Here is a 57,671-nt window from a genome sequence, read left to right on the forward strand (position 1 = left end):
GCTTTTTCAGCAAGTGGAGCCATTTTTACGAACCACTGTGTTGATAAATAAGGCTCAACAACTGCACCGCTACGCTCACTATGACCTACTGAATGCATATGTGGCTCGATTTCTACTAATACGCCAGCTTCTTGTAAGTCTTTTACTAATTCTTTACGGCATTCGAAACGATCCATACCGTTATACTTACCAGCTTTTTCGTTCATCGATCCATCTTCGTTCATTACTAAAATGCGTGGTAAGTCATGACGGTTACCTACTTCAAAGTCATTCGGGTCATGAGCTGGTGTAATTTTTACAACGCCCGTTCCGAAATCTTTTTCTACGTACTCATCAGCAATAATCGGAATCTCACGGCCTACGATTGGAAGTGTAACTGTTTTTCCGATTAAATGTTTGTAACGATCGTCTTCTGGATGAACTGCTACTGCTGTATCACCAAGCATCGTTTCTGGACGAGTTGTCGCAAGACGAATGTGACCAGAACCATCTGTTAACGGATAGTTCATATGGTAGAATGCACCTTGAACTTCTTTATGAATTACTTCAATATCAGAAAGAGCTGTACGTGTTGCTGGATCCCAGTTGATGATATATTCACCACGGTAAATTAAGCCTTTTTCGTATAATTGAACGAATACTTTATTAACCGCATCTGATAAACCTTTGTCTAATGTGAAACGTTCACGAGAATAGTCTAGTCCTAAACCAACTTTCCCCCATTGTTGACGAATGTGAGAAGCGTACTCTTCTTTCCACTCCCAAGCTTTTTCAAGGAATTTTTCACGGCCAAGATCGTAACGTGAAATACCTTCTTCACGAAGTTTTCCTTCTACTTTCGCTTGTGTTGCGATACCAGCATGGTCCATTCCTGGAAGCCATAGTACATCGTATCCTTGCATACGCTTCGTACGAGTTAAAATATCTTGAAGAGTTGTATCCCAAGCATGACCTAAGTGTAACTTACCAGTTACGTTCGGAGGTGGAATTACAATTGTATACGGTTGTTTCTTCTCGTCTCCTGTTGCTTCAAAATATTTGCCTTCAAGCCACCATTGATAAAGGCCTTCTTCAACGGACATATGATCATATTTAGTTGGTAAATTCTTTTCCGTGTTTGACATTATTTTCCCTCCTTAAAATAAAAAATGTCCCTCATCCAAAAAGGACGAGGGACATCGCGGTACCACCTTTATTTACAAACAAATTCATAATTTGCTTATACTCTTAATTTGATAACGGACAAATCCGTCTTTTCCTAATAAGAACTATTCCGTTCAGAAAAGATGCTCCAGGGCTACCTTCTAACATAACTATCTAGAGAATCTCCCAGCTAATGATTCTCCTCTCTGAAGACGTTTCATGTTATACTCTTCCCCTTCAAGGCATTTATATGATTGTTAATTATTATATACAATAGTGTAAAAAACGAAACCTTATTCGTCAAGTTAAATTTAAAACTATGACTTTTCGGGTGAATACAAAAAAAGATAAGTAGCATTCTCTACTTATCTTCTTTATCCCGTTATTTGCGGGCAGTAAGACCCCCACCTCAAAATTTGGCTGAAGTAAAAAAGTTAGGCGGGAACCCTGCTGCCCATAAACGCCCGATTAGTGAAGGCTAATCATAAGCGGGGAATGCCTTTACTTTATCCGTTCCCTTGCTGGGCAGCTTGTAATTGTGACAGGAAATATTCTATATTGCTAACGAGCCAATGCGATTGTTGCAAACTCTTTACTCCGCGCAGTTCATTTTCCTCGTTACGATTATCTCTTCTTTTCTTATAAGACTGGATTTGCCGAATAAATTGCGATGGATACGTCATATACGCAAACATAAGTAGTTGCTCTTCTTTCGTAAAAGGGAAATTTTTTTGATACATTTGAAACCATTCAAACCGATCACTTCTTGCGATTGGATATGTGTTTAAAGACCGTGAATAAAAACCTACTATATCTTGCACAGGCGTTGCAAACTTCGATTTTTCTAAACTAATAAAATAGCCATTCCGTTCATAGTCAAATAAAAAATGATTCAGTGACACATTACCATGCACAAAAGTAATACGCGTTTTCTCCTTTTCTTTCATCGCATCGTTCCACTCATTTAATTGCTTCGTTGCAAATTCACGCGCTCTCATTACATGATGATAGTACGTACAATATTGCAATTCAAACGGGGACATATACCATTTTGATTCAGATTCCACGAGAAACTCTTCTAACATCTCACCATCATTTTCCCAACGATCGGATATACTTGTATAATGTTTTTCTAAATCTTCTTCCGTATACGTTTCTTCCTTCACAGTTTTTTGATGCAACGTTCCAAGTGTCTGAAACATTTTATGGTATTGATCATTGTCCTCACCGTTTCCTTCTGCACGTTCTAACCAAGGCATTAAATAATAATTATACGTCCCGTCACTTAAAATATAACTTCCATCCGTCGCATGATATATAGGTACATAATTTGAAAAACCTTTCTCCTTCAAATATTGAATATGATGCAGAAAGTTATTCCGCTCTAACTTTCTGCCTTCTATTTTCTTGAGTGCATATGGACCTTGATTCGTATAAATTTTCATTACATTTCCGTGCTCTTCCATATGTTGCGTATCCAATCTATATTGCCTCACGATAGGTTCATAGTGATTTCGCAACTCAATATCCATACGAATAACCCTTTCTATTCAAAACATAGCCTCTAAGAAAGGAAGTGAGTGAAAACACTCACTTCCTTATTTCGCCTTTACCCTTGAAACGGGAATATAAATAATTTGCCCCGTATTTAAAAATATATCTTCTGTTTGATTGACACGGTATAAATTTTGTACAGACGTTTCATAACGGTCTGCAATAGATTCAATTGTATCCCCTTCTTGCACGAAATACATTCTTAACTTTGTAAATTCTTCTTCCGGTTCTTTCGTAAATAGTTTTGTTAAATAAAGCGCATTTTCATCTCGCTGTGAGTACTCTTCTTCTTGTTCTTCCTGCTTTTTCGCTTTTTCTTTCTTGAAATCTTTTCGTCCGAACAGTTCAAATTGCGGCGTTGTTTCTTGCTCCTCTTCACGCTCCACAAATTCATGTTCCTCTATCTTCTCTTCTTCTAATTCCTGCTCTTTTCTTTCCTCTAATTGGAACGGTTCAAATGCGTAATCTTCCCACTCATCTGATTCCTTATATGCTGGTTCTTCTACATGCGGCGCCGGTCTATTTTCATCCTCTTGCGCTGAATCTTCTTCTAACTCGGCATACACCGTTTCTTCCTCTTCAGCTTCATCCTCGTTTCTCTCTTCATCACACAAACCGCTAATAGATATATCCGCTAATAATTGTAAGCAACCATTTTCCTTTAATTCATAATCAAATTCCTCAATTGATACATATAGCTCTTCAATTACTTTCACTCGATTTCTCGGAATTGATATTTCAAGCGGAAAGGAATGAACAAGTTCATTAACCCCATCTTCCCTTGTTTCTACATAATCAATTGACTTTGCTGGCGATAGTTCTCTTAATGAATACGCCGAATCATCTTTTCGTGCAACATACTCTCCCGTTAAATCTAATTGCCCTCTCACGATTACTTCATGATCAAGCTCTTCTATCTCAACGTCTGGATCTAACGAAATTGACAAAAGTTCATCGACTTCCTGTCCCTTTTGGAACCAAACAGATTCTTTTAATGAAAATCGTAACGAATGATCTGTAGCCACTTCTTTTCCCCCTCCCAAACTATATGTCATTACAGATTTATGTGTGGGAAGCTTACTTTATGAATAAAAAAAATCGCCCCCCTTATGGAGAGCGATTTTTCTCTAATACATTATTTTAATTTTGACATTGCAATTTCAGCTGCTGCAATCGTCGCTTCAATATCTGCATCACTATGTGCTGTCGATAAGAATAAACCTTCGAATTGAGATGGTGGTAAGAATACACCTTGTTCTACCATTTCACGATAGTAAGCCGCAAAGAATTCTAAGTTTGAAGATTTTGCTGCATCGTAATTAATAACGGGTTCATCTGTAAAGAAAATACCAATCATAGAGCCTGCACGGTTAATATGATGCGGAATGCCATGTTTTTCAGCTGCTTTACGTAATCCAGCTTCTAACATTTCAGCTTTACGCTCAAATTCTACATATGATTCTGGCGTTAACTGTACTAACGTTTCATAACCTGCCGCCATTGCAAGTGGATTACCTGATAAAGTACCAGCTTGGTAAATCGGTCCGCTTGGCGCAACTTGGCGCATAATTTCCGCTTTACCACCGTATGCTCCTACCGGTAAACCACCACCGATTACTTTACCTAGGCATGTTAAATCAGGCGTTACGCCATAATAACCTTGGCCACAATTATAAGCTACTCGGAACCCTGTCATTACTTCATCAAAAATAAGCAATGCACCGTTTTGTTCTGTTACTTCACGAAGACCTTCTAAAAATCCAGGCTGCGGAGGAACAACCCCCATATTTCCTGCTACTGGTTCTACAATTACACAAGCAATATCATCACCGAATTGTTCAAACGCGTATTTTACGCTTTCTAAATCGTTATAAGCTACTGTAATCGTATTTTTCGCTACACCTTCTGGTACACCAGGACTATCTGGTAAACCTAAAGTCGCCACACCAGAACCAGCTTTAATTAATAACGAATCACCATGACCGTGGTAACAACCAATAAATTTCAAGATTTTATTACGACCTGTATAACCACGAGCTAAACGTAGTGCACTCATTGTTGCTTCCGTTCCAGAGTTAACCATACGCACAATCTCAATTGATGGCACGCGCTCAATAACAAGTTTTGCTAATTTATTTTCAATTTCTGTTGGTGCACCGAAGCTTGTACCTCTTTCAGCAACAGATTTTAACGCTTCTACAACACGATCATTTGCATGACCATGAATTAAAGGACCCCATGATAATACGTAGTCGATGTATTCATTCCCATCGATATCATATACCTTAGAGCCTTTTCCACGCTCCATAAACAACGGATTCATCCCAACAGACTTAAAGGCACGAACCGGGCTATTTACGCCACCAGGCATTAAGTCTTGCGCCTCTTCAAACGCTGCAATTGACTTATCAAACTTTTTCATTATTTAGCGCCTCCTTCTTGTAACCATCTTGCTGCATCTTTTGCATGATACGTAATAATTAAATCTGCCCCTGCACGTTTCATACTAATTAATTTTTCAAGAACAACTTCTTTTTCATTAATCCAACCATTTTGCGCTGCCGCTTTAATCATCGAATATTCACCACTTACATTATAAGCGACAACTGGTAAATTAAAGTTATTTTTCACATCACGAACGATATCTAAGTAAGAAAGAGCTGGTTTTACGATTAAGAAATCTGCACCTTCCATTACATCTGATTCTGCTTCACGGAATGCTTCCATACGGTTTGCCGGATCCATTTGATATGTTTTACGGTCACCAAATTGCGGTGCACCGTGCGCAGCATCACGGAATGGTCCATAAAATGCTGATGAATATTTCACAGCGTACGACATAACTGGCACGTGTCCAAAACCATTTTCGTCTAATGCATGACGAATTGCTGTTACGAAGCCGTCCATCATGTTTGATGGCGCAATAATATCCGCTCCTGCTTTCGCTTGACTTACAGCTGTTTTCGCAAGAACTGCAAGAGACTCGTCATTTAAAATAATCCCATCTTCAATTACACCGCAATGACCATGGCTTGTAAATTGACATAAACATGTATCTGCAACTACTACTAGCTCAGGGAAATCACCTTTAATTTGCTGAATAGCACGTTGTACAATTCCATGATCACAATATGCTGATGATCCAACTTCATCCTTTTCAGCAGGTAAACCAAATACAATAACAGAACGAATACCTAAATCAACAACTTCTTGCATTTCAGCTTGCAATAAATCTAAAGACATTTGATATACGCCCGGCATAGAAGGAACTTCATTACGAACATTTTCACCTTCTAATACAAAAATAGGGTAAATAAAATCTTCGGTATGTAAAAACGTTTCACGCACAAGTGCACGCATGCCCCCGCTTTGTCTTAAACGACGATGACGATTAAATTGTAAAGAGTTCATAGATTTCTATCCCCATTCTTTCATTTTATAGATTCACAAACATATTGTAGTAATGCTTCTACAGTGTACTCTTTCGGCACAATAACAGACGGAAAATAAAGACTTGCCTCTTTTTCCGTAATAGGTCCTATACAAGCAATTGTACATTTTTTTGTCCATTCTCTCCAGTTTGTACCCTCAAGTAAACGAACAAAACTAGTAACAGTTGAAGGGCTCGTAAATGTAATAATGTCTACTTTCCCTAATTTCAATGCTGCTATAAGTTCTTGCTTTTTTTCTATATTCACTTTCGTACCGTATACGATTAGCTCATCTAGAGAAACACCAATTTCCCGAAGTGCAACCGGAATTACCTCTCTTGCTAAATTCCCTTTCGGAAATAAAATACGTTCGTTTCCACTTAATTCTTTTAGAAACTCTTCTGCAAATGCTTCTGCAACAAATGAAGTCGGAACAAAATGAACTTGATAGCCCCTTTTTTCTAACTCTAATTTTGTTTTCACACCTACCGCAGCGATTTTAATGGTTAGCGGTAGTTTCTTTTTTAAACTATCTAGAAAGAAAGCTACACCATTTCTGCTCGTAAAAATAACCCAGTCGTATGAATGTAGCTGCTCTTCAATATGTTGAATTTGCGTATGAGACATACCTTCCATACGCAAAAGCGGAATTTCCAATGGAATTCCGCTCATTTCTTTCACCGCTACACTCATTTGTTTCGCTTGATGCTGGGCACGTGTAACCAATACCGTTTTGCCAGCGAGAGCGTTCATATTTATTGTTGCCCCTTATTTGCAGCAAGAATGAGTTCTTTTGCGCCTTGGTTAATTAAACGGTCCGCAGCCTCTAATCCTACTTTCTCTGGATCAGTTCCTACTACTGTCTCTTTCAATAAAACCGAACCGTCCATAGACCCGACAAGAGCTGTTAATTCGATTGCATCATTTTCTGTAAGAGTTGCATATCCAGCGATCGGAACTTGGCATCCACCTTCAAGTTTATGAAGAAATACGCGTTCTGCTGCCACTGTTTTTTCTGTTATTCCATCATTCATATGAGCTAACAACTGCAGTAAATCCTTATCATCCTCACGACACTCAATCGCTAATGCACCTTGTCCTACAGCAGGTACACATAACGTCTCATCTAAATGTTCTGTAATAACTTCATTATCCCAGCCCATTCTTTGTAATCCTGCTGTCGCTAAAATAATTGCATCGTAATCTTCTTCTTTTAATTTACGTAAACGTGTATCGATATTTCCGCGAATCCACTTCACTTGTAAGTCTGGTCTCGCAGCGAGTAGCTGTGCACTACGTCTTAAACTACTCGTACCTAAAATAGCGCCTTCTGCTAACTCTTTAAACGACGCTCCGCTTTTTGAGATAAAAGCATCACGAGGGTCAACACGCTTTGGTGTACAGCCAATCATTAATCCTTCTGGAAGTACGGCCGGCATATCTTTCATACTATGTACAGCCATATCAATTTCTTTCGTAAGTAGCGCATGTTCAATCTCTTTCACAAACAAGCCTTTTCCGCCTACTTTTGAAAGAGTAACATCTAAAATAACATCACCTTTTGTGACAATTTCTTTCACTTCAAATTCATATGGTAGACCTAAGGCTTTTAACTGATCAATAAACCAGTTTGTTTGCGTTAATGCTAGTTTACTCTTTCGTGATCCTACAATAATTTTGCGCATAATTCTCTCTCCTCATTATAAATACCAAAAGTGGAAATTGGACAAACTGCTTAATAGAAAAATGTTTACTAGCATTACGAGAAACGATCCGATATTCCACTGTACAATTTTCTTACCTTGCAACACATCTGCCGCTCGTAAATATAAACCTGTGCAATACACAAATAGAACGACAAAAGATCCGATTACTTTCGTATCATACCAATGGAAATTATCCAATTTTGTATATCCCCATATACATCCTAATAAAATTGCTAGTAAGAAAAATGGAACAGAAAATAAATTTAATCCGTAAGACATAGATTCTAGCTTCGGTAAATTCCCTAACCTTCTTAATCTCGCATTCCATTTTTTCTTTTTTAATAGGCGATATTGCAATAAATACATAATAGAAAAAATGAACGATACAGTAAACGTTGCGTAAGAAATAATTGCCATACCGACATGCACGTATACAAGTTCTGAAACTAATTGTTCCGCAAGTACTGGCGACATCTTTCCGAGCGGTGTAAAAATAGAAAAAGCGCTTACGCCAAATGCTACAACATTTGTAAAAAAGACTAAAAAGTCAATTCTCATAAATCGATTAATAACTAACGACATCGTAATCAATAACCAAACATAAAAATAAATCCCTGATAATAAAGTTAAAATAGGATTCGTTTCTGAATCTGTAGCTCTAAGCAACATAAAAATAGACTGCAGGACCCATACAATCGCAAGTAACCAAAAAGCAAATCGGTTCGCCTTTCGGTTACTTTGGAAATAATCTATAAAATATAAACTAATGCTACAAGCATATAAAATAATTGCAATATGATAAATAATACTGTTATTTAAAAAACTCATCCGATCATCCTTCCAAATTATAAAGATGGAACGGATGGTGTCCACACTCTTTTATGTTCTACTTCTTCCGCACGACTCTCTACTTCTTCCGTTTCTAAATCAAAAATCTTTGCAAATAACGCTAATTTTTCGCTCGCTCCCTCTTCAGCAGCTATTTCTTTCGCTACTAAAATTGGGTCTTTTAATAATTGATTAATAATACTTTTCGTATGCTTACTAATAACTTTTTTCTCACGATCACTAAGGTTTGGTATTTTTCGCTCTAGGCTTACCATCGTTTCACTTTGGATTGCAAGTGCCTTATCACGAAGAGCTGATATTAATGGAACAACACCAAGTGTACTTAACCACGTTTTAAATAGAACAATTTCCTCTTCAATCATAAATTGAATTTTCTCTGCCTCTTTCAAACGCTCAGCACGGTTTGCCTCCACTACTCCTTGTAAATCATCAATATCATACAAGAAAGAACCTTCTAGCTCATCAATCGCTGGATCAATATCACGCGGCACTGCAATGTCAACCATAAATAATGGACGACCAGAGCGCATTTTCTCCACCTTTGTCATCATCTCTTTCGTAATGACATACTCAGATGCACCAGTTGAACTAATTAAAATATCTGCTTCTAATAATGCACATTGTAATTCGCTTAACGATTTTGCATGTCCCATATATTTCTCAGCCATTACTTCTGCTTTCGAAAGCGTCCTATTCATAACTGTTACTTTACGAGCACCACTTCCATATAAGTTTTGTAGTGCAAGTTCGCCCATTTTACCAGCACCAAGAATAAGCACATGACAATCTGTTAACTCGCCAAATATTTTCTTTCCAAGCTCAACAGCAGCATAACTAACAGACATTGCACTTTCCCCGATTGTTGTTTCTGAGTGGGCACGTTTTGCTAATGTAATGACTTGCTTAAACAATTCATTAAAAATTGTGCCTGTTGCTTTAACTTGTTGCGCTTCTAAAAAGCTATCTTTTATTTGACCTAAAATCTGCGTTTCTCCGACTACCATTGAATCTAAACCGCACGTTACGCGGAATAAATGATCTATTGCGCCATCTTGTTCAAAAATAGTTAAATATGGCGCGACTTCTTCTATTTCAAGCTGAAACCAATCAGCTAAAAACTTCTTAATATAATACCGTCCCGTGTGTAATTGATCGACAACAGCATAAATCTCAGTGCGATTACAAGTTGACACAATGACATTCTCTAACACGCTCTTTTGATTTTGTAATGTAGTCATTGCTCGCTCTAGTTCTGCTGCCTGAAATGTGAGTTTCTCACGAAATTCTACAGGGGCTGTTCGATAATTTACACTAACAACAAGAATATGCACGCAGCATGTCCCCCTTCACCCGTTTTATCACTTTATCTACTATCATAATACAACTTTCCTCTTATGAATCTGACAATCGTGTGAACAACCGATTATTTTTTAATTATTCTCCGTATGTAATAAAGGAGATTCAGTAACACTAATAAAAAAAATTCTACTTTATAATGATTATAAATTAATAACTCTATTTGTACGTTACCAAAAAAAGCCCTCATAATCAAGTGATGGAAACTATTCCATATAAATTATAACATCATCTTCCCTATCTTCTTTCATCATGAAGGAAAATATGTATGATTGTTCCAAAATGTAACAAAGACTTTCTCAATACAATGTATTTGACATTGCATTTCTTTTTCGTTATATTAGTTTTACAAAATTAAATTGTGCACAACTTAATTAGAAGGGAGTTATTTATGACAGAAGACTCTTTGCATCTAGATAACCAACTTTGTTTTTCTATTTACGCCTGCTCTAGAGAGGTTACTCGTTTTTATCGACCTTATTTAGAAGAAATGGGTATTACGTATCCCCAGTACATTACTTTACTCGTACTATGGGAGCAAGATGGACTAACAGTAAAAGAAATTGGAGAACGTCTATTTTTAGATTCTGGTACGTTAACACCTATGTTAAAACGTATGGAATCATTAAAACTTGTAAAACGTGTTCGTTCCAAAGAAGACGAGCGAAAAGTTTGTATTGAATTAACAGAACAGGGCAAAGATTTAAAGGAAAAGGCTTGTTCATTACCGACAACGATGGCTACAAACTTAGGAATTGCAGAGCAAGAATATCGCTCTTTATTAATTCAACTAAATAAACTGATTGACACAATGAAAACAATTAATGATGGAAAAGGGGAATAAATATGGATAAATTATATACTGCTTCAGTAACAGCAACAGGTGGAAGAAATGGGAAAGTAGTTTCAGATGATGGCATATTAAATCTTGATGTAAAAATGCCGAAAGCACTAGGTGGTGCAGGCGGAGAAGCAACAAATCCAGAACAACTATTTGCAGCTGGTTATGCAGCTTGTTTCGATAGTGCATTACAACTTGTCATTCGTACAAAACGTGTGAAAGTAGAAAGTACAGAAGTAACTGCTCACGTTTCTATCGGAAAAGATACAGATGGTGGTTTCGGCCTATCTGCTGTACTTGATGTACATGTGGCTGGCGTTTCACATAGCGAAGCACAAGAACTTGTAGAAGCGGCTCACGGTGTATGTCCTTACTCGAAAGCAACAAGAGGAAATATTGAAGTTACATTAAACGTACGCTAAAAAATTTAGCAAAACAAAAACGCGCGACATTCGTCACGCGTTTTTTGTTTTTGTAAATTTATGAATTGCTTTCCACGCTTCTTCTTTTCCAAGTCCTGTTTCAGAAGAGAATAGAACAATTTCATCGCCAATTTCAACAGCAAGCGTTTCTTTTACAACTTTTAAATGCTTTTGCCATTTCCCTTTCGGAATTTTATCGGCTTTCGTCGCAATAATAATTGTTGGGATTTCATAATGCTTTAAGAAATCATACATCATCACGTCATCACTTGTTGGTTGGTGACGTAAATCAACTACTAATACAGCTGCGTCTAATTGTTCACGCGTTGTAAAGTACGTTTCAATCATTTTCCCCCATGCAGCGCGCTCCGATTTAGATACTTTCGCATATCCATAACCTGGAACGTCAACAAAGTGCATCATCTCATTGATTAAGAAAAAGTTCAGCGTTTGCGTTTTTCCTGGTTTAGAAGAAATACGTACTAACTTTTTACGATTTAAAATTTTATTAATAAAGGAAGACTTCCCCACATTTGAACGACCTGCTAATGCAATTTCTGGTAAATCACTGTCTGGATATTGTTCTGGTTTAACAGCACTAATTACAATATCTGCTTTTGTTACTTTCATTGTTTCACTCCTACTAATGCGTGCTCCAATACTTCATCTAAATGAGATGCAAGCACAAACGTAAGGTTTTCTTTTACGCTCTCTGGAATATCATCTAAATCTTTCTCGTTTTCTGCTGGCAAAATAATTTTTGTTAAGCCTGCGCGGTGAGCACTTAATGTTTTTTCTTTTAAACCACCAATTGGTAATACACGACCACGAAGTGTAATTTCACCTGTCATACCGACTTCTTTACTTACAGGAATACCTGTTAGCGCAGAAATAAGTGCCGTTGCCATCGTAATACCTGCTGACGGTCCGTCTTTTGGAACTGCTCCTTCTGGAACGTGAATATGAATATCATTTTTCTCATGGAAATTCGGATCGATCTGAAGCTCTTCTGCACGAGAGCGTATATAACTAAACGCAGCTTGTGCTGATTCTTTCATAACATCCCCAAGTTTCCCTGTTAAAATTAGTTTCCCTTTTCCTGGCGCTACAGAAACTTCAATGGCAAGTGTATCGCCGCCTGCTGCTGTGTAAGCTAGACCTGTTGCCATACCAACTTGGTCTGTTTTTTCAGCTTGCCCATAACGGAATATGTGTTTACCAAGTAAATCAACAATCTTTTTCTCTGTCACAACGATACGTTTACGTTCTGCTGTAACGATAATCTTCGCTACTTTACGGCAAACTTTTGCAATTTGGCGCTCTAGCGTACGAACACCAGCCTCACGTGTATAATAACGAATAATCTCAAGCAGCGCTTCATCACGCACTTGTAAATTACCTTTTCGTAAGCCATGTTCTTTTAATTGTTTCGGCAATAAATGCTCACGAGCAATGTGTACTTTTTCAAGTTCTGTATAGCCAGCAATCGAAATGATTTCCATACGGTCAAGTAATGGACCTGGAATACTTGAAAGTGTATTAGCAGTTGCTACAAACATAACTTTTGATAGATCATATGGTTCTTCAATGTAATGATCACTGAAGTTATGGTTTTGTTCTGGATCTAATACTTCAAGTAATGCCGCTGATGGATCTCCACGGAAATCGTTAGACATTTTATCAATCTCATCTAATAAGAAGACTGGATTAACTGTTTTCGCCTTTTTCATACCTTGAATAATGCGTCCTGGCATTGCTCCAACATATGTACGGCGGTGACCACGAATTTCAGATTCATCACGCACACCACCAAGAGATACACGGACGAAGTTACGATTCAATGATGTTGCAATTGAACGCGCTAACGAAGTTTTGCCGACCCCAGGAGGGCCTACTAAACAAAGGATAGGTCCTTTTAATGAATTCGTTAACTTCTGTACAGCTAAATATTCAAGTACACGCTCTTTCACTTTTTCAAGACCGTAATGATCGTTATTTAAAATCTCTTCCGAATGAGCAAGATCAATTATATCTTCTGTTGCCTCTGTCCACGGAAGCGCTAATAACCAATCAATATAATTGCGAATAACACCACTCTCCGCAGAACTTGCTGGTAACTTTTCATAACGATCTAATTCTTTCAGCGCAGCCTTCATTGTTTCTTCCGGCATTCCTGACTGTTCAATTTTCTCACGAAGTTCTTCTACTTCTCCGCCCTTGCCTTCTTTGTCGCCAAGTTCAGTTTGAATCGCCTTCATTTGCTCACGTAAGAAATATTCTTTTTGCGTGCGCTCCATGGAACGTTTCACTTTTTGCCCAATTTTCTTTTCTAGGCTAAGTAACTCTTGTTCATCTTGAATAATTGAAATAAGTGTTTGTAATCGTTCTTTTACAGATACAATCTCTAGAATCTCTTGTTTCTGCTTCGTTTTAATCGGCAAGTGAGAAGCAATTAGATCAGCTAATCTCCCTGGTTCTTCCACATCAGCTACCGTTGCAAATGTTTCATTTGAAACTTTTTTCGAAACTTTAATATATTGTTCGAAATGCTCCAGTAACGTACGCATAAGAGCTTTCTCTTCTAAATCATCTTCTACTTCTTCAGTTACCGTTTTAATCGACACTTGTACTACATTTTCTTCTTCGATAAACTCTATTACTTCTGCTCTATGTAAACCTTCCACAAGGACACGAAGCGTACCGTTCGGCAATTTTAACATTTGCTTCACTTTCGCCACCGTACCTACACTATATATGTCATCTTCTTTCGGATCATCGATATTCATTTCTTTTTGCATTGCTAAAAAGATGATATTTTCATCCATTGCCGCCTGCTCTAGTGCTTGTATCGATTTATCACGTCCTACATCAAGATGCAAAACCATCGTTGGATATACGAGAACGCCTCTTAATGGTAGGAGGGGCACGATTCTTTCGTTCGTATTCATACTAGACATAGCACCTCCATAATAAATTAAACTCCTGTTCAACTATTTTATATTACAATACACCTAGATGCAATTGCTGAGATTCCGCGCAATTGTAAATAGCTTGTTTTTCTACCTCACGAAAAGAAAAAAGACTCCGATTAAGCATACAAACTTAAACGAAGTCTGGCAAATTTTATTATTGTTTATTTTCACATAGATTGTGCATCTGTTTCGTCTACGTGAGTATGTACATCTAGCTCTCTATGCATATTTTCTTGCATAAACGTTAACTCAAATACTTCTTTTAACTTACGGACAGGAATAATTTCAATTCCCTTGATCGTATACAAAAATGGTTGCATATTTTCAGCAGGAATAATGACTTTCTTAGCTCCCGCTTTTTTCGCAGCTTTTATTTTTGCGTACACGCCACCAATAGGTTTTACTTCTCCGTGTATACTTATTTCCCCTGTCATCGCTACTTCATTATTTACATACGTGCGGTGCACCGCAGAATATACACCTGTTGCCATAGCGATTCCTGCAGAAGGTCCATCAATCGGGATACCACCTGGAAAATTAATATGTATATCATATCCTTCTGGCAACACATCTAAAGAACGAAGTACTGTTAATACATTATCAACAGAGCCTTTCGCCATACTTTTACGACGAATCGATTTCGTTTGACTACCAATACTTTCTTCTTCCACAATTCCGGTAACATTTACCGATCCTTTATCTTTCGCCTTGATTGCTGTTACTTCAATTTCTAATAACGCACCTGTATTTGGTCCGTATACAGCAAGACCATTTACAAGACCAATCCTTGGAATCGGATAAATGCGCTTTTCATATTTCGGTGTAAGCTGACTTGAGTGAACAACCCACTCTATATCTTCATCCTTAATGAAAGAACGTTCTTCATTTATCGCCATACCAGCAGAGATTTGCACGAGATTAATCGCTTCTCGTCCATTCCTTGCATACATCCCGATCATTTCAATACCATTTTCACCTATTTGCATTTCCACTTTTTCCGCGGCATTTTTCGCTACTTTTTGAATTTCTTCCGTATCTAATTCACGGAAAAATACTTCTAAGCAACGTGACCGAATAGCAGGAGGAATTTCCTCTGGCGAACGTGTCGTTGCTCCAACTAAGCGAAAATCTGCCGGTAAGCCTTTTTGGAAAATATCATGTATATATGTTGGGATCATCGTATTTTCTTCACAATAGTACGCACTTTCTAAAAATACTTTTCGATCTTCTAACACCTTTAACATTTTGTTCATTTGAATCGGATGGAGCTCGCCAATCTCATCAATAAACAAAATACCACCATGTGCATCTGTTACAGCACCTTTTTTCGGTTGCGGAATACCTGCTTGCCCCATCGCCCCAGCACCTTGATAAATCGGATCATGCACCGAACCTATTAAAGGGTCTGCGATACCACGTTCATCAAACCGAGCTGTTGTCGCATCAAGTTCAATAAATGTTGCATTCGTACGAAATGGAGATTTAGGATTTCGTTTCGCTTCTTCTAATACAAGACGTGCTGCCGCTGTTTTCCCAACACCTGGCGGGCCATATATGATTACATGTTGCGGATTCGGACCACAAAGAGCCGCTTTTAACGACTTAATTCCGTCCTCTTGCCCTACAATATCTAAAAAGGTTGTAGGACGCACCTTTTCTGCTAGCGGCTCTGTTAAAGAAATCTCACGCATTTTACGAAGCTGTTCTAATTCTTTTTTCGATTCTCGATCAATTGAAACTTTTTGTGTTCGTTGATTTCGAAGTAAATGCCAGAAATACAATCCGACAATTACACCAAAAACAAGTTGAACAACTAAAAATATATTTGTCCAGCTCATTATTTATTTCCTCCCGCAATATTTTATCTCTTAGTATTTCCGCGGAGGAACGTAGCTAAACATAAAGAAAAACAGCAATTATAAAAATTGCTGTTTCCCTTTCGCATTATGCAGATGTTTTTGTATCAAGTACAGTACCGTCTTGTAACACCAATTTTGGCGGCTCATTATCAGCTACTGTTTCTTTTGTAAGAATACACTTCTCGATATCTTTACGAGATGGAAGTTCGAACATTACATCAAGCATTAAGCCTTCAATAATAGAACGAAGTCCACGAGCACCCGTTTTACGTTCAATTGCTTTTTTCGCAATTTCGATTAGTGCACCTTCTTCAAACTCTAACTCAACATCGTCAAGCTCCAATAATTTTTGGAATTGCTTAACAAGTGCATTTTTCGGTTTCGTTAAAATATCAACAAGAGCATCTTCATCAAGTGGCTCTAGGTTCGCAATAACTGGAAGACGACCGATAAACTCTGGAATTAAACCAAATCTTAAAAGATCCTCTGGTAATACGTGAGATAAAACATGCTTCTCATTCACATCAGCATTTTTCTTCTCAGAACCAAATCCAATTACTTTTTCACCAAGGCGACGTTTAATAATCGGCTCAATGCCATCAAACGCTCCACCACAAATGAATAAGATGTTCGTTGTATCAATTTGAATAAACTCTTGGTGCGGATGCTTACGACCACCTTGAGGTGGAACACTTGCTACAGTACCCTCTAAAATTTTCAGAAGTGCCTGCTGCACACCTTCACCAGATACATCACGTGTAATTGATGGATTTTCGGACTTACGTGCCACTTTATCAATCTCATCAATATAAATGATTCCTTTTTCCGCTTTCTCTACATCATAATCAGCTGCTTGAATTAATTTTAGTAAGATATTTTCTACATCTTCCCCAACATATCCAGCTTCTGTTAAAGATGTTGCGTCCGCGATTGCAAATGGAACATTTAAAATACGCGCTAAAGTTTGTGCCAGTAATGTTTTACCACTACCTGTTGGCCCGATAAGTGCGATATTACTCTTCGCTAATTCTACATCATCAATTTTGCTGTTAGAATTAATGCGTTTGTAATGGTTATATACCGCTACCGCTAGTGCTTTTTTCGCGCTATCTTGCCCGATGACATACTCATCTAAGATTTCACGAATTTCTACCGGTTTCGGTACATCTTTGAATTCTACTTCTTCGTCCTTCGCAAGCTCCTCTTGTACAATTTCAGTACAAAGTTCGATACACTCGTCACAAATGTAAACACCTGGACCTGCCACTAACTTTCGAACTTGCGTTTGTGTTTTACCACAGAAAGAACATTTTAATTGCCCTTTTTCATCATTAAATTTAAACATATTTTCACACCCCTTACAAAGTGCTAACCTCTTGCCTTCGTATGTACACGATAAATGTATCGTATGTAAATACATATTATGTCACTACGTGGCGAGAAATACAAATAATATGACTAGTTATGTACAAATAAAAAATTTTTAAAACTTTTGAAATATGTATATTCGACTTGTAAAGGAACTTTTCCTTCTCCATCGAAAAGTTTTATAAATATATTTCTATATTTATAAAACAAGGCACGATTTTAATCGTGCCTTGTTATTTTATTATGCAGCGTTTTCTACTAAGAAGTCTACAGCTTTACGAACTTTAAGATCTTCGGCTAAAGCGTCTACGCTTCCAAGAGCTTGCTTGATAGCGTCTACTGGCATACCGTACATTTCAGCCATTTTTTCAACTTCTGCAGTTACTTCTTCTTCAGTAACTTCGATGTTTTCAGCTTCAATGATAGCTTCAAGAACAAGATTGATTCTTACACGTTTTTGTGCATCTTCTTTCATTTGCTCTTTTAATTTGTCAGCATCAGTACCTGTGAATTGGTAGTAAAGCTCAAGGTTCATACCTTGTTGGCTTAAACGTTGCTCGAATTCACGAACCATACGATCTAACTCAGTGTTGATCATAGCTTCTGGAATTTCGATTTCAGCGTTAGCAGCAGCTAATTCTACTACTTCGTCACGTACTTTGTGCTCAGCTTCGTGCTTTTTGCCTTCTTCTAAGTTTGTGCGAAGTTTTGCTTTTAATTCATCAAGAGTTGCAACCGCTTCGTCTGCTTCTTTAGCGAACTCGTCGTTTAACTCAGGAAGTTCTTTTGTTTTGATTTCGTGAATTGTTACTTTGAATGTTGCTGGTTTGCCAGCTAATTCAGCAGCATGGTACTCTTCTGGGAATGATACTTCAACGTCTTTAGACTCACCAGATTTAAGACCGATTACTTGCTCTTCGAAACCTGGGATGAATGTACCAGAACCGATTGCTAGAGAGTAGTTTTCGCCTTTTCCGCCTTCAAATGCTTCGCCATCAACGAAACCTTCGAAGTCGATTACAGCTGTATCACCGTTTTCAACAGTTCCTTCTTCTTTAACAACTAGTTCAGCTTGACGTTCTTGTAAAGATTTTAATTCGTTCTCTACATCTTCGTCAGTTACAGTTGTTTCAACTTTTTCTACTGCTAAACCTTTGTACTCACCTAATTTAACTTCAGGTTTCACTGTAACTTTTGCAGTGAAGATAAGGTTAGCATTTTTTTCGAACTTCTCGATGTCGATTTCAGGATGATCAACTGGGAAGATACCAGCTTCTTCAATCGCTTCACCGTATGCTTTTGGTAAAATGATATCTAAAGCATCTTGGTATAAAGATTCAATACCAAAGCGTTGTTCGAATAATGGACGAGGCATTTTTCCTTTACGGAAACCTGGTACGTTAATTGTTTTTACTACTTTTTTGAACGCAGCGTCGATAGAGTTGTTTACTTCTTTAGCATCAACTTCGATTGTTAAAACGCCAACGTTACCTTCTAATTTTTCCCATTTTGTAGACATTTATTCTTTCCCTCCAACTATAATAATGTATGCACATACCTCTATAGATTAAGATCTTCATTATCTCTTTTTTGAAATAACAAATACACAAATAATCCTCTAGCAAAAGCTTTCAGATATAATGTTCCAATCTACTAATTGCCCAGAAGACAACTACGGTATATTTTGTTCGAGAATAATATGAAACATATTAAGTAAGAGAATTACACTTCTCTTCTCTTACAAACAGGCAGTTTTCTGCCTTTTGCAACCCTTACATTATAACATAGAATATGCTCGTTTCAAGAACTGAACGATTCTTTTTCATAATTATACGGGCAAATATCCTTCTCTTTCAACACGTAATAACCATTGATAGGCAATATGAAACTCTTCCAATTCGATATTGTATGCTGCCATAAGCTCTTCTTCATCAATAGCCAATCCGAAACGCTTTCTTCCAATTCTCTCTAAAACAGCTGACCAAATCTCTTCTTTATCCATTAATAGAGCAAATGGGAAAACGCTAATTTGCAATTCTTTCCAATATGTAACCATTGCTTCAAATATATCGGGATAATTTTGCTCTAATCGACTTGATAATTTATGTATAATGTTATTGGATTGCTCCTCATTATGACCTGTAAATGCTGGAATTACCTTAATCGTATTCCCAAACTTTTCTACCTCTATTTCCTCTTCTACCTGACTTTCTATCATTTTATACAAAATAGAAGTTTTCAAATAGGGGTGTTGCTCTTCTTCTATTAAAAATTTCTTTAAAACAGGTAATGCAAGATCTAAGTCTTTTAACGAAAGTCGCTGAATCGCTCTTAGCTTCTGTCCAAAGTTTTCTCCAAAAATTTCATTAGTAAACTCATCCAACTCAAAATTTGAATCCACTAGCGATGCGTCTCCCTCATTGAGCATACCTTCTGCAAATAAAGCAAGTTGCGCTAATTTTTCCTTTTGATCAGGCATTATATCTTTCGTTTGTAAAACCTTTTCAACAGTTTCAATAACACCTTCATAATCATTTGTTTGAACTAAAATAGTCACGTACGTTTCAAGAATATCACCAAATAAGACAACTCCTGTTTTAAGCAACTGTTCACATTTGTCTTTCGCTTCTTCCATACGTTTTAATTCGAGTAAACAAATAACTGAAGCTAATTCCGTTTGTTCCGTTTCCGCATTATACTGACGTAATATTTCAAAGCAGCGCAATGCATCTTCGAACTTCCGCTCTTTCAGCGCTAAAAAACCTTCATCAATATAGCGCTCTGATAGTTGTGGAAACAATACGACCGTATTTTCTTTTTTATCCATACGTCCGCCTCTTTTTCTTGATTTTAATTATGTTCAAAGTAAATATATCAAATGCGTAATGAGAACACAACATCCCAAAACTATTTGTTTGAAATATAAAAATATTTAATTTTTACATTCCAATACGAATAAATCTCTACTAAAAATTAAAATTGTACAAATAAAAATCCCCAGCAACAAGCGCAGAGGATTCATCATTAATGGAAAGCTTTTATAATTGTGGGGTATATTACAAGGGTAATAATTTGGAGAACAATAATTGCCATAACAATCATGCTAAAATAGAAGATTGGTTTACTTCGCTTCATTAAAAACATAATAATAAGCATCGTACAAGCAAACAAACTTAAGAAGAACAAACTTGTTGTCGAACTAAGTATACCACTTGGGACAAAGAACAATAACACTACACTACAAGTACCTATAATTCCAAATAACCATTCCATTCATTCACTCATTCCCTTTCCCTCTCATGGCTGTTTTCTCTAAGCAATCAAATGTTTCACAACATCAACTACATACGTTAATTTCTCATATGCTACAAATCCAAAAGCAACCGTTAAGCCCGTTACAACTAATCCTTTCATCATTTCTGCCTCCTCGTTTTATCGTTGTTATCTTCATTATAAAAGATTAGCAATTTGTTACCATCGAACTACCTTACAGTTACCTTACAGAATTGTAAGATTTCAAAAGAGGATAGAAAAACACCTCACATAGCTTGAGGTGCTTTCACGGAATTTCTCTATAATCACTTGCAAAATTAACTTTTTTCTCTTGGTTATTTTTCGGAGAATCCAATCTTAAACTAATAGATTTACTAAATAATTTAGGATCAAAATAATTATTCATTACTTTTCTTAACTTACCTTCAGATATTTTCGTATTACAAGAAAACAAAGGATGAAAATCATGTTAATATATTTTTATACAATTAAGAATTTAATTTACAAGGGGGATTATATATGTTTAAAAAAATGGCCGCAGATGTATTAGGACTAAGCGATGTAGGTTCTGTTATTACACCTAAAGACTATGATAAGGTCGATGCCGATGATTATGTAATGCATGAAGATGGAGAGAAAATTTACTTTCTAATTAAATCGAAATCAGATGAATATTGCTTCACAAACAAAGGGTTAATTCACTTAGACGGTACAAGCGCAACAAGTAAAAAACGTACACTACGCCGCTTTCGTTATAGTAAATATCAAATTAAAAACGTAGCACTCGAAACTGCAGGAACGATTGATTTAGATGTAGAAATTAAGTTTCAAATGGGCGATGAACATTACTCAATTGATGTTCATAAAAAACATATTGAAGAATTAAAAGATTTATATAAGGCTTTACTTAAAATCGAAGAAATTTCATACGACAACGATATTACATTACAATATGCACATAAAAGTTTAGATATGGCATCTAATGCCTTTAGCCGCATTTCAAACGCACAAGTAAATTTAGCAGAGCAATTTAAAGAAATGAACGAGATTGCCTTTAACTGGCTTGTTGATACGAAGAAACAATATAATGTGAAAGATTATGGTTTTGTATTTGAGAAGTTTATTAATAACTAAACAGAAAACCTTGTTATCAAAAGATAACAAGGTTTTTGTAGCGTACCAGGAGAAATTCGAGCTCCCGCTCCGCCCATTTCCGTACTATTTTATATATTTTGATCGCAGTCTTAATATATCTTCTCCTTCGCGAATGCCTGCCGATCCCTTCCTCACATTTTTTACGACAGTCCAATTCGGGTTAGTTTCATCACCGATGTTCTGTACTGTAAAATTGCCATCACCATATTTTCGGTGGCCTTCTGCCAATTTCTCCGTTAAATCATTCTCATTTGATCTCGCCATCTTTGCGCCATCTCCCTTTTTTATACGACCTTCTTAAACCATCTAACCAATCACAGGTCCAGTCAATTGGAGATTCTCATTTTCCGCTTCTATTAATTGTAACACACTGCCGGGGATAAGTTCCGATAACTGCTGCTCAACCGTACTAGAATGGTAAAGAATTTTATAATATTGCAAGTAAACAATTAAGAGAATCTGGATATGGATTTGAGTTCCATCATAAACCTATTAATTCTTTAAATTAAATAAGATGAATAGGGCGCATAAATGGCACTCTTTTTATTTAAGAAAAAAAGTACATATGCAACTGCTTAATATCAAAGGAAAGGTCGCAAATATTAAGCATGAACTACACTTATAACCCAAACATCAAATTTTAGACAAACAAAAAACCTTGTTATCTTTTGATAACAAGGTTTTTTTAGCGTCCCAGGAGAGATTCGAACTCCCGACCGTACGCTTAGAAGGCGTATGCTCTATCCGGCTGAGCTACTGGGACATGGAGCGGGTGAAGAGAATCGAACTCTCGACCAGAGCTTGGAAGGCTCTTGTTTTACCACTAAACTACACCCGCATATGTTATTTTCTTTTCTTCGTTAGCGCCGTTGCCCTATCGACAATATTTATTATATGTATAACCACACATAAAGTCAACACCTTTTTTAAAAGAGGATAAATTTTCTTATCCTCTTTTAAAAACTGCCTGTTCAACTAGTTGTCCGTCTAACGTTTCAAAACGAACTTCCATTTGATTTTCATCCATTTCTAATAAAGCAAATGTCTTTTCTACACGCTGACGTGGTAATAAAATACTGCCTGGATTAATAAATAAAACGCCCTCGATTAATTCCGCACCTAATACGTGAGAATGTCCGAAGCATGCAACTTGCGCTCCCACTTCTTCAGCATGGTACGCTAGCGTTTGTAATGTCATTTTTACATTATGTCGATGCCCATGTACAACTAAGAAGCGAATTCCATCTACATCAGTTACAATTTCATCTTGAAAGTTAGCATAATCACAATTTCCTTTTACAACATGGAAACCTTGCAGCTCTTCATGAGCAGGCGTTAGCTCTGAATCACCGCAATGAATCATGATATCTACTTTCCCTTCATACTTCTCTTTTAACTGCTGTAATTCCTTCACAGAGCTATGACTATCGCTTACGATTAAAGCTTTCATCAATCTCTCTCCCTTATTCTCCTAAAAACCATTCAGGGATTTTTTCTTCTAGCTTACGAAGAGCACGTCCGCGGTGACTAATAGCATTTTTTTCATCTGAACTTAATTCCGCCATTGCTTTTTTGTATTCTTCCACATAAAAGATCGGATCGTATCCAAAGCCATTTTCTCCGCGGCGTTGTTCTAAAATAAATCCTTCACATGTCCCGTTTACAATGACAGGCTTTTTATCACCTTCAGGGAAAGCTACTGCTAATGCACAGTAGAAGCGAGCTTTACGCTTATCAAACGGTATTTCATTTAATTCTTGTAAAACTTTATCAATATTCGCTTGATCATCTTTTGGCTCTCCAGCAAAACGAGCTGAATACACGCCTGGTTTCCCGTTTAACGCATCTACAATAAGACCTGAATCATCCGCAATTACAATTGCATTCAACTGTCTACTCAAACTATCCGCTTTTAAGATCGCATTTTCTTCAAATGTTTCACCAGTTTCTTCGACTTCTTCAATATGAGGAAAATCGTGTAATGATTTCACTTCTAAATCAAATCGCTCAAATAACTCAGCAAATTCACGTACTTTCCCCATATTTTTTGTCGCTACAACAACTTGTTTCATACTTTCCACCTCTACTCTATATGAGATACGATGTCACCTAACGCTTCTTTTTGCATATCAATCAGTTGGAAAATGCCTTGTTCTGCTGCATCAAGTAATTCATTTAACTGCGCTCTACTAAACGTCGCTTCTTCTCCAGTTCCTTGCACTTCAACAAACTGACCTTTTCCAGTCATAATTACATTCATATCAACGTCTGCTTTAGAATCTTCTGCATAGTTTAAATCTAAAACAACACCTTGCTCTTCAACAATCCCTACTGACGTTGCTGCTAAATAATCTTTTACTGGAATTTTAGATACTTTTTCTGCTTGTAATAACTTCTCAAACGCTAATACCATCGCTACGTATGCACCTGTAATAGAAGCTGTTCTCGTTCCACCATCTGCTTGGATGACATCACAGTCAATCCAAACTGTTCTCTCGCCAAGCGCTTCTAAATCAACTACCGCACGTAATGCTCGTCCAATTAAGCGCTGGATTTCCATTGTACGCCCTGTTACTTTCCCTTTGCTTGACTCCCTAATCGTACGTTGTTCTGTTGCACGCGGAATCATCGCGTATTCAGCTGTTACCCATCCTTTTCCTTCTCCACGCATAAACGGTGGTACACGCTCTTCAATTGTTGCTGAGCAAATCACCTTTGTATCCCCAACTTCAATTAATACAGATCCCTCTGGATGTTTTAAATAATTCGTATGAATATGTATATGGCGTAATTCTGTTTTCTCTCTACCATCTACTCGCATAAAAATAACCTCCTCTTAATTACTACTCGTTAGTATAGCCAAATTTAAATGTATGATATGTATACAATAAAAGAAGGAGAACCCAAAAAGCAATTCTCCTTTCTTACTTAAGTATATCAAATTATTCAAGATTAAAAACTACCTGTATTCACGTTTTCTGGACGATCTACAGGTTTTATTAACTTTCCGCCCTTTTCATCTATAAGATTTGCTTTTCCATTCACTTCAATAGAAATATTTTTCACACCTTTCTTTTCTGTTAAAGATAAAACTAACGACTTCAATACGTAATTTGAGATCATATTTTTATCTGGGTTTACAAATATATTTTCATTAAAGTTTAATGTAAGATTTCCGTCTTGTAATTTCGGATTCGTAATAAGCTTAACGCCTGGATTAAAATCATTCAGGAGCGATTGATGGATCGGACCTTTTACAAGTTCATCTATAATTGCTGCATAGTCATTTTCTTTACCTTCCGCAACGCGGCGTGTGACTGGTACGTAGTATTGCTGTTTATTATTATTTTGCGCCATAAAATACAGTGTGACTGGTTTTGTATTTGTTACATCTGCTACTTGTTCATCATCGAAGTTAATACCATTTGCACGGCTCACTCCTTCACCAAGCGGTGTACCACCAACCGGCATCTTTGCCAATTTCTCACCATTTATTTGGAACTGCACTTGTTTTATCTCTGTAAATTGCGTCAACGTCCAAGCTATAGATTCAACGATTTGACGCTCTTCTTCTTTCGCATAGTTTTTCATTTCTTTAGAGAAATCAATAACTGCCGTTCCGTCCTTTTTCAAATCTAAAGTCATCGTTGTATTCGCCGGAATGACTGCACGAAACCCATTCGGTAATAAATTCGTTACCGGTCCATCTTTCACAAGGTATTCTAACGTTTGCTTCACAGTCTCATTTGCTTTCGGAGTAGGTATAGCTAACGTTTGTGGTACAACATAACCATTTTTATCAACAAGGTATAGTTCTCTGTTTACCATTTGCCCTTGCTTATCTTTTTTAGCTACTTCTTTCTTCCCACCCTCTGTATACGTAACTTGTTTTGGCGGATCAATTTGTTCAGTTGCTTTCTCTTGATTTATAAAGCCACACCCTGTTAGTAAAACAGCGCTCACAGTAGCACCAACAACCCATTTAAAAGTGGATTTAGGCATGCCATTCCCCCCTAAAATCTAAGTTTGTACTATTATGTATACGAGCTGTTTCACGTTTTAGAACAAGCTGCGCCTCTTATAAATTGAAACTTTAATCAGTAGGGGTCTTACTCCCCAGCAAATAGCAAGATAAAACAAAAACTCCTGATTTCTCAGGAGCTCACTTATATAAATTCTACTATTATTCTTTTTCTAAATGAATATGCTTCACATTTTCAATCGGTTGACCGAACCATTTTGATGCAATTTCTTTAAACAAGCCTATTTTTCCTGTTGTTAAGAAGAGATGATCGCTTTGTTCTTCTCCTTCATTCAACATTTTACTATGATATAAGATTGTACTTACTTCACGTGCTGTTTCATCACCAGAACTAATTAGTTGCACTTTATCTCCCATTACTTTTTTAATAACAGGTCCTAAAATCGGATAATGTGTACACCCTAATATAAGTGTATCAATATCGGTACTTTTCAGTGGTTGCAACGTTTCTCTTACAACTTCATACGCCATTTCACTTTCGAAATTCCCACTCTCTACAAGTTCAACGAAAGGTGGACAAGCTAAACTTTCTACCATAACACGGTTATTAATAGACTTTAACGCCTCTTCGTATGCACCACTTTTCACCGTTCCAATCGTTCCAATAATCCCAACGTGATACGTGTTTGTCACTTTTAAAGCTGTACGTGATCCTGGGTGAATAACTCCTACTACTGGAATTGGTAATTGTTTTTGCATCTCTTCTAATACAACTGCAGTTGCTGTATTACACGCAATAACTAACATTTTAATATTTAAGTCTAGTAAATGCTCTGTCATTTCCCACGTAAATTGACGTACTTCTTCTCGAGAACGTGGACCATAAGGACAACGTGCTGTATCTCCTAAATATATGATACGCTCTTTTGGCAACTGACGAATTAATTCCTTCGCTACTGTTAAACCGCCAACTCCTGAATCGATAACACCGATTGCTCTATTCAACTTCATCACCCGTTTTCTCATTCATCATCTTTTATGTTTATCATTATATTTTACACACTTTAAGTTCGCTCACTTCAAATGCTTCTGTATGAAAATTTTCATTTTCCCATGTATAGACTAGGACCTTTTTTATTTTGCTCCTTTTTTTCGTAATTTGCAAGATAGAAAAATAACCGACCTTCTATAAGAAAGTCGGTTTCTTCTATATAAAGTGCATATTCATTGCTCCATCTTTTTTTGAAAAGAAGACATTCCCATCAATAAGAAGAAATGAGCAGCAATTAAAATGACGATCAAAATAAAATTCAATCGATAACTATTTGTAGATTCCATAATTTTGCTCGCTACAGCTGGTCCAAATGCCATACCGAAAAAGTTAATTAAATTATATAAACCAAGACCGACTCCAACTTTAGCTGGATTTAATGTTTTCGGGATAAATGTGTTTAATGATACTTGAATTGCCGAATAACTCATAAATGTTAAAATAACCGCAAATAAAATAAAGAGTAAGTTCCCGTCCGGAATAATCCCTAAAATTAAAAAGCCAATGATCATAACTACAGAAGCTACATACATCATCTTCACATTCCCAAACGAAGGAATAATCTTTCCGGTAATAAAACTAGATACAATACCAAAGAGAGATGCAATAAACAATACAATTCCAATAACGAATGGAGACAATCCATGTCCTCTTCCTAACAGTAATGGTAATAATAATAAACTAGCACATAACGCCACATTAATGATAAATCCGACCGCTATTAAACGAAGTAATGGTTTATTTGTAAATAACTCAATATCAATAAACGGCGACTCTGTTCTCTTCATATGAGCCTTAAATAAAAATAGAAAAACAACAGATAACACAAAAAGCCAACTATTAATATTAACTCCTAATAAAATGGTCGTAATCAATACAAATAATAAAACTGCTCCAATGAAATCAAAGCGAAACACTTCATCTGTATGTCGCGCCTCTTCTGGCATAAATTTTACGAGTAAGAAAATACCAATCATTGAAATAACCATAAATAAAAATAAATACGGCCACCCTAACGTATTTGTAATTGCCCCACCTACTAAAGGTCCAATACCAACCGCTAATGCAATAGAAGAACTAATCATTGCTAACGCACCTGGTTTTTTAGCTGGAGCAACTAATTTCGCCACCGCAATCATACTAAGCGCAATAAACGCTGCTCCCCCGCTCGCCTGCACTAACCTTGCGAAAATGATAATTTCATAAGATTGATTCACAAATCCAACAATAGAACCAGCTACAAATATGATAATAGAAATAATTAATAGTCTTTTTACACTGTAACGATCAGCCAGCTTTCCATATATTATCGAACCAATACCGACAACTAAGGAATACCCTACTACAACCCAGCTTACTTTCGATTGACTAATTGATAAATCATTGGCAATATCCTCTAGCGCTACATTAAATAACACAGCGTTCATCGGTCCTAACAAAACAATAAAACATAATGTAAAAACAAACCATTTCGAATGGTTTCTTATATCTTTCCCCATGTGTAACACTCTCCTGATTGCAATTTTAAAACTGGCAAACTATAGATAAAAAAATGAACTTATTTAAATGTTGTATCACCACTAAACAACTTCATTAAATGTGTAAAAGTTGCTAATTTATCGCGCGATAAATTGAAACTTTAATCAGTGAGGTTTGTGTTCATCCCCCACTGATTATTATCCCTCACCAATCGGGCTTTTACGGGCAGTTGATCTCCCACCTAACTTCTTTGCTTCCGCTGAATTTTGAGATGGGGGTCTTACTGCCCGTTAATGCGGGGTAAATTGAATTCGAAACGAAACACGTATGTTGTTCGATATTCATGGAACTATCATAGTTTCAGCATTACAGTTTGTCAACGAAAAATATACAAAGTAAACTAATTAAGCCTTTTTAGTTTACTTTGTTCAAAAGTTATTATACACTAATTTCGAAGCCGATATAAGGAGGACTGGCATGATTATTCAAATTTACATTTTTTAACTTAATAAAATGAAACGCATACAGAACTTTTATATAGAAGAGACATTATAGGAGGATTATGATGAAGAGAAAAATGTTAGTTGTATTAACAAGCGTAGAAAAATACCCAAATTTAAATAGGGCTACCGGACTTTGGCTTGGTGAAGCTGTACATTTCGTAAAAAAAGTTGAAGAAGCGGGTTACGAAGTTGATTACGTCAGTCCACAAGGCGGTTATACACCAATTGATCCACATAGTTTAGCAATGGCGGAGAGTATCGATTGGGAATGGTATCAAAAGAAAGAGTTTATGAATCGCCTCGGTTCTACAATGAAACCAAGTGAAGTGAATCCAGAAGACTACGCTGTTATTTATTACGCAGGTGGCCACGGGGTTATTTGGGACTTCCCAGAAAATAAAGAACTTCAAAATATTAGCCGCAATATTTATGAAAACGGCGGAATTGTTTCTTCGGTTTGTCATGGAGCTGCTGGTTTATTTCATATTACATTAAGCAATGGGGATCGTTTAATTAGCGGTAAGAAGGTAACAGGCTTTTCAAATGAAGAAGAAAAATTAGCTGAATTAGATCAATTCGTTCCATTTTTAACAGAAGATGAACTCATTAAAAATGGAGGACTTTACGAAAAAGCCGCGCAACCGTGGGAAGCTTATGCTCTAGAAGATAATCGTGTTATCACTGGTCAAAACCCAGCTTCAGGTGGTCTAGTCGCCAAATTAGTATTAAAACAGTTGCAAAAATAATATGTACTAAAAAAGCAGATTCTCCTCTATTAAGGGAGATCTGCTTTTTTTACGAAATCATTTGCAAAATAGCAATAACTTCTTTTTCAATTTCAGAATCATCAATTGCTTCTATATACTCTGGTTTAAAAAGTTGATACTTCTTTAATTGATAAAAATCAAGTATCGCTTTCTTTAACGTAATATCGTACTGAATACAAAAAGAATGATCTATAATACGTCTTAACATCACATCATCTTGTACCATAAATAATTGTGCATTCATTTTATTAAAATAACCTTGTTCCATACCCGCTTCAAAAAACATTTGCAAATTATGGTTACGATTTTGTTGGGCAGCGACTAATTGATCCGACAAATGCGGATATGCTTCTTTCAAATCTTGCAAAAAAACATCCGAAATATATGTCACACATTTTAAAGAATGGATAAACGTCTTTTGGAAACGTTCTGTAAATGACATACTTTCATCTTGATTATCCGCATCACCTTCGAGTAGATAGTTCATGAAATCCTCTACTACCGCCTCAATAATTTCATCTTTCGAAGAAAAACGTTTATATAAAGTAGCTTTACTAATATCCATATATTTCGCAATTTCATCTATTTTCAATTGGCTAAAACTTGTCTTTCTAATAATGGGCTTTATTTTATTAATATAAGTATTTGCACATGCGACTTTTCTCATTTAAAAGAACCTCCCCTTTTGTCCATACAAAATAGTATAGCAAATTCACGAATGATTATAAATGAAGTTATTATACTCACTATGCCTTTTTAGTTTATTACATTTTCATATACTATACATAAAAAACTATAATCAATTATTACCAACTGGACGGTTACAAACCAATTTCGAGGCGGGAATTTTAGAATACAGTGAAACTTTAATCAGTGGGGGGGCGTTCATCCCCACTGATTATTAGCTCTCACCAATCGGGGGTCCTACTGCCCGGCAAATAGAGGGATAAAAATACCCACTACCTTTGTTAGTAGCGGGTATTTTTTCTATAATTTATTTACAACCCTTTTTATAGCCTTACCTATTTCCACGCTAGACTGTGGATTTTGTCCTGTAATTAAATGACCATCTACTACTACATGCGGCGTAAAATTGGGGGCTACATAAAACAAAGCTCCTTCTTCTTTCAACTTACTTTCTAGCAAAAACGGAACGCGCTTTTCTAAATGTACAGCTCTTTCTTCATCGTTTGTATAACCTGTTATACGCTTACCCGCAACAAAAAACGAGCCATCCTTATTTTTCACACCGACTAAAGAGCTTACTCCGTGACAAACAGCCGCTACAATCCGGTTATTGTTATACATATTCTCAATCAAATTTGCTACATATGGATTACCTGGAAAATCTACAATCGCCCCGTGCCCACCACCAAATAAAACCGCATCATAATCCGAAAAATGAACATTTGAAATCGGCCTCGTATTTTGCAATAAAAAAGCTACATGCTTGAATTCGCGAGGTATACCATTCGGAATAGACACTCTATCTATAGGTACTCTCCCGCCTTTTATTGACACAATATCAACATCAAACTTAGCCTTTTTTAATACATGATAAGGAGCTGCGAGCTCTTCAAGCCACAAACCAGTCGGGTGTCCATTCATATCATGAGCACTTGTTGAAACTAACAGTATCCTTTTCAACATATCCCCTCCTTATTACCTATTTATGTATGAAACGTTTTTATCATTCATATAGCAAGTGAAGCAAACAAAAAAATAGCCGACTTTTATATAAAAGTCGGCTGCTTTCTTATAATTCGAGCTCTCCCATACGAAGAAGCTCCACAACTGCTTGTGAACGTCCTTTAACCCCTAGCTTTTGCATTGCGTTTGAGATGTGGTTGCGAACTGTCTTTTCACTTATAAAAAGTTCACCTGCAATTTCCTTCGTTGTTTTATCTTGAACCAGCAATTCAAATACTTCTCTCTCTCTCTTTGTGAGTAAAGGTTTAGATTGATACGCTTTTTCCTTCAACTGGTATAACCCTCCTTGCTTAAGCCAGAGCTGTGTATGTGTAAGTTGGGTGTTTATTTAGTCAAGATATTGTATGAACGAAATGTGCAGGTGGTGAATGAAAATGGGCTTTATTTCCTATGTTATTTTAGACTTTTATACAGTGCGTACACTCTTTTTATCCACTTACTTTCCAACGCGCCATATTTGTTCTAGCAATATACTTACAACCGTACCTACAAATAAGCCATTACCGAATATATATTGCATAACAGACGGCAAGGATTGGAGTGCTCCAGACGGTAAAAACATAACGCCGCTGCCAAATAATACTGCAACGCCTAAAATCGTTACATTCCTTTCACTCATCGGCACTTGTTTTATATTATTAAATCCAATTCCAATTAACTGTACGAACGAAGCCATTAAAACAGCCGATGCGACAGCTGATGGTAAAGATGCTAAGTAACGAATAATACTTGGAAAAAGAGACATTACGACTAGTAACGCACATGCCATTAAGAACGATCGGATATATTTTTGTTTTGTTAAACGTATAAATCCTGCCGTTGCTGGTAACGGAACGACACCTACAGTTGAAAATACAGAAGAGATGATATGCGAAATCCCCCCAACCCATGTTCCATCTTTCAACTGTTTTTGTTCAATAGTCGCTTTATGAATAGTTGCTTGATTAATTGCTATAATAGCTGCCACCGTATTCGAAACTAAAATACATACCATAACAAAACTTGATACAGCCATACCTGTATTCCATTTTGGAAGTCCCCAAGCAAATATATGTGGAAGTTGCACAAAATGAGTTACTTGAGATGGGATTGTCACTTTTCCTGCAATGAGAAAAATAATCCACCCACTAATTAATCCTATTAAAACTGCATAACTTTTGACAAAGCCTTTTCCAAAATTAGATAGTATAATAACGAACAGAAATATACTAAACGCGATCATTGCTGTAAATCCGTCGATTTGAGAAATAGTAGCTGTAATTCCTAACATTCCTTTTAAAAATACACCACTTAATTGTAAACATAATAAAAGTAAAAACGTCCCTGTCACAAGCGGCGTAAATAAAAATAAAATACGTCCTATAAAACCAGTTACTCCTAATCCTATTAAAATAATACCGGAGATTATCATTCCTAATTCTAAAATTTGCAGTGTACTATGTAATTGATCTTGTCCGGCCGTTGCATAAGCAAGTACGGTAAATACACCAACCCAAGATCCAGCCGGCCCATCCGCAATTGGTAGTCTATGCCCAAGCCATCCTTGTAAAAAAGAAGATATACCAACTACAAAAAACGTACGCTGCATTAAATAAAATATTTCTTCCGTCGTAAGATGAAATAATCCGCCAACGACAATTGGTAGTGCGATTGAATTTGCTAATAAAAATATAAACCATTGCAAAGTTCCCATAATATGATTTTGGTTATGTTGATTGTCCAATTTTTTCATCCCTTCTAGCTTTCCTATAAAAATATATTGTAAGAATAAAAAAGAAGAGTTCTATACTCACCATTAGAACCCTCCTCAAAATATTTAAACGATTCTTCTACACAAGATTATTTAATTCCACCTCATTTAAACTTCCAACAACAATATTTCCTTTATACACGACTAAACGTTTTTCTGTTTGACGCGCTACTGCTTCAGCAGCGCATGTCGCATTCGTCAAAACAAAGCTCGCTTCATCCCCTACATTCGGCCATACTCGCTTCCCTTCCTTATTTAACGTTTCTTTTCCTCCTGTAATAAAGCGGAGTGCTTTTCCTAAAGACCTTTCGTCACTCCACCCAAAACGCTCTGCTAATCGATTCGCCTTTTGAAGCATATCACCTGTTCCAAACGGTGACCAATGATCTGTAATGCTATCATTGCCTAATGAAACCGTAACACCTTTTTTATCTAATAACGGAATTGGGATTACTTGTTTACCAATTGGCACTGTTGAAGTAATATCAATATTTACATTTGCGAGTCTTTCTGCCACTTCTTCAGCCTCTTTATCAGTAACACCACCAAGTCCAAGTGCATGACTAATCGTTACACGGCCTTGCCATCCTGCTTCTTCTGTTAAACTTGCCAATCTCTTCATCGTAAACGTTCCAAGATTATTCGCATCGTGCAAATGAATATCAACATCCGCATTAAATTCTACTGCGATATCCATAATTGTATGTAATGACTTTTCAATGTCATTATCCACTGTAGCTGGATCTACTCCTCCGACTAGATGAGCACCCATACGCATCGCATCTTTCACGAGTTGCACAGAATTACTGCGCAATAATCCATGTTGCGGAAACGCAACAATTCTACTAGATACTCGATTTTTATATGTTTCTAATGCCGCTAACGTCGCCTCCAAATTACTAAGCCCAATAATTGGATCAACATTACAATGCGTTCTAATATTCGTTGCACCATTTTGCAGTAGTAACTCTAGCATATTTTCCGCTCTATTTTGAGCAGTCGCTAATTGCTTTGGTAAAATTTTTTCTTCTTCATTAAAACGTGTAAAAATACTTTCTGCTGGCATACAAGCTTTCCATGGACCACTATAATATGTTTTATCAATGTGAATGTGCATCTCTTTGAAAGCTGGCAACATTAATAAGTTCTTAGCATCAAAAGTTACTATATCTTCCTCTTGAACAATCCCTTTTATAATTTTTTTAATTCGACCATCTTCAATAAGTAAACTGCATAATTCTGTTTCTGTTTGTGAAATTCTCTCTTCTTCATATGTATATCCTGATTCAAGCATTACGTTAGTCAACCAATATACTGTCATCTCTATTTCCCCACCCTTTATTAAAAATCACCTCATAACTACAAGTTTAATATCCACTGAAAATTAAGACAATTAATACGATCGCTTCTCACAAAAAAATGTAATACAACCCCATAGTCTTCTCATAAATTTCCATATAGAATAAAAGTATGCAGTTTGATATAAAAAGGAGTTGATTGGAATATGTCAAAAAGGTTATGTAAATCCGAAACTGATAAAATGCTATTTGGTATATGTGGTGGTTTAGGAGAATATTTTGATATTAGCTCTACTCTTATTCGTATCATTTGGGTTATTGCTGTTTTATGTTTTGGGACAGGATTTTTAGTTTATTTCATTTGTTTATTACTTATGCCACGTTCGTACTAACGGCATTATTTCACATACTTAAGAAGAGCAAATCACCTATAGAATCCTATAGGTGATTTTTTCATGAAGAATATTTCATCGTTAAATGTAATACCGCCACTTCTTCTTCTTCATTTTTATAAATATGCTTCTTATTCGCTTCAAATTGAATGGAATCAAACTCATTTAATTCGTATACGTCGCTTTCTACTTGAATCGATACTTTCCCTTTCATTACTGTTACAAGCTCAATAGCACCTTCATGATGAGCTTCTGGCTCATATATACTATTTGATCGTAAACAAGCACGGTGCATTTCCATCCCTGTTTCTTTCGTATAACGGAACATCGTTTCTAAATGCCACACTTGTCCTTCATCTACTGCAAATCCTTCTCCACAGCGCGCAACAGCTACAGGTTCTCCAACAACCATTAATCTGGATAAAGGAATTGATAACCCTTTCGTTATTTTCCAAATGACAGCTAGTGTCGGATTTGTTTCCCCTCTTTCGATCTTTCCTAATGTTAATTTACTAACTCCTGTTTTATGGGCTAATTCTTCTAAACTTAATTTCTGTTCATTTCGAATTTGTCTCAATAACTGTCCAACTTGTTGAATGACTTCTTTCGTTTGCATATCTTCATTTTCTTTCATATATAAAACCACCTCAAAGTATAAAATAGTTTACTTTTAACAATTAAAAGTATATCATACTATACATAATTATTTATTTTCGAAAGGAGTGCTATACTTCATGCGCGCAATTTTATTAGGTCTTTTATCATCGGCCTTTTTTTCTGCAACCTTTATTATTAATAGAGCAATGAATGTATCTGGAACGAGCTGGGCTTGGACAGCTTCCTTCCGTTTTTTATTTGCTCTTCCTATTTTATTCCTTATCGTTTTATTTCGCAAAAACTTTAGGGGATTATGGGAAGAGTTAAAAAAACATCCATTGGCATGGATCGGATGGGGTTCTGTTGCCGGTATTGGTTTTTATTCTTTATTAAGTTTCTCAGCTGTCTTTTCTCCAGCTTGGCTCGTTGCTGGAACTTGGCAAGTTACGATTTTAGCTGGTTTACTACTATCACCACTATTTTTCGTGAAAATAGAAACAAAATCAGGTACGAAACTTGTACGCGGAAAAATTCCACTTCGTAGCTTATATGTTGCATTATTTATTTTACTTGGTGTAATTTGTATGCAAGCAACTGCCGCAGGCCATATTACAATGACTCAGTTCATTTCAGGTTTTTTACCTGTCGTATTAGCCGCTTTCTTATATCCGTTCGGTAACCGAAAAATGATGGAGCTTGTTGGTGGACGCCTTGATACGTTCCAACGTGTATTAGGAATGGCAATTGGAAGTCTTCCTATAACAATCTTGCTTGGTATATACGGATTTTCTACTACTGGCATTCCAACATCCAACCAAATGCTTCAAGGATTTTTGTTAGCATTATGTTCCGGCGTTATTGCAACGATGACATTTTTCTTTGCTACTGACTTAGCAAAAGATAACCTCGCTCTACTTGGAGCTGTTGAAGCAACACAAGCTGGAACGATGGTCTTTACCGTACTTGGAGAAATCATTTTCTTAAATGGTTCACTCCCTGGAGGACTTTCTCTCATCGGAATGATTATTATCATGTTAGGAATGGTTGCAAATAGTATTTTAAACCGTTCTGTTCCAGTCGTTAAACAGAAAAAATCGGCATAAAAAAAGGGTATGGTTCTATAGAGATGAACCATACTCTTTTTTATTGTCCCCCTATTTCGCCTTATCAGAATAGTATTTCATTGGCTGTTTATACTAAAACTTATGTTATAATACGTTTCATGCGCATTAATAGGAGGTAAATTATGTTAAAAAAAGCAATCGCTGAATTTATTGGTACATTTGTACTTGTATTATTCGGAACTGGAGTAGCTGTCACTGGCGGCGGAATTGAAGGAATTGGAACATTAGGAATCGCTATGGCTTTCGGCTTATCTATTGTAGCTATGGCATATAGCATCGGAACAATTTCTGGATGTCACATTAACCCAGCAGTATCAGTAGCTATGTTCATCAACAAACGAATGAACGCTATGGAACTTTGTTATTATGTATTAGCTCAAATTTTAGGTGGTTTATTAGGAACTGCAACGTTAGTAACAATTTTAAAATCTGCTAAAACACCTTTAGATAATTTAGGACAAAATGGTTTCGGAACTCTTGGTTTATCTGGAGCATTTTTAGTTGAGTTCATTTTAACTTTCGTATTTATTTTAGTTATCGTTGCTGTAACAGGTAAAAAAGGAAGTTCTTCTTTAGCTGGACTAGTAATTGGTTTCACATTAGTTTTAATTCACTTATTAGGAATTCCGTTAACTGGAACATCTGTTAACCCAGCTCGTAGTATCGCACCAGCTTTATTTGTTGGTGGAGAAGCACTTTCTCAACTATGGGTATTCATCGTAGCACCAATTCTTGGTGGTATCTTCGCAGCTATCGTAGGTAAATTCATTTTAAATACTGAAAAATAGAATTTTCAATATTTCTGAATAAAAAAATGCGAGCCCTCATTATGAGGAAGCTCGCTTTTTTTATTCTTTCATTTTAGACTTTAAATTTGTAACTAATTGATCTACCGTTACATTTGCAAGTACGTTTTCCATCGCTTCTTGCGCTTGCATTAAAATAATTTCTAATACTGATTGAATATTAGCTCCTACTGGACATTCAATGTTGGGATTTTCATGGAAGGAAAATAGTTGTCCTTCTTCTACAACTTCCACTGCTTTATATACATCAAGTAATGTAATTTCTTCTAAATCTCGAGCAAGTGTCGTACCACCTTTACCAGCTTGTACATCAACAAGTCCTGCTCTCTTCAACATTCCTGTAATGCGACGAATCACAACTGGATTTGTATTCACACTACCGGCAATCCATTCAGAGGTACAGCGAGAGTTTCGATCTATCGCAAGTAATGTCAGCATATGAACACCTACTGTAAAACGACTACTAATCCCCATCTGCACACCCTCCTTTTTATTCATTCTATTAAAAGACGACTCTTATTATTATATACTATTTTTAATTTATACATAAAGAAAAAGCATGATTTCAATAGGAAATCATGCTTTTCTCTCATTATTGACGCTTTATAAATTTCGCTAAATCTTTAAATTTCACTTTATCTGAGTAATTCATTACGCCGTTTACGTAAATGCGGCTTGTAACAGCATTTAATACTGCAATTGTCGCCAATAAGACTGCTAATGTTATCGTAATTTCTAGCATACCTGCTTCACCAGCTACAATACGTGAGAAGGTAACCATCGGTGTAAAAAATGGAACGTAAGAACTTACAACAACGATAGTACTATTCGGATCACTTAATGATTTAATACTAATAAAGAATGCAGCCATAATTAAAATCATTACCGGGAAAGATACAGCTTGTAAATCCTCCGTCTTAGATACGACAGCTCCAGCAGCAGCATACATCATCGCATAAAGTAAATATCCCGTAATGAAATAAACAAGAAACATGCTGATAACTTTTGCATCTAATTTCGTAAAGTCAATTGGAATACCAAATAGTGAGGCACTTTCTAAATCGACCCAACCTAACAAATATGGAATAAGATAACCACACGCCAATACGACAAGTTGCAATAACGCCGTTGAAACAACCGCTAAAATTTTCGCATACATCATCGTAAGAGGCTTCACTTTCGGAAGCATTACTTCCATTACACGTGACGCCTTTTCAGATGCAATATTCATTGCGATTGTATTTCCGAACGCTACAATAAACATATATAAAGCAAATGTAAAGAAATAGGCAATTCCGAAAGAAGATGTACGATCTTTTATCGCTTCTTGCTTTACTTGAATTTCTGTTTGTAATTGCTGTGCAATTTCTGGTGAAACATTATTTTTGGCAATCGTTACCATCGTATATTGTTGCTTTAAATATCCTGCCATAATTGCAGAAGTTGCTTGGCTTGGAAATCCATTATACATATATGTAATCGATGGAGCCCCACCCTTTTCCGTCACATGGAATAGACCATCTAAATCGCCTTCTTCTACTTGCTTATGCAGTTTATCAAAATCATCCTTTGAACCAATTGTTATTTTTGCTGATGGCAATAGCTTATTTAGCTCATCTTTTTGTACTTTATATGTGGAACTCTCTACTACAACTGCAATTTTATCTTTATCCTTATTTTTATCATCGCCTGAAGTAAAATGATTAAATGCAAAAATCCCAAACACAACTAAAAATAAAATCGCACTCGTAATTAATGATTTCTTAGATAAAAACGCTTCCCTAAAATAAAATGAAAATACGTGAGAAAATTTACGCATCGTTATTTCGCCCTCTCTACAAAGATTTCGTTTAACGTCGGCTCTAACATTTTGAATTGTCGTAAGCTAACACCTTGCTCTTGCAACTGTTGCAAAATCTTGAGAGCTTCCGCATCGTCTTGTACTTTCACATAAAGAAGACCTTGTTGTTTTTCATACGATACATGTATAGCTTCTAATCCCTTTTCATTCTCTACTGTATCTTCAATCGTTAAATTACGGAAACCGTATTCTTTCTTAATATCACTTAGCTGTCCTTTTACGACTGCTTCACCTTTTTTCAAAATACATACATGTTGGCAAAAAGCCTCTACTTGTTCCATACGATGACTTGATAAAATAATCGTCTTTCCGCTCTGTACTTGTTCTTCAATAATACTAGCTAACATCCCAGCATTAACTGGATCAAGGCCGCTGAATGGTTCATCTAGAATGAGAAGTTCCGGATTATGAAGAAGAGCAGCAATTAATTGGATTTTTTGCTGATTCCCTTTTGAAAGCTCTCCAGCCGTTTTAAATTTATATTCTGGTATCGCTAAACGCTCTAACCAGTGATCAATAGCGTGATCCACTTCTTTCTTCGACATTCCTTCTAATCTACCAAAATATCGCAGCTGATCTATTACTCTACTTTTTGTATATAAACCTCTTTCTTCTGGTAAATACCCAATTGTTACACCACTATTTCCAAATGCTTTTCCATCCCATGTAATCGAACCTTCATTAGGCGTTAATAATCCGAGAAGCATTTTGATTGTTGTTGTTTTCCCTGCACCATTTCGTCCAAGTAACCCTAGTACTTCACCTTTTGGTAACGAAATTTGCAAACCGTTAACTGCTTTTGATTCCCCAAATTGTTTCGTTAAGTTTTGAATTTGTAAACTCAAGTATAAAGCCTCCCCTTTAGTATCATTCGTACTCTCTTTCAAAGACTATGTTTATTCAAGACAAAATATAGCACCACGCTTCATCCTCTTATATGTAAACATCGTCATGAATCCATCATTTGTTCTATTTAGTTAAAATTGTAAATAACAAAGTTCTTTTTGTCAATTATAATTGTCATTACGACAATAAAACTTGTCAAAACAGCTATTATTATTTTGCTCATCTTTCTAATATAGGACATACTACTATATATACAAAAGACAATATGCAAATGTTCATATAAAAATATTATATTTTAATATATAATATAAAATGATTTTCTAACATCAAGGAGGATACATATGAAGATGAAGAGGGGCATTACCACTTTATTATCTGTAGCGGTTCTATCTACATCACTTGTAGCATGTTCAGGAACGCCAGAGAAAACAGTGGCGAAAGAAGAGAAAGTAAAATTAACAGAACAACAATTAATGGCTGATTTATGGTATCAAACAGCCGGTGAAACGAAAGCACTTTACTACCAAGGGTACAACATTGGTCAATTAAAGCTTGATGCAATTCTTGCAAAAGGGACAGAGAAAAAACCTGCTATCGTGCTTGATTTAGACGAAACTGTTTTAGATAACAGTCCTCATCAGGCAATGAGCGTAAAAACAGGCAAAGGCTATCCTTACAAATGGGATGATTGGATTAACAAAGCTGAGGCTGAAGCCCTTCCAGGCGCAATTGATTTCTTAAAATATACAGAGTCTAAAGGTGTAGATATTTACTACATCTCAAATCGTAAAACGAATCAACTAGATGCAACAATTAAAAATCTTGAGCGTGTAGGTGCTCCTCAAGCAACGAAAGAACATATATTACTACAAGATCCGAAAGAAAAAGGAAAAGAAAAACGCCGTGAACTCGTTTCTCAAACCCATGATATTGTCTTATTCTTCGGTGATAACTTATCTGATTTCACAGGTTTTGATGGAAAATCTGTAAAAGATCGTAACCAAACAGTAGCAGATTCAAAAGCACAATTTGGTGAGAAATTCATTATTTTCCCGAATCCAATGTATGGCGATTGGGAAGGCGCTTTATATGATTATGATTTCAAAAAATCAGATGCAGAAAAAGATAAAATCCGTCGCGACAACTTAAAATCATTTGATGTAAAATAAAAGAGGATGGCATTCGCCATCCTCTTTTATTTTACTTTCTCTGTTAAAGGCAAGATAAATACTTCCACACGTCTATTCTTTGCCTTTCCTTCTTGTGTATCGTTTGGAGCAATTGAACGGTATTCTCCGTATCCAATCGCACTAAATTTTTCTGGTTGTAATTCTTTATTTTGCAGTAATACTTGCATAAAATTAACTGCCCGCTGCGTACTTAATTCCCAATTCGACGCAAACTGCGCATTGGCAATAGGGACATTATCCGTATGACCCGATACTGTAATTTCACGAGGTGACGCTGAAACAAGTAAGCTAGACATCTCTTTTGCAATCCCTAAAGATTCTAATTTCACATCTGCTTTCCCCGAATCAAACAGTATATTTTCTAATATTGTCACCATTAATCCCTTTTCAGTTAATTTAGTTTGAAAAGAAGAAGATAATTGTTTTTCATTAATATATTGATCAATCTTTTTTTGTAATGCTTTCAATTCATCCATCTCTTTTTTTTCTTTAGCTCTAGCTTCTTCTTGTTTTTTTGCTTGTTCTGCCTCAAGGCTACTTGCTGATAATTCTTTTTCATCATTTGGCTTTTGATCACTTAAAAATTCTTTGTTACCTGTTCCCCCAGCTAATTCACTTCGAAAAGCAACTGCCATCTGTTTAAACTTCGCAGCATCTATACTACTCATTGCGAATAAAACGATAAACAATGCAAATAACAACGTTAACATATCAGAATATGGGATTAACCACGTTTCATCGATATGCTCATCATGTTTTTTCTTTTTGCCTCTTCTATTTTTCTTACTCCGCATTTTTTTCTGCTCCTTTTTCTAGCTTTTTACGCTCAGTTGCAGAAAGTGCACCTAAAATGCGGTTCTTCATAATAAACGGATATGTACCTTCTTGTAACATTAATAAACAATCAATGATTAAACGTTTTTTCTCAATTTCAGCTGAAGATTTTTGCTTTAACTTATTTGCAAATGGATGCCATAATACATAACCTGAAAAAATACCAAAAATCGTTGCAATAAACGCACCCGAAATAGCATGACCTAACTTTTCAATATCAGTTAAGTTACCAAGCGCAGCTACAAGACCGATAACAGCACCTAAAACTCCTAATGTCGGTGCATACGTACCAGCTTGCGAAAAAATAGCAGCTCCCTTTGCATGTCTTTCTTCAATTGCTTCTAATTCAGATTCCAAAATCTGCTCTAAATCTTCTGCGGATACGCCATCAATCACAAATTTCATACCGCGCAAAAGAAATTCATCTTGAATTTTGTCTAATTGTTGCTCTAAAGACAAAATACCGTATTTTCTACTTTCAGATGTCCAATGAACAAATAATTCTAGCAACTGTTCATAACTTAAATCCTTTTTATTTGAACCAAAAAGAACTTTAAATAGTTTTGGAACCCTTTTTAGTTGATTCATCGGAAATGCAATACATACTGCAGCAAATGTACCGATAAAAATAATTAATGCTGCGGCAGGATTTAATAAGGCTGTTACGTCAGCGCCCTTGACGACCATCCCTACTACCACTGCTACAAATCCTAAAATAAGTCCAATAATTGTTGCAAAATCCATTCCCATTCACTCCTAGTCTATACAAGAAGTTCTTTATTCTCGATAATCGCTACATCTTCTTATGTATATATATTACATAAAAAATGCAAATCATGAAAGATAAGAAATGAATTATATAAAAAAATACTACAAATTCACACATTTTCTGACATTTTCTTTGCATTTCTATTACGTTATGACTCTTATATTCCTTTTCCAACAAACTAGATTTATAATAAAAAAAACAATACACATTTTATGAAGAAGGGACTGTGATTACAAGGCATCATGAAAAAGATAATAATTATTTCTGCCACTACTATTGTAATCGGGATCACATCTTTCGCTTACTTTGGTTCTAAAACACCACTACATAATGAAGCAAAAGCTGTCGAAAGTCAAAAGCATAATAACCATAAAAAAGAAGAGATTCCTGCTTTTCCAAAAGCTGATCATAATGCAAAGAAAATAGACAATGACTTTTCAGTTGTAACAAATCCAAAATCTAATCTTGTCTTAATTAATAAACATCGAAAACTACCAGATGGATACATTCCTGAAGACTTAACGAGACCAAATGTACCATTTATTAGTCCAAAAGATAAAGAAAAAACATTGCTGCGCAAAGATGCTGCCGAGGCACTTGAAAACATGTTCAAAGCTGCGAAAAAAGAAGGGCTTGATCTTACAGCTGTATCTGGTTATCGTTCATACAAACGCCAAAAATCGTTGCATGATACATACGTTAGACGTCAAGGAAAAGCCGAAGCTAATTCGGTAAGCGCAATTCCTGGTACAAGTGAACACCAAACGGGTTTAGCAATGGATATTAGTTCAAAATCAGCTAAATTTCAATTAGAGCCTATCTTCGGAGAGACAGCAGAAGGAAAATGGGTCGCGGAACATGCTCATGAATTCGGCTTTGTCATTCGTTACTTAGAAGATAAAACAGATACAACAGAATATGCCTATGAACCATGGCACTTACGCTACGTTGGTAATCCATACGCTACATACCTATATAAACATCACTTAACATTAGAAGAAGCGATGGAAGACAAAAAATAAGAGAGCAAATTGCTCTCTTATTTTTCTTTCACTCTATTATTGTAGTAATTTCTTCTTCCATTCTTCAGGCCATGGTTCGCCTCTTCCTGTTTTTTTCGAAGCTTGAACCATCATTCCGCGACCTACTAAACAAACCTCTCCTGCTGCATTTTTCACCATATAATGTAAATCTAAAGAAGAATTCCCGACCGATCCTGCCTTTACATACACCTTCAGCTGTTCATCAAAATATATTTGCTTAATAAAATTACATTGTAAATCCGCAACAACGATCATCGTTTCTGATGATGCATGTGTCCACTCTTGCATAAATCCAAGTTCTTTAAACAACGCAATACGAGCTTCTTCAAAATAAGTAAAAGCAACGACATTATTTACATGTCCAAACATATCTACTTCACCAAAACGAACCTTTACAGGGTTGTAAAACGAAAAACCACTTTCCCATTGCTCAAAGTCTTCAATATAAAAAATCCTCTTCATTGTTATCTCTCCTTTTCACCTTGAAATAAACAGAATAAACAGAAAAATAAAGTTATAAATATTGCCTCTTCGATATGAAGAGGCAATATTTATTAATAGTTATTATCGCTACCAAAGAAATCTTTGAACGATTGAATTGTTGTATCACGGTTTAATGCCGCAATTGAAGTTGTTAAAGGAATACCCTTCGGACATGATTGCACACAGTTTTGAGAGTTACCACAGTTTGCTAGTCCTCCATCTCCCATAATTGCACGTAAGCGATCTGCTTTATGCATTTCACCCGTTGGATGTGAGTTGAATAAGCGAGCTTGTGATAACGGTGCTGGTCCAATAAAGTCAGACTTACTGTTTACGTTTGGACATGATTCTAAGCAAACACCACATGTCATACATTTTGAAAGCTCATAAGCCCATTGACGCTTTTTCTCAGGCATTCTTGGTCCTGGACCTAGGTCATACGTACCATCAATTGGAATCCACGCTTTAACGCGTTTTAGAGCATTAAACATGCGACTACGATCAACTTGTAAGTCACGTACAACCGGGAATGTCTTCATCGGTTTTAAGCGAATTGGTTGCTCTAATTGATCGATAAGTGCCGTACATGATTGACGTGGTTTTCCGTTAATCACCATCGAACATGCACCACATACTTCCTCTAAGCAGTTCATATCCCAGGCAATCGGAGTTGTTTGGTTCCCTTTTGAATCAACAGGATTACGACGGATTTCCATAAGTGCTGAGATAATATTCATATTCGGACGATATGGAATTTCAAACTCTTGGTCAAACGCTTGCGCATCTGGCCCGTCTTGTCTCGTAATGATGAGGCGGATTGTTTTCTCAGACATGTTGTTTATCCCCCTTCTCTTCACCCTTAGCAGCTACATCGTGTTTTGAAGAATAATCACGTTTACGCGGTTTAATTAACGAAATATCAACGTCCTCGTAATGGAATGCTGGTGCATTTCCTTCTCCCTCAAATTTTGCCATCGTAGTTTTTAAGAAGTTTGCATCATCACGATTTGGGAATTCAGGTTTGTAATGCGCCCCACGGCTCTCATTACGGTTATATGCGCCAATTGTAATAACACGTGCTAACTCAAACATATTTGCAAGTTGGCGTGTAAATGAAGCACCTTGGTTACTCCATCTTGCTGTATCGTTAATGTTAATACGTTTGTAACGAGCCATTAATTCTTCAATTTTCGCATCTGTTTCTAATAATTTTTTATTTTCACGAACTACTGTAACGTTATCTGTCATCCATTCTCCAAGCTCTTTATGAAGAACATACGCATTTTCGTTACCATCCATCGTTAAAATATTGTTAAATTTCTCTGTTTCGATTAATTCATTTTGCTCATATACAGTAGATGAAACAGCATCAGATGATTTAGAAAGACCTTTCATATACTCAATTGCGTTTGGTCCTGCTACCATACCACCATAAATTGCTGATAATAGTGAGTTCGCACCAAGACGGTTACCACCGTGCATAGAATAATCACACTCACCTGCTGCAAATAAACCTGGAATGTTTGTCATCTGTTTATAATCAACCCATAGTCCGCCCATTGAATAGTGAACAGCTGGGAAGATTTTCATCGGTAGTTTACGAGGATCATCCCCTGTAAATTTCTCATAGATTTCAATAATTCCACCTAGTTTAATATCTAGTTCTTTTGGATCTTTATGAGAAAGATCTAAGTACACCATGTTTTCACCGTTAATACCTAGTTTTTGCTCTACGCAAACATCAAAGATTTCACGCGTTGCGATGTCACGAGGTACAAGGTTTCCGTAAGCCGGATATTTTTCTTCTAAGAAGTACCATGGTTTACCATCTTTATATGTCCAAACACGTCCACCTTCACCACGTGCAGATTCACTCATAAGACGTAATTTATCGTCTCCAGGAATTGCCGTTGGGTGAATTTGAATGAACTCACCGTTTGCATAATATGCGCCTTGTTGATATACAGCAGAAGCTGCTGTACCTGTATTGATAATGGAGTTTGTTGATTTTCCGAAAATGATACCAGGGCCCCCTGTTGCCATAATCACGGCATCTGCTCCGAAACTTCTAATCTCCATAGTTTGTAAGTCTTGTGCAACGATTCCTCGGCACACACCTTCATCATCAACAACAGCTCGTAAGAAATCCCAACCTTCATATTTTGTTACAAGTCCTGCTACTTCGTGACGACGTACTTGCTCATCTAATGCGTAAAGTAATTGCTGTCCAGTTGTTGCACCAGCAAATGCTGTACGGTGATGTTGCGTTCCACCAAATCGACGGAAATCAAGAAGTCCTTCTTCCGTACGGTTGAACATAACACCCATACGGTCCATTAAATGAATGATACCAGGTGCTGCTTCACACATTGCTTTAACTGGTGGTTGGTTCGCTAAGAAGTCCCCACCATAAATTGTATCGTCAAAGTGGATCCATGGAGAATCCCCTTCACCTTTCGTATTTACGGCACCGTTAATTCCGCCCTGAGCACATACAGAATGTGAACGTTTTACTGGTACTAAAGAAAACAGTTCAACATTTACTCCTGCTTCTGCCGCTTTAATCGTTGCCATTAAGCCAGCCAAGCCACCGCCGACTACTATAAGTTTCCCTTTCATGCTCTCCCACTCCTTACTGGTTTGCTAGCTGTGGATCGATGAACGCTAATAATGCACTCACACCTACATAAGATAAACCTAAGAAAATAGCTAATGTTACATAAGTAGAGATTCTTTGTGAACGTGGAGATACTGTAATTCCCCAGCTGATGCAGAATGTCCATAGTCCATTTGCAAAGTGGAAAATTGTTGAAACAACACCAACTAAGTAGAATGCAAACATAGCTGGATTGTTTAAAATATCTGCCATCATATCATAGTTTACCTCTTTACCTAACATTGCTTGAATACGAGTTTCCCAGACGTGCCAAGAAATGAAGATCAGCGTAACGATACCTGAAATTCTTTGGAAGACGAACATCCAGTTACGGAAATAACCGTAAGAAACCGCATTGTTCTTAGCTGTAAATGCAATATATAAGCCATATATAGCATGGTACAGTATCGGTAAAAAGATGATGAAAATTTCTAGCGCATACCGGAATGGAAGGAGCTCCATAAAGCCTGCAGCTTTGTTAAAAGCCTCTGCTCCTCGTGTTGCAAAGTTGTTTACAATTAAATGTTGCGTCAAAAAGACACCAACCGGGATGACCCCCATTAATGAGTGCCACTTACGAAACGTATACTCGCGGCCTTTCATGTCCCCATTACCCCCCTTGAATGTTTGACTGCTGTTTTCAGATTAGTTTATGACAATAATGTTTTTTCACTATTGGCATAAGAAAAACTGAAAAAATTATTCGAAATATTTCAGCATAATTTGATACCAAGTTCATTTTACTCCTATTTTTGTCGAAGCGTCAAGAAAACGTATACATAATTTGCATATAATTTGCCAATTCTTTTTTTCTTCTTATATATTCAGATTTTCCTAAAGAAAAATCTGTTTTTATAAATGTGAAATGTTATATAATAATCCCTATAGAAAGAGGGGAATATTGTGAGTAAAAATACAATCGATACAACATCTTTAGAAGATGTTTCATTGAACGCCTTCGCTTATGAATTGCTACGTGAAGAATTACTACCTGATTTAATCGGCAACGATTTAGATGGTATTTTATACTGGTCTGGTAGAAACCTTGCAAGAAAATATCCGCTAGAAACAATTGAAGAAGTCATTCAGTTCTTTGAAAAGGCTGGCTGGGGCACTTTAAGCATTGTTGAACATAAGCGTCGTGAAATGCAGTTCCAACTTAAAGGCACACTCATCGCAGAACGTCAAAAACAAAAACGACATTCTTCTTATCAACTAGAAGCCGGATTCATCGCTGAACAAATCCAAAAGCAACGGAACGTCGTTGCAGAGTCATACGAAGAAAAGAAAAAACGTTCTGACTCTATTACATTTCTTGTAAAATGGGATATAAAAGATCTCATTGAAGTGTAAGCATTACCTACAGTCAACTAGACATATCAGTTTAGTTGACTTTTTTGTATTTTCATTCAGATGAGTTTATTTTAAATCTTCAGAAATTATACCAAAAAACAGAAGACGTTGTAAACTACAACGTCTTCTTATCTGTTAAATACGTATAAATCGTCTCCGCGACATTTTTCGGCATACCCGCTTCGACAAATTCCTCTATAGAAGCTTCTTTCATCTTCTTTAATGAACCAAAATGTTTTAACAATACCTTTTTCCGTTTATCACCGATTCCTGGAATATCATCCAATGCTGATTGAATGACAGATTTCCCATGTAATTGACGATGGAATGTAATCGCAAATCGATGCACCTCATCTTGAATACGCTGCAATAAATAAAATTCTTGGCTATTTCTCTCAAGCATCACAGGTTCCGGTGGATCCCCAATAATTAAATGGGAGGTTTTATGTTTATCATCTTTTACAAGACCTGCCATCGGAATATATAATCCGAGCTCATTCTCTAAAATATCACTTGCAGCCGCTAGATGGCCTTTTCCTCCATCAATAATAATCAAATCAGGTAAAGGTGAATTTTCTTTAAGCGCCCTTGTATAACGGCGCCTCACAACTTCTCTCATAGACTCATAATCATCTGGCCCTTGAACCGTTTTAATTTTATATTTTCGATACTCTTTCTTCGCCGGTTTCCCATCGATAAAAGCAATCATTGCAGAAACGGGATTTGTTCCTTGAATATTTGAGTTATCAAACGCTTCAATACGATACGGCGTTTCAATCCCAAGCTGCTTCCCTAAATGATCTACCGCTTTAATCGTTCGTTCTTCATCACGTTCAATTAAGTAAAACTTCTCTTCAAGAGCAATCTTCGCATTTTTATTTGCCAATTCTACAAGGTCTTTTTTCTTACCACGTTTCGGCTGCGTCGCTTCCACTTCTAAAAAGCGCTCTACTAATTCCGAGTCTATACTTCCTGGAACGACAATTTCCTTCGGCTTAAAATGACTACTGTTTTCATAAAATTGGCCGATAAACGTTAAAAAACCCTCTTCTGGTTCATCGTAAATTGGAAACATAGAAACATCACGTTCAATTAGCTTTCCTTTTCGAACGAAGAAAACTTGAACACACATCCATCCTTTATCCACTGCATATCCAAACACATCACGATCTACTAAGTCACTCATAATCATCTTTTGTTTTTCCATAATCGCATCAATATGAGCAATTTGATCACGCAACTCTTTTGCACGTTCAAACTCTAGTTTCTCTGAGGCCTCATACATTTTTATTTCTAGTTCTGAACGAACTTCTTTATGTCCACCATTTAAAAACTTAATAATTTCATCTACAATTTCTTTATTTTGTTCTTCCGTCACTTCTTTCACACAAGGCGCTAAACATTGACCCATATGATAATACAAACAAACTTTATCTGGCATATTCGTGCATTTCCGAAGTGGATACATACGATCTAGCAGTTTTTTCGTTTCATGAGCAGATTGTGCATTTGGATAAGGACCAAAATATTTCCCTTTATCCTTTTTTACGTTTCGAGTAATGAGTAAGCGCGGTTGCTTCTCCGCCGTAATTTTAATAAAAGGATATGTTTTATCATCTTTTAATTGAATATTATATTTCGGATCATATTTTTTAATTAGATTTAACTCTAAAATAAGTGCTTCTAAATTCGAAGAGGTTACAATATATTCAAAATCAACAATTTCTCCTACAAGCCGCAGTGTTTTCCCATCATGTGAACCAGTAAAGTACGAGCGCACACGATTTTTAAGCACTTTTGCCTTTCCGACATATATAACCGTTCCTTGCTTATCTTTCATCAAATAACAACCAGGTTGATCTGGTAAAATAGCCAACTTCTCTTTCAAATGTTCGTGCACTCGTCTCCCTCCATTTCTACATACTTAGCATTTTTATTTTCCCTTGAAAACATACTATGCCCAAACACCCAACATACGTTCTTTTATTGTAACGGAAAGACTGTAAAAAAGAAAATAAAAAAAGCTACCAAATGGTAGCTTTTTTATTTTAGAAGTGTTTAGAAACTAATTCTACTAACGCTTCTTTCGGTTTGTAACCTAACGCTTGATCAACTACTTTACCGTCTTTTAATACGAAAAGAGCTGGAATGCTCATTACTTCGAATTGACGAGCAGTTTCTTGGTTTTCATCAACGTCTACTTTTACTACTTTTACTTTTTCGCCTAGTTCTGCATCAATTTCCTCTAATACAGGAGCGATCATTTTACAAGGTCCACACCAAGGTGCCCAGAAATCTAATAATACAACACCTTCGCTAGTTTCTGCTGCGAAGCTTTGGTCATTTGCGTTTACAATTGCCATTTTATTTCCTCCTTCAAGTATATTCTACCAAGAGTATATCATTAACTTATATACGTGGCGAATAATATGTATCGTTATGTATTGTAACAAAAAAATGTTCCTTTATACTATATAAAAATACGGATTAAATACTAAAAAGATGAGAGACAGGGGATCTCTCACCTTTTTCTATATATAGGGGTACTTCACTTGGAACTCAAGGGTACTTAAATCATGAATGTACTTTTAACTTTTTAAACTCTTCTGTTAAAAGAGGTACAACTTCGAATAAGTCACCGACAATACCATAGTCAGCTACTTTAAAGATACTTGCTTCTGGATCTTTATTAATCGCAACGATTATTTTTGAGTTAGACATACCTGCTAAATGCTGAATCGCACCAGAAATACCACATGCAATGTATAAGTCTGGCGTAACAACTTTACCAGTTTGACCAATTTGTAATGAGTAATCACAGTATTCAGCGTCACAAGCACCACGAGATGCCCCAACAGCGCCGCCTAGTACGTCCGCTAACTCTTTTAATGGCTTAAAGCCTTCTTCACTCTTCACACCACGTCCGCCAGCGATAATAACTTTTGCTTCAGAAAGATCCACACCTTCTGCTGTTTTACGGACAACATCTTGAATGATTGTACGTAAATCTTTCACATCAACTGTGATAGAAGATACGTCACCGCTGCGAGACTCATCTTTTTCCAGAGTTGCAATGTTATTTGGACGCACTGTCGCAAATAAGATGCCGTCTGTTACAATCTTCTTCTCGAATGCTTTACCAGAGTAAATTGGACGAGTGAAGATAACATTTCCACCTTCAACCTCTAAAGCAGTTACGTCAGAAACTAAACCAGCTTCAAGCTTCGCTGCTAATTTTGGTGATAAATCTTTACCAAGTGCTGTATGTCCAAAAACGATACCTTCTGGATTTTCTTCAGCATGTACAGCTAAAAACGCTTGTGCATAACCATCAGATGTATATGATTTTAATTTATCATTTTCAACTGTCACAACGCGATCTGCACCGTAATGAATCAATTCATTTGCAAAAGAGGCAACGCTGTCTCCAATTAGAAGACCTACTACTTCACCGCCTTCTGCAATTGTTTTTGCTGCTGCTACCGCTTCAAAAGAAACGTTACGTAGCGATCCATCACGAACTTCACCCATTACTAATACTTTACGAGCCATAGATTTTCCCTCCTGCATATATAATTTCGTATTTTATTAGATTACTTTCGCTTCTGTATGGAGCAACGATACAAGTTCTTTTACTTGATCTTGCAGCTCGCCTTGTAACACTTTTCCTGCATCTTTCTTAGGAGGCAAATAGATTTCAATTGTTTTTGTCTTTGCTTCCACATCATCTTCTTCTAAATCTAAATCATCTAATTCTAATTCTTCTAGCGGCTTTTTCTTCGCTTTCATAATACCTGGAAGCGATGGATAACGCGGTTCATTTAAACCTTGCTGTGCTGTTACTAAAACTGGTAATGAAGTTGCAATCACTTCTGTATCACCTTCAACATCACGCTCAATCTTCACATTTGTACCGTCAATTTCAAGTTTTGTAATTGTCGTTACATACGGAATATTTAACGCTTCAGCTACGCGTGGTCCTACTTGTCCAGATGCACCATCAATTGCAACGTTTCCACCTAAAATTAAATCTGCATCTTTATCTTTTAAATATTCAGCAAGCACTTTTGCTGTCGTGAACTGGTCACCATTTTCTACATCATCTTCAATATTAATTAATACAGCTTTATCACAGCCCATTGCTAATGCAGTACGAAGTTCTTTCTCACTATCTTCGCCACCGACTGTTACAACTGTAACTTCTCCACCTTGTGCGTCTCTTACTTGAATTGCTTCTTCAATTGCATATTCATCGTAAGGGTTGATGATGAATTCCGCTTCGCCATCGTAAATTGCACCGTTTTTAATTACGATTTTTTCTTCTGTATCAAATGTTCGTTTCATGAGTACGTAGATGTTCATTCCATTTACCCCCTTGTTTTTCAGAAAGATTCTATCAATTTTAATTTTCTGTTAATTTATATTAAAAAAATAATTGAACTACCTGCCACTAAATGAAGGTTTACGCTTTTCTAAAAATGCAGCTACACCTTCTCTTCCATCTTCACTCGTAAATACTTCACCAAAAATCTGTGATTCACGTTGTACACCTTCATAGTAATGAGACGATTTTGTCGTTTGCAATAACTCTAGTACAGCACGAGTTGTTGCTGGACTTTTTCCAGCAATTTGTTTTGCAACTTTAAGCGTATCATCTAAAAGAGATTCTTCAGAGAACAATCCGTTAACAAGTCCCCACTTTAATGCTTCTGCACCAGTAATTGGTGTACTTGTTAACATCATTTCACAAGCTTTCGCTTTCCCAACATAACGTGGTAAGCGCTGTGTACCTGCAAAGCCAGGAATTAATCCAAGTGTTAATTCAGGTAAACCAAGTTTTGCACTTTCAGTTGTAAAGCGCATGTGGCAAGACATAGCAAACTCAAGGCCGCCGCCCAGTGCCGCTCCATGAATTGCCGCAATAACTGGTTTTGAACATTTTTCAACACGCTCAAACGTAACTTGTCCAAGCTGTGCTAATTCTGTTGCTTGCTTCGCTTCAGTAACAGATGTAAATTCTTTAATATCTGCTCCCGCTGAGAAGAAACGTCCTTCACCGTGAATAACAACAACGCGAATGTTATCATCCTTTTCCACTTGATCAATTAATTCAGTAACATCATGCATAACTTGTGAAGACATCGCATTCGCTGGTGCGTGATTTAATGTCGCCACCGCGATATGATCTTCAACTCTTACAGATAGGAATTTCAACATGATCCCTCCCATTATTGACGATAACCACAAGCTGCAATAAGTAGCCCGTGTACCGTTTTTGAAAGTGCGACCAGATCATACTTATGATCGCTCATTACCCAATTGGTCACAACTTCATCTACTGTTCCAAAGATCATTTGTCTTGCCACGCGAACATTTAAATCTGCTTGAAATTCACCTTGTTTTATACCAGTCTCTAAAATCTCATCCATAACTTGTAAGTAGCCTTTTAATACTTCATTTATTTTAAGGCGCAAGTCTTGATTGGACTGCCTTAGCTCTAATTGCGTAACGATAGCAAGAGGATCATTTTGCGACAACAGCAAGAAGTGCGTTTCTACCAACATGAATAACTTCGATACAGCGCTTTCAATTCCTGCTGTTTTTTGACGAATTGTTTCGACAAATTCTCCCATCTTCTCTTGGAATAAGGATATTAATATATCTTCTTTATTTTTAAAATATAAATAAATCGTGCCATCAGCTACCCCAGCTTGCTTTGCGATTTTAGAAACTTGCGCTTGGTGGTACCCATTCTCCGCAATCACAATGACTGCCGCATCAATAATTTGATTGTATTTCGGTCTATTTTTCTTCACTTTACTGTCCCCTTCAAGAAGATGACTGAATGAATAGTCATTCATATTCTTATAATACTGACTATTTAGAAAAGTGTCAATCCTATTTTTTCAAAAAGAAAGGGCCTTAGCCCGTTTGCTCATCCTCATTCTTTCTCTTCTCTTCATCTATTAGAACACGGCGTAAAATTTTCCCTACTGTCGTTTTTGGCAATTCATCTCTAAACTCATATACTTTCGGCACTTTATAAGCCGCTAAATATTTACGTGCAAACTGATTTAATTCTTCCTCAGAGCACTCCGTACCTTCTTTTAACACAACAAATGCTTTAACTGTCTCTCCTCGGTACGGATCTGGAACTCCAATTGTCACTACTTCTTGCACTTTTTCATGCTCATATAATACTTCTTCAACTTCACGAGGATACACATTAAATCCACTCGCGACAATCATATCTTTCTTGCGATCTTTTACATAGAAGAATCCATCTTCATCCATGTAGCCAACATCACCTGTATGGAGCCAGCCATCTTGCAATACAGCCGCTGTTTCCTCTGGCTTATTCCAATATCCTTTCATAATTTGAGGGCCTTTCACTACAATTTCCCCTATTTCTCCTGGCGGTAATGCCTCACCAGTTTCAAGCGACATAATGATTGCTTCTGTATCTGGCCACGGAACTCCGATGCTACCTGGCACTCGCTTTTCCCATAAAAAATTACTATGTGTAACCGGAGAGGATTCTGTTAAACCATATCCCTCTACTAGTTTACCACCTGTAACTTTTTCGAACTTTTCCTGTACTTCTACTGGCAGTGGTGCTGATCCACTAATACAAGCACGAATAGAAGAAATATCGTATTCTTTTAAAAGCGGACTATTTAAAAGAGCGATATAAATAGTTGGTGCCCCTGGAAACAATGTCACTTTATGCTTCTTAATCGCTTCAAAAACCATTTTCATATCAAACTTTGGAATAAGGACCATTTTGTATCCTTGCATAATACTTAAATTCATAACAGCTGTCATACCATAAACATGGAAAAATGGAAGAACCCCAAGAACGACTTCTTCTCCTTCTTTGCAATTATATAACCATTGAACTCCCATTAACGTGTTAGAGACGAGGTTTTTATGCGTTAACATAACTCCTTTCGGAAATCCGGTTGTTCCTCCTGTGTACTGTAAAAGAGCTAGATCATTTTCAGGATCACAAGGCACCTCAACATTCGTATTCACTTCTTTTTCTACTGAATTCCAAAGATGAATCGTTTCACTCTCTGATACTTTCACAACTAAATTCGACTGTTTTTTCTGCACAAATGGATACAATAGATTTTTAGGGAATGGTAAAAAGTCTGCAATACGAGTTACGATAATATGCTCAATTTTTGTAGCAGATTGAACATTCGTTACTCTTGGAAACACTAAATCGAGACAAAGAATTACTTTTGCTCCCGAGTCATGAAGCTGATATTCTAATTCTCTTTCTGTATACAGTGGATTTGTTTGTACTACGATACCTCCCGCAAGTAATGTGCCGTAATAACCAATTACAGCTTGCGGACAATTTGGCAACATAATAGCAACTCGATCACCCTTTTCCACACCGAGCTTTTGAAGATAATTTGCAAACCTCTTCACCTTATCATGGAAGTCCGAAAACGTAATATCCTTCCCTAAAAAGTGAAGCGCTTTCTTTTCTGGGTAGCGAGATGCCATCTGTTCTACATATCTATGAAGCGGCTGAATATCATAAGAAATCGTACTAGGAATTTCCTCTGGATAACTTTTCAACCATGGTTTTTCCACCTTCATTCCCCCTTCAAATACATAAAAAATAAATGAATGTTCATTCATGATGGTTATTTTCATTATATTATAGTCACCATAGCGTTACAATCATAATATTCTGACTTTTATATAACTATGCTTTACTTCATTAACTTCTTATTATATGTAGAAACTCTCTTAATCTTAAAAGAGTAAGAGAGTTTGTCATTAACTTAATCTTATAATTGTTAATACCGCTCCTGGGGTAGTTGTTGATAATGTCGCAACAGCTAACAAACCAAATAATTGCAAACTAATTGCACTCCCCGCCGCAAGAGTCGTAATAATTGTCGCACTAAATGATGTCGTTGCTAATGCAGGAGAATTAATAGTCCCAGCAAGCGGTGCCCCATTAATTGTAATTCGTGAACTAACTAATAATGCAGCCGTTATATTAATTGAATATGAAATATAATAATTCCCTGCATTTGCAGCCGTAAATACTGTGTTCCCCCCAGACACTGTAATACCTGGACCGATATTCTGATTGTTTGGAAGCGGGACATTTGTTCCACCTAGTAGTACCGATATTGCTGTACCCGACGTATTATTTGCAAATGCGTATGTTGCCGTTATACTTGTGCCTGTTGGACCTGTATCGCCTGTTGCTCCTGTTGGGCCTGTCGCTCCCGTTGGACCCGTCGCTCCCGTTGGACCCGTTGCTCCCGTTACTCCTGTCGCCCCCGTTGCCCCTGTTGGGCCTGTTGCTCCTGTTATTCCTGTTATTCCTGTCGCTCCTGTTGGTCCCGTTGCCCCTGTTATTCCTGTCGCTCCCGTTGGGCCTGTTGCTCCTGTTATTCCTGTCGCTCCTGTTGGACCCGTTGCCCCTGTTATTCCTGTCGCTCCCGTTGGACCTGTGTCGCCTGTTACTCCTGTCGCCCCCGTTGGGCCTGTTGCTCCTGTTGCCCCCGTCGGACCGGTTGGACCAACCTTAGGAACTGTCCCATCGCAACTAAAACCGCATGAATCAACATGTACACCATTTTGATTATTACACCCACAATATCCATTTACGTTATTGCTCCATGAAGACATGTTGATCACTTCCTTTACATTCGATCTTTTTAGCGCAATCACCGACTTAAAAAACACCCATCTAAATAACAAAGAAATACTTTGCCTAGTTGGGGATAAAACACAGATTTCCTCCATACATTCTAGTAATTATTACATGCGATTCACTCTCCTTTTGCTTGTACTTTCGCCTTATCTCCACAGACTATTAACAATACACATTACACTATCGTACACAGCCACTTTCCCATTTAAACTTTCCACATTCGCCAATATTTTTAGTAAAGAGGCTTATTCTTCATAAATAGCGACTATAATATATAAAAATCCGTATAATTCGTTATTTTCCGTCAAAATTTTAAAAATATATTGACACTTAAAATACCCTCATAGTATGATTTGGGTGTTGTAATTGATAACCATTTTCACTTATGGTACTAGTTACAAAAAACACTTAATTTGGGGGCAGAAGATGAAGAAAATTCTCAGTATTTTCATAGTAGTTCTTCTATTCGCTGTTGGATGCGGACAGCAAAAAGAGGAGAAAAAAGAAACAAAAGCGGACAATAAAAATCAAGCTATAACAATTAAACACGCTGAAGGGG

At 36.7% G+C, this 57,671-nt stretch carries 57 protein-coding genes, 2 tRNA genes, 1 pseudogene and 1 other annotated feature (2 of these 61 cut by a window edge); of the genes and pseudogenes, 12 read left to right on the forward strand and 48 right to left on the reverse strand.

The genetic code is table 11. The features are described 5' to 3' along the window. The 9 genes from ACTFSL_RS20185 to hemA form a co-directional block, all read right to left on the reverse strand. On the reverse strand, positions 1–1,124 hold the 5' portion of the coding sequence (locus ACTFSL_RS20185; RefSeq protein ID WP_440042273.1) for a valine--tRNA ligase. It extends 1,522 nt beyond the left edge of the window; the window shows 1,124 of its 2,646 coding nt (coding positions 1–1,124); it begins with the start codon at positions 1,122–1,124; its stop codon lies beyond the left edge, outside the window. Positions 1,125–1,161: 37 nt separating this feature from the next. Beyond that, positions 1,162–1,393, reverse strand: a binding site (T-box leader). A 256-nt stretch (positions 1,394–1,649) separates the two neighbouring features. Then, entirely contained in the window at positions 1,650–2,675 is a 1,026-nt protein-coding gene (gene ysxE, locus ACTFSL_RS20190; protein ID WP_000350658.1) for a spore coat protein YsxE, read from the reverse strand. Positions 2,676–2,741: 66 nt separating this feature from the next. After that, the gene (gene spoVID, locus ACTFSL_RS20195; RefSeq protein WP_135277375.1) at positions 2,742–3,752 is read right to left on the reverse strand and encodes a stage VI sporulation protein D; all 1,011 of its coding nucleotides are present in this window, start codon (positions 3,750–3,752) and stop codon (positions 2,742–2,744) included. 80 nt (positions 3,753–3,832) lie between these two features. After that, positions 3,833–5,119, reverse strand: coding sequence for a glutamate-1-semialdehyde 2,1-aminomutase (gene hemL, locus ACTFSL_RS20200; RefSeq protein ID WP_000712942.1), 1,287 nt, complete (start codon positions 5,117–5,119; stop codon positions 3,833–3,835). Continuing rightward, positions 5,119–6,108, reverse strand: a complete 990-nt coding sequence (gene hemB, locus ACTFSL_RS20205) for a porphobilinogen synthase (protein ID WP_001087065.1) — start codon at positions 6,106–6,108, stop codon at positions 5,119–5,121. Before hemB ends, hemL begins: the two co-directional genes overlap by 1 nt. Positions 6,109–6,128: 20 nt before the next feature. Continuing rightward, a complete protein-coding gene (gene hemD / locus ACTFSL_RS20210) occupies positions 6,129–6,881 on the reverse strand; it encodes a uroporphyrinogen-III synthase (protein WP_000992375.1) in 753 nt (250 codons plus the stop codon). A 2-nt stretch (positions 6,882–6,883) separates the two neighbouring features. Beyond that, positions 6,884–7,813: a hydroxymethylbilane synthase gene (gene hemC, locus ACTFSL_RS20215; RefSeq protein ID WP_001226422.1), complete on the reverse strand. Its 930-nt coding sequence runs from the start codon at positions 7,811–7,813 to the stop codon at positions 6,884–6,886. A 15-nt stretch (positions 7,814–7,828) separates the two neighbouring features. Beyond that, positions 7,829–8,662: a cytochrome c biogenesis protein gene (locus tag ACTFSL_RS20220; RefSeq protein ID WP_000008991.1), complete on the reverse strand. Its 834-nt coding sequence runs from the start codon at positions 8,660–8,662 to the stop codon at positions 7,829–7,831. 17 nt (positions 8,663–8,679) lie between these two features. Next, complete coding sequence (hemA, locus tag ACTFSL_RS20225; protein ID WP_000547868.1) at positions 8,680–10,014, reverse strand: glutamyl-tRNA reductase; 1,335 nt, start codon at positions 10,012–10,014, stop codon at positions 8,680–8,682. 416 nt (positions 10,015–10,430) lie between these two features. Between hemA and ACTFSL_RS20230 the strand changes: the two genes are divergently transcribed. Both ACTFSL_RS20230 and ACTFSL_RS20235 read left to right on the forward strand, forming a co-directional pair. Then, a complete protein-coding gene (locus ACTFSL_RS20230; protein ID WP_063220487.1) occupies positions 10,431–10,883 on the forward strand; it encodes a MarR family winged helix-turn-helix transcriptional regulator in 453 nt (150 codons plus the stop codon). Positions 10,884–10,885: 2 nt separating this feature from the next. Next, a complete protein-coding gene (locus ACTFSL_RS20235; protein ID WP_000359781.1) occupies positions 10,886–11,302 on the forward strand; it encodes an organic hydroperoxide resistance protein in 417 nt (138 codons plus the stop codon). A 33-nt stretch (positions 11,303–11,335) separates the two neighbouring features. Here the strand turns inward: ACTFSL_RS20235 and ysxC are convergent, their stop codons facing one another. The 7 genes from ysxC to ACTFSL_RS20270 form a co-directional block, all read right to left on the reverse strand. Continuing rightward, entirely contained in the window at positions 11,336–11,932 is a 597-nt protein-coding gene (gene ysxC, locus ACTFSL_RS20240; protein ID WP_000869116.1) for a ribosome biogenesis GTP-binding protein YsxC, read from the reverse strand. Beyond that, a complete protein-coding gene (gene lon, locus ACTFSL_RS20245) occupies positions 11,929–14,259 on the reverse strand; it encodes an endopeptidase La (RefSeq protein ID WP_000097289.1) in 2,331 nt (776 codons plus the stop codon). The genes ysxC and lon overlap by 4 nt, the downstream gene beginning before the upstream one ends. A 182-nt stretch (positions 14,260–14,441) precedes the next feature. Continuing rightward, positions 14,442–16,112 (reverse strand): ATP-dependent protease LonB, encoded by a 1,671-nt coding sequence (gene lonB / locus ACTFSL_RS20250; RefSeq protein WP_440042276.1) that lies wholly within the window; start codon positions 16,110–16,112, stop codon positions 14,442–14,444. Between the two features lie 106 nt (positions 16,113–16,218). Next, positions 16,219–17,478, reverse strand: coding sequence for an ATP-dependent protease ATP-binding subunit ClpX (gene clpX, locus ACTFSL_RS20255; protein WP_000472289.1), 1,260 nt, complete (start codon positions 17,476–17,478; stop codon positions 16,219–16,221). A gap of 264 nt (positions 17,479–17,742) precedes the next feature. Continuing rightward, the gene (gene tig / locus ACTFSL_RS20260) at positions 17,743–19,020 is read right to left on the reverse strand and encodes a trigger factor (RefSeq protein ID WP_000105215.1); all 1,278 of its coding nucleotides are present in this window, start codon (positions 19,018–19,020) and stop codon (positions 17,743–17,745) included. A gap of 309 nt (positions 19,021–19,329) precedes the next feature. After that, a complete protein-coding gene (locus ACTFSL_RS20265) occupies positions 19,330–20,328 on the reverse strand; it encodes a hypothetical protein (RefSeq protein ID WP_000358277.1) in 999 nt (332 codons plus the stop codon). 197 nt (positions 20,329–20,525) lie between these two features. Next, positions 20,526–20,774 (reverse strand): hypothetical protein, encoded by a 249-nt coding sequence (locus tag ACTFSL_RS20270; RefSeq protein WP_001983650.1) that lies wholly within the window; start codon positions 20,772–20,774, stop codon positions 20,526–20,528. 519 nt (positions 20,775–21,293) lie between these two features. Here ACTFSL_RS20270 and ACTFSL_RS20275 point away from each other — a divergent pair. After that, complete coding sequence (locus ACTFSL_RS20275) at positions 21,294–21,908, forward strand: PH domain-containing protein (protein ID WP_000473863.1); 615 nt, start codon at positions 21,294–21,296, stop codon at positions 21,906–21,908. An 84-nt stretch (positions 21,909–21,992) separates the two neighbouring features. Here the strand turns inward: ACTFSL_RS20275 and ACTFSL_RS20280 are convergent, their stop codons facing one another. Then, positions 21,993–22,193: a hypothetical protein gene (locus tag ACTFSL_RS20280; protein ID WP_000124460.1), complete on the reverse strand. Its 201-nt coding sequence runs from the start codon at positions 22,191–22,193 to the stop codon at positions 21,993–21,995. A gap of 152 nt (positions 22,194–22,345) precedes the next feature. Between ACTFSL_RS20280 and ACTFSL_RS20285 the strand changes: the two are divergent. Continuing rightward, positions 22,346–22,438: pseudogene (locus tag ACTFSL_RS20285) on the forward strand (DUF6572 domain-containing protein); the annotation flags it as partial. 180 nt (positions 22,439–22,618) lie between these two features. Here ACTFSL_RS20285 and ACTFSL_RS20290 read toward each other — a convergent pair. The 8 genes from ACTFSL_RS20290 to ACTFSL_RS20325 form a co-directional block, all read right to left on the reverse strand. Then, positions 22,619–22,692, reverse strand: a tRNA-Arg gene (locus ACTFSL_RS20290). Between the two features lies 1 nt (position 22,693). Further along, positions 22,694–22,767, reverse strand: a tRNA-Gly gene (locus ACTFSL_RS20295). A gap of 108 nt (positions 22,768–22,875) precedes the next feature. Then, on the reverse strand, positions 22,876–23,379 hold the full coding sequence (locus ACTFSL_RS20300; protein WP_000645488.1) for a metallophosphoesterase: 504 nt from the start codon (positions 23,377–23,379) through the stop codon (positions 22,876–22,878). A gap of 13 nt (positions 23,380–23,392) precedes the next feature. Then, entirely contained in the window at positions 23,393–24,001 is a 609-nt protein-coding gene (locus ACTFSL_RS20305) for an XTP/dITP diphosphatase (RefSeq protein ID WP_000815939.1), read from the reverse strand. Positions 24,002–24,012: 11 nt separating this feature from the next. Beyond that, the gene (gene rph / locus ACTFSL_RS20310) at positions 24,013–24,750 is read right to left on the reverse strand and encodes a ribonuclease PH (protein ID WP_001261765.1); all 738 of its coding nucleotides are present in this window, start codon (positions 24,748–24,750) and stop codon (positions 24,013–24,015) included. Between the two features lie 131 nt (positions 24,751–24,881). Further along, positions 24,882–25,931, reverse strand: coding sequence for a spore germination protein GerM (gene gerM, locus ACTFSL_RS20315; protein ID WP_001126746.1), 1,050 nt, complete (start codon positions 25,929–25,931; stop codon positions 24,882–24,884). Positions 25,932–26,112: 181 nt separating this feature from the next. Then, on the reverse strand, positions 26,113–26,922 hold the full coding sequence (racE, locus tag ACTFSL_RS20320; RefSeq protein WP_000774005.1) for a glutamate racemase: 810 nt from the start codon (positions 26,920–26,922) through the stop codon (positions 26,113–26,115). Positions 26,923–27,135: 213 nt separating this feature from the next. Next, complete coding sequence (locus tag ACTFSL_RS20325) at positions 27,136–28,461, reverse strand: MFS transporter (RefSeq protein WP_000513857.1); 1,326 nt, start codon at positions 28,459–28,461, stop codon at positions 27,136–27,138. A gap of 545 nt (positions 28,462–29,006) precedes the next feature. Between ACTFSL_RS20325 and ACTFSL_RS20330 the strand changes: the two genes are divergently transcribed. After that, a complete protein-coding gene (locus ACTFSL_RS20330) occupies positions 29,007–29,690 on the forward strand; it encodes a type 1 glutamine amidotransferase domain-containing protein (protein ID WP_440042277.1) in 684 nt (227 codons plus the stop codon). Positions 29,691–29,739: 49 nt separating this feature from the next. Here the strand turns inward: ACTFSL_RS20330 and ACTFSL_RS20335 are convergent, their stop codons facing one another. The 5 genes from ACTFSL_RS20335 to ACTFSL_RS20355 form a co-directional block, all read right to left on the reverse strand. After that, positions 29,740–30,378, reverse strand: a complete 639-nt coding sequence (locus ACTFSL_RS20335; RefSeq protein ID WP_001233006.1) for a TetR/AcrR family transcriptional regulator — start codon at positions 30,376–30,378, stop codon at positions 29,740–29,742. A gap of 320 nt (positions 30,379–30,698) precedes the next feature. Then, positions 30,699–31,361: a type 1 glutamine amidotransferase domain-containing protein gene (locus tag ACTFSL_RS20340; RefSeq protein ID WP_440042278.1), complete on the reverse strand. Its 663-nt coding sequence runs from the start codon at positions 31,359–31,361 to the stop codon at positions 30,699–30,701. A 106-nt stretch (positions 31,362–31,467) separates the two neighbouring features. Beyond that, positions 31,468–31,692 carry a spore germination transcription factor GerE gene (gene gerE / locus ACTFSL_RS20345; RefSeq protein WP_000659484.1) on the reverse strand — a complete coding sequence of 75 codons (225 nt, stop codon included), beginning with the start codon at positions 31,690–31,692 and terminating at the stop codon, positions 31,468–31,470. A 165-nt stretch (positions 31,693–31,857) separates the two neighbouring features. Further along, a complete protein-coding gene (locus ACTFSL_RS20350) occupies positions 31,858–33,153 on the reverse strand; it encodes a purine/pyrimidine permease (protein WP_000732140.1) in 1,296 nt (431 codons plus the stop codon). A gap of 97 nt (positions 33,154–33,250) precedes the next feature. Beyond that, entirely contained in the window at positions 33,251–34,492 is a 1,242-nt protein-coding gene (locus ACTFSL_RS20355; protein ID WP_440042279.1) for an amidohydrolase family protein, read from the reverse strand. A 183-nt stretch (positions 34,493–34,675) separates the two neighbouring features. Here ACTFSL_RS20355 and ACTFSL_RS20360 point away from each other — a divergent pair, with 183 nt between their 5' ends. Next, positions 34,676–34,861 (forward strand): PspC domain-containing protein, encoded by a 186-nt coding sequence (locus ACTFSL_RS20360; RefSeq protein WP_000044334.1) that lies wholly within the window; start codon positions 34,676–34,678, stop codon positions 34,859–34,861. A gap of 61 nt (positions 34,862–34,922) precedes the next feature. Here the strand turns inward: ACTFSL_RS20360 and ACTFSL_RS20365 are convergent, their stop codons facing one another. Then, entirely contained in the window at positions 34,923–35,495 is a 573-nt protein-coding gene (locus tag ACTFSL_RS20365) for a helix-turn-helix domain-containing protein (protein ID WP_440042280.1), read from the reverse strand. 100 nt (positions 35,496–35,595) lie between these two features. Here ACTFSL_RS20365 and ACTFSL_RS20370 point away from each other — a divergent pair, with 100 nt between their 5' ends. Both ACTFSL_RS20370 and ACTFSL_RS20375 read left to right on the forward strand, forming a co-directional pair. After that, on the forward strand, positions 35,596–36,561 hold the full coding sequence (locus ACTFSL_RS20370) for a DMT family transporter (RefSeq protein WP_001201636.1): 966 nt from the start codon (positions 35,596–35,598) through the stop codon (positions 36,559–36,561). A gap of 143 nt (positions 36,562–36,704) precedes the next feature. Beyond that, positions 36,705–37,370, forward strand: a complete 666-nt coding sequence (locus tag ACTFSL_RS20375; RefSeq protein ID WP_000913213.1) for an aquaporin — start codon at positions 36,705–36,707, stop codon at positions 37,368–37,370. A gap of 60 nt (positions 37,371–37,430) precedes the next feature. Here ACTFSL_RS20375 and ACTFSL_RS20380 read toward each other — a convergent pair whose 3' ends face one another. The 3 genes from ACTFSL_RS20380 to ACTFSL_RS20390 form a co-directional block, all read right to left on the reverse strand. Then, positions 37,431–37,862: an Rrf2 family transcriptional regulator gene (locus ACTFSL_RS20380; RefSeq protein WP_000512998.1), complete on the reverse strand. Its 432-nt coding sequence runs from the start codon at positions 37,860–37,862 to the stop codon at positions 37,431–37,433. Positions 37,863–37,980: 118 nt separating this feature from the next. Next, the gene (locus ACTFSL_RS20385) at positions 37,981–39,207 is read right to left on the reverse strand and encodes an ABC transporter permease (RefSeq protein WP_001224982.1); all 1,227 of its coding nucleotides are present in this window, start codon (positions 39,205–39,207) and stop codon (positions 37,981–37,983) included. A gap of 2 nt (positions 39,208–39,209) precedes the next feature. Continuing rightward, positions 39,210–40,094 carry an ABC transporter ATP-binding protein gene (locus ACTFSL_RS20390; protein WP_000058117.1) on the reverse strand — a complete coding sequence of 295 codons (885 nt, stop codon included), beginning with the start codon at positions 40,092–40,094 and terminating at the stop codon, positions 39,210–39,212. A 342-nt stretch (positions 40,095–40,436) separates the two neighbouring features. Between ACTFSL_RS20390 and ACTFSL_RS20395 the strand changes: the two genes are divergently transcribed. Continuing rightward, on the forward strand, positions 40,437–41,264 hold the full coding sequence (locus ACTFSL_RS20395) for a 5'-nucleotidase, lipoprotein e(P4) family (RefSeq protein WP_000782767.1): 828 nt from the start codon (positions 40,437–40,439) through the stop codon (positions 41,262–41,264). 26 nt (positions 41,265–41,290) lie between these two features. Here the strand turns inward: ACTFSL_RS20395 and motB are convergent, their stop codons facing one another. Together motB and motA are read right to left on the reverse strand one after the other, a co-directional pair. Beyond that, a complete protein-coding gene (motB, locus tag ACTFSL_RS20400; RefSeq protein WP_001256734.1) occupies positions 41,291–42,079 on the reverse strand; it encodes a flagellar motor protein MotB in 789 nt (262 codons plus the stop codon). Continuing rightward, positions 42,069–42,863, reverse strand: coding sequence for a flagellar motor stator protein MotA (gene motA / locus ACTFSL_RS20405; RefSeq protein WP_000344859.1), 795 nt, complete (start codon positions 42,861–42,863; stop codon positions 42,069–42,071). Before motA ends, motB begins: the two co-directional genes overlap by 11 nt. Positions 42,864–43,130: 267 nt before the next feature. Between motA and ACTFSL_RS20410 the strand changes: the two genes are divergently transcribed. After that, complete coding sequence (locus ACTFSL_RS20410) at positions 43,131–43,910, forward strand: M15 family metallopeptidase (protein WP_000720201.1); 780 nt, start codon at positions 43,131–43,133, stop codon at positions 43,908–43,910. A gap of 36 nt (positions 43,911–43,946) precedes the next feature. Here ACTFSL_RS20410 and ACTFSL_RS20415 read toward each other — a convergent pair whose 3' ends face one another. The 4 genes from ACTFSL_RS20415 to sdhC form a co-directional block, all read right to left on the reverse strand. Continuing rightward, positions 43,947–44,393 carry an acyl-CoA thioesterase gene (locus ACTFSL_RS20415; protein ID WP_440042282.1) on the reverse strand — a complete coding sequence of 149 codons (447 nt, stop codon included), beginning with the start codon at positions 44,391–44,393 and terminating at the stop codon, positions 43,947–43,949. 92 nt (positions 44,394–44,485) lie between these two features. Next, positions 44,486–45,247 carry a succinate dehydrogenase iron-sulfur subunit gene (gene sdhB / locus ACTFSL_RS20420; RefSeq protein ID WP_001291827.1) on the reverse strand — a complete coding sequence of 254 codons (762 nt, stop codon included), beginning with the start codon at positions 45,245–45,247 and terminating at the stop codon, positions 44,486–44,488. Further along, complete coding sequence (sdhA, locus tag ACTFSL_RS20425; protein ID WP_000676750.1) at positions 45,240–47,033, reverse strand: succinate dehydrogenase flavoprotein subunit; 1,794 nt, start codon at positions 47,031–47,033, stop codon at positions 45,240–45,242. The genes sdhB and sdhA overlap by 8 nt, the downstream gene beginning before the upstream one ends. A 13-nt stretch (positions 47,034–47,046) precedes the next feature. After that, positions 47,047–47,673 carry a succinate dehydrogenase cytochrome B558 gene (gene sdhC / locus ACTFSL_RS20430; protein WP_000678354.1) on the reverse strand — a complete coding sequence of 209 codons (627 nt, stop codon included), beginning with the start codon at positions 47,671–47,673 and terminating at the stop codon, positions 47,047–47,049. 300 nt (positions 47,674–47,973) lie between these two features. Between sdhC and ACTFSL_RS20435 the strand changes: the two genes are divergently transcribed. Beyond that, positions 47,974–48,423 carry a YslB family protein gene (locus ACTFSL_RS20435; protein WP_000042226.1) on the forward strand — a complete coding sequence of 150 codons (450 nt, stop codon included), beginning with the start codon at positions 47,974–47,976 and terminating at the stop codon, positions 48,421–48,423. Between the two features lie 115 nt (positions 48,424–48,538). On the opposite strand, the gene uvrC is transcribed toward ACTFSL_RS20435, so the two are convergent. From uvrC to ACTFSL_RS20475, 8 genes are all read right to left on the reverse strand, one after another. Then, positions 48,539–50,323, reverse strand: a complete 1,785-nt coding sequence (uvrC, locus tag ACTFSL_RS20440) for an excinuclease ABC subunit C (RefSeq protein ID WP_000544296.1) — start codon at positions 50,321–50,323, stop codon at positions 48,539–48,541. Between the two features lie 148 nt (positions 50,324–50,471). Then, positions 50,472–50,786: a thioredoxin gene (trxA, locus tag ACTFSL_RS20445; protein ID WP_001018943.1), complete on the reverse strand. Its 315-nt coding sequence runs from the start codon at positions 50,784–50,786 to the stop codon at positions 50,472–50,474. A gap of 211 nt (positions 50,787–50,997) precedes the next feature. Further along, the gene (etfA, locus tag ACTFSL_RS20450; RefSeq protein ID WP_000101945.1) at positions 50,998–51,975 is read right to left on the reverse strand and encodes an electron transfer flavoprotein subunit alpha; all 978 of its coding nucleotides are present in this window, start codon (positions 51,973–51,975) and stop codon (positions 50,998–51,000) included. 36 nt (positions 51,976–52,011) lie between these two features. Further along, entirely contained in the window at positions 52,012–52,785 is a 774-nt protein-coding gene (gene etfB, locus ACTFSL_RS20455) for an electron transfer flavoprotein subunit beta (RefSeq protein WP_001029028.1), read from the reverse strand. 78 nt (positions 52,786–52,863) lie between these two features. Next, a complete protein-coding gene (locus ACTFSL_RS20460) occupies positions 52,864–53,640 on the reverse strand; it encodes an enoyl-CoA hydratase (protein ID WP_088345808.1) in 777 nt (258 codons plus the stop codon). A gap of 11 nt (positions 53,641–53,651) precedes the next feature. Next, positions 53,652–54,239: a TetR/AcrR family transcriptional regulator gene (locus tag ACTFSL_RS20465; RefSeq protein WP_000742223.1), complete on the reverse strand. Its 588-nt coding sequence runs from the start codon at positions 54,237–54,239 to the stop codon at positions 53,652–53,654. Positions 54,240–54,345: 106 nt separating this feature from the next. Continuing rightward, positions 54,346–56,031 carry a long-chain-fatty-acid--CoA ligase gene (locus ACTFSL_RS20470; RefSeq protein ID WP_000414744.1) on the reverse strand — a complete coding sequence of 562 codons (1,686 nt, stop codon included), beginning with the start codon at positions 56,029–56,031 and terminating at the stop codon, positions 54,346–54,348. Positions 56,032–56,220: 189 nt separating this feature from the next. After that, positions 56,221–57,087: a BclA C-terminal domain-containing protein gene (locus tag ACTFSL_RS20475; protein WP_440042284.1), complete on the reverse strand. Its 867-nt coding sequence runs from the start codon at positions 57,085–57,087 to the stop codon at positions 56,221–56,223. 451 nt (positions 57,088–57,538) lie between these two features. Here ACTFSL_RS20475 and ACTFSL_RS20480 point away from each other — a divergent pair, with 451 nt between their 5' ends. Next, on the forward strand, positions 57,539–57,671 hold the start of the coding sequence (locus tag ACTFSL_RS20480; RefSeq protein ID WP_000722821.1) for an ABC transporter substrate-binding protein. It continues 842 nt past the right edge of the window; 133 of the gene's 975 nt are visible here — the first part of the coding sequence; it begins with the start codon at positions 57,539–57,541; its stop codon lies off the right edge, out of view.

Source organism: Bacillus cereus group sp. MYBK108-1, assembly GCF_051917185.1.
GTDB lineage: Bacteria > Bacillota > Bacilli > Bacillales > Bacillaceae_G > Bacillus_A > Bacillus_A cereus.

Excerpts from the sequence above, each read along its gene's own strand:
- ACTFSL_RS20280 (WP_000124460.1), bottom strand. The coding sequence starts at position 22,193 with ATGGCGAGATCAAATGAGAATGATTTAACGGAGAAATTGGCAGAAGGC.
- hemC (WP_001226422.1), bottom strand. The coding sequence starts at position 7,813 with ATGCGCAAAATTATTGTAGGATCACGAAAGAGTAAACTAGCATTAACG.
- racE (WP_000774005.1), bottom strand. The coding sequence starts at position 26,922 with ATGAAGTTGAATAGAGCAATCGGTGTTATCGATTCAGGAGTTGGCGGT.
- hemD (WP_000992375.1), bottom strand. The coding sequence starts at position 6,881 with ATGAACGCTCTCGCTGGCAAAACGGTATTGGTTACACGTGCCCAGCAT.
- ACTFSL_RS20325 (WP_000513857.1), bottom strand. The coding sequence starts at position 28,461 with ATGGGGAAAGATATAAGAAACCATTCGAAATGGTTTGTTTTTACATTA.
- lon (WP_000097289.1), bottom strand. The coding sequence starts at position 14,259 with ATGTCTAGTATGAATACGAACGAAAGAATCGTGCCCCTCCTACCATTA.
- gerM (WP_001126746.1), bottom strand. The coding sequence starts at position 25,931 with ATGCCTAAATCCACTTTTAAATGGGTTGTTGGTGCTACTGTGAGCGCT.
- ACTFSL_RS20335 (WP_001233006.1), bottom strand. The coding sequence starts at position 30,378 with ATGAGAAAAGTCGCATGTGCAAATACTTATATTAATAAAATAAAGCCC.
- ACTFSL_RS20305 (WP_000815939.1), bottom strand. The coding sequence starts at position 24,001 with ATGAAACAAGTTGTTGTAGCGACAAAAAATATGGGGAAAGTACGTGAA.
- trxA (WP_001018943.1), bottom strand. The coding sequence starts at position 50,786 with ATGGCAATTGTAAACGCAAATGACCAAAGCTTCGCAGCAGAAACTAGC.
- ACTFSL_RS20395 (WP_000782767.1), top strand. The coding sequence starts at position 40,437 with ATGAAGATGAAGAGGGGCATTACCACTTTATTATCTGTAGCGGTTCTA.
- ACTFSL_RS20410 (WP_000720201.1), top strand. The coding sequence starts at position 43,131 with ATGAAAAAGATAATAATTATTTCTGCCACTACTATTGTAATCGGGATC.
- ACTFSL_RS20235 (WP_000359781.1), top strand. The coding sequence starts at position 10,886 with ATGGATAAATTATATACTGCTTCAGTAACAGCAACAGGTGGAAGAAAT.
- ACTFSL_RS20265 (WP_000358277.1), bottom strand. The coding sequence starts at position 20,328 with ATGGATAAAAAAGAAAATACGGTCGTATTGTTTCCACAACTATCAGAG.
- sdhA (WP_000676750.1), bottom strand. The coding sequence starts at position 47,033 with ATGAAAGGGAAACTTATAGTAGTCGGCGGTGGCTTGGCTGGCTTAATG.
- tig (WP_000105215.1), bottom strand. The coding sequence starts at position 19,020 with ATGTCTACAAAATGGGAAAAATTAGAAGGTAACGTTGGCGTTTTAACA.
- motA (WP_000344859.1), bottom strand. The coding sequence starts at position 42,863 with ATGGATTTTGCAACAATTATTGGACTTATTTTAGGATTTGTAGCAGTG.
- hemL (WP_000712942.1), bottom strand. The coding sequence starts at position 5,119 with ATGAAAAAGTTTGATAAGTCAATTGCAGCGTTTGAAGAGGCGCAAGAC.
- hemB (WP_001087065.1), bottom strand. The coding sequence starts at position 6,108 with ATGAACTCTTTACAATTTAATCGTCATCGTCGTTTAAGACAAAGCGGG.
- ACTFSL_RS20365 (WP_440042280.1), bottom strand. The coding sequence starts at position 35,495 with ATGAAAGAAAATGAAGATATGCAAACGAAAGAAGTCATTCAACAAGTT.
- rph (WP_001261765.1), bottom strand. The coding sequence starts at position 24,750 with ATGCGAGTAGATGGTAGAGAGAAAACAGAATTACGCCATATACATATT.
- clpX (WP_000472289.1), bottom strand. The coding sequence starts at position 17,478 with ATGTTTAAATTTAATGATGAAAAAGGGCAATTAAAATGTTCTTTCTGT.
- ACTFSL_RS20330 (WP_440042277.1), top strand. The coding sequence starts at position 29,007 with ATGAAGAGAAAAATGTTAGTTGTATTAACAAGCGTAGAAAAATACCCA.
- ACTFSL_RS20380 (WP_000512998.1), bottom strand. The coding sequence starts at position 37,862 with ATGGGGATTAGTAGTCGTTTTACAGTAGGTGTTCATATGCTGACATTA.
- etfA (WP_000101945.1), bottom strand. The coding sequence starts at position 51,975 with ATGGCTCGTAAAGTATTAGTAATGGGTGAAGTTCGTGATGGATCGCTA.
- ACTFSL_RS20355 (WP_440042279.1), bottom strand. The coding sequence starts at position 34,492 with ATGACAGTATATTGGTTGACTAACGTAATGCTTGAATCAGGATATACA.
- etfB (WP_001029028.1), bottom strand. The coding sequence starts at position 52,785 with ATGAACATCTACGTACTCATGAAACGAACATTTGATACAGAAGAAAAA.
- ACTFSL_RS20360 (WP_000044334.1), top strand. The coding sequence starts at position 34,676 with ATGTCAAAAAGGTTATGTAAATCCGAAACTGATAAAATGCTATTTGGT.
- ACTFSL_RS20460 (WP_088345808.1), bottom strand. The coding sequence starts at position 53,640 with ATGTTGAAATTCCTATCTGTAAGAGTTGAAGATCATATCGCGGTGGCG.
- ACTFSL_RS20270 (WP_001983650.1), bottom strand. The coding sequence starts at position 20,774 with ATGGAATGGTTATTTGGAATTATAGGTACTTGTAGTGTAGTGTTATTG.
- ysxC (WP_000869116.1), bottom strand. The coding sequence starts at position 11,932 with ATGAAAGTAACAAAAGCAGATATTGTAATTAGTGCTGTTAAACCAGAA.
- ACTFSL_RS20230 (WP_063220487.1), top strand. The coding sequence starts at position 10,431 with ATGACAGAAGACTCTTTGCATCTAGATAACCAACTTTGTTTTTCTATT.
- ACTFSL_RS20220 (WP_000008991.1), bottom strand. The coding sequence starts at position 8,662 with ATGAGTTTTTTAAATAACAGTATTATTTATCATATTGCAATTATTTTA.
- ysxE (WP_000350658.1), bottom strand. The coding sequence starts at position 2,675 with ATGGATATTGAGTTGCGAAATCACTATGAACCTATCGTGAGGCAATAT.
- ACTFSL_RS20350 (WP_000732140.1), bottom strand. The coding sequence starts at position 33,153 with ATGAAAAAATTGGACAATCAACATAACCAAAATCATATTATGGGAACT.
- ACTFSL_RS20370 (WP_001201636.1), top strand. The coding sequence starts at position 35,596 with ATGCGCGCAATTTTATTAGGTCTTTTATCATCGGCCTTTTTTTCTGCA.
- ACTFSL_RS20415 (WP_440042282.1), bottom strand. The coding sequence starts at position 44,393 with ATGAAGAGGATTTTTTATATTGAAGACTTTGAGCAATGGGAAAGTGGT.
- ACTFSL_RS20275 (WP_000473863.1), top strand. The coding sequence starts at position 21,294 with ATGTTTAAAAAAATGGCCGCAGATGTATTAGGACTAAGCGATGTAGGT.
- ACTFSL_RS20475 (WP_440042284.1), bottom strand. The coding sequence starts at position 57,087 with ATGTCTTCATGGAGCAATAACGTAAATGGATATTGTGGGTGTAATAAT.
- ACTFSL_RS20300 (WP_000645488.1), bottom strand. The coding sequence starts at position 23,379 with ATGAAAGCTTTAATCGTAAGCGATAGTCATAGCTCTGTGAAGGAATTA.
- ACTFSL_RS20375 (WP_000913213.1), top strand. The coding sequence starts at position 36,705 with ATGTTAAAAAAAGCAATCGCTGAATTTATTGGTACATTTGTACTTGTA.
- lonB (WP_440042276.1), bottom strand. The coding sequence starts at position 16,112 with ATGAGCTGGACAAATATATTTTTAGTTGTTCAACTTGTTTTTGGTGTA.
- ACTFSL_RS20340 (WP_440042278.1), bottom strand. The coding sequence starts at position 31,361 with ATGTTGAAAAGGATACTGTTAGTTTCAACAAGTGCTCATGATATGAAT.
- motB (WP_001256734.1), bottom strand. The coding sequence starts at position 42,079 with ATGCGGAGTAAGAAAAATAGAAGAGGCAAAAAGAAAAAACATGATGAG.
- ACTFSL_RS20385 (WP_001224982.1), bottom strand. The coding sequence starts at position 39,207 with ATGCGTAAATTTTCTCACGTATTTTCATTTTATTTTAGGGAAGCGTTT.
- sdhB (WP_001291827.1), bottom strand. The coding sequence starts at position 45,247 with ATGTCTGAGAAAACAATCCGCCTCATCATTACGAGACAAGACGGGCCA.
- spoVID (WP_135277375.1), bottom strand. The coding sequence starts at position 3,752 with ATGACATATAGTTTGGGAGGGGGAAAAGAAGTGGCTACAGATCATTCG.
- sdhC (WP_000678354.1), bottom strand. The coding sequence starts at position 47,673 with ATGAAAGGCCGCGAGTATACGTTTCGTAAGTGGCACTCATTAATGGGG.